Below are 57,671 nucleotides of genomic sequence, written 5' to 3'. Positions count from 1 at the left end.
CCTTCTCGGCCTGCTCATGCGCTTCGACGACCCGGACGAAGGCAGCGTCACTCTGGGTGGAGTTTCATTGCGCGACTTGCCATATGACGACCTGGCTGCACACATCGGCTACGTGCCACAAGATCCACTCGTGTTCTCGGGCACGCTCGGCGAGAACATCGGACTGGGAAGACCGGGCGCTACCGAAACCCAGATCGAGGACGCCGCCAGGCGCGCTGCCCTCGGCGCCGTTCTCGACCGCTCGACGCTCGGCATTCATCAGGACATCGGTCACCAAGGATCCGCTCTCTCCGGTGGCGAACGTCAGCGGGTGGCGATCGCTCGTGCCTTCCTCAAAGACGCTCCCGTCCTGGTGCTCGACGAGGCTACTTCGGCTCTCGACGAGGGCACCGAGCGCCGCATCGCCGGCGCCGTGCGGGAATTGGCGGCTACCGTCTTCGTCGTCACCCACCGCGACCCCGCCATCTGGGAGCCCACCCGCACGATCACGCTCTGACATAGCGTTCCCCACAGCCAGGCCTGCGTCGACGCGGCCTGGCGGATCCAGCGAAAGCCTCTGCCCTGCAAATCGACCGGTCCTTCGAATCAGCTTCCCGTGAGCACCAGCGCGGGGAGCATTGACGAGCCGATGGCGGCCGACCCAATACCTAAGGGGATGAGCGCCGACATCATGTTTCGGTAATCAACGGCTTCGATGGGTGGAAGCCCGGGGATGGGATTGGGAACTGGAGCGTGGCGTTCCCAAGCCCCGCATCGGTCGGAGGTGAAGCTGGTGTCGCCCCACATGATTTCTATCGTTTCTGGTCCACCGCCGAAGTTGTTTTGAATGATGTCTCGGCCGTAGCCCGTCCGTTCCCAGTAGCAGGACCGTCCGCCGGAAGTACTCCACAGGCCGGGCAGCATCTGGCCTTCGCCGCTGCCGACACGGTAGGTGCCATCAGCACCAGCGGGGATATAAGTGCCCGCGTTCGCGACACCGCCACCCACAAAGATCAAACCGGCAGATGCTGTGGCACACAACAGTGACCCGACTAACTTGTTCTTCACTGACTCTCCCAATACTCGCAAACTTGACCAGCGAACCTTAGGCGACCGACCGGTCGGATCGCGCACACCTGCCCGAATTGTGAAGTATTTCACCCCTCAGTGAACGAAGCCCTCGACGATCACGCCCAGCGCCGACCCCGTGTTATCACTGCGACACGAACAACCCGTCGCCACACAATCATGTGGCGACGGGTGGGTGCTTTCCGTTCTCCAGTTGTCCGTCTACAGCTTCGCGCTGATGAGCGGCACGATATGTTCAGCCGCCCACGTCGTTCCGATCGGGCCACCGCTCGTGATTGCCCACAGAACATCCCCGCCGTCGGCGGTGCGAGGAGGCAGGCCAACCCAATGACCGGAGGACACAGCGCCGAGTGCTTGGAAGAGCTTCCCGCCGGTCAGCTTGTCGAAATCCTCTTCGCTGCCGGCGGCACTGCGACCGATCAGCAGGAAATCCGCATCGATGTTCTCGAGAAGTTCCTCTCCGACCGTGCTCTGAGTGACGAACTCCTTCGCACGCGGGTTCTCGGCAAAACCAAGCTCACCCAGGAATGTTGCCGGCGCCGAACCTGGCGCTGAAAGATACTGCAACCCATTGCCCGTGCCGTAGAAGATCGCCCAAGTCGCAGTCAGACCCGCGAGTTGCGGGTTCTCCTCACGCACTTTGGAGAAGTACTGATCATGTTCTGTCACAACCTTTTCAGCCGTATTCGAGAGATCGAGGGTCTCGCCCAGAACACGGATCGACTCCTTCCACGGCACGAGCATCCGCGACTTCGTGTCGGGGCTCGTCACCACCGGTGCGATGGAGGACAAACGCTCGTAGTAATCACCCATGGACAAACCACCCAGGCCGTCAGCCCAGCCGACGGCGACGATGAGGTCCGGTTCGCTCGCGGCGATCGCTTCGACGGGAAGTGTTCCACCCATCGCGAACTCGAAGGTGTCGAGATTCTCTGCGTCGTAAGGCAACAAGTACGACTGGGAAGCCGATTCCTTCACCATCGACGAGGAGAGGACAGGTTTGACGCCGAGCGCGAGGAGCATTTCCGTGTCGACGGCATTGGGCACGATGGCGGCGATCCGCTCCGGTCGCTTCTCGAGAATACTTGTACCGTATGGCGATTCCAGGGTCAGCGGGTAGGTGGTCGTTCCTTCCGCAGCGGGCAGGGCGTTCCCCTCCGAACCGGGAGAGGATGCCGTTTTCGAGTCTTCGGCCGAGGCCGAGCACCCGGCTACGAGGAGCGCTGCGGCGAGCGCGGCCCCGATCAGTCCGGTGATCCGTGATCGTCTGGTGCGCAGGACTGTCATTTCTGCCTTTCGGTGTTATCGAGCACTTTCGGTGTTGCTGAGGTGAAGGGTGTTGGGTGAGCGATGGAGCCAGGTCAGGAATCTGCCCGAACGGCCCCGCCGCGTTTCCAGTAGCCGGTGAAATCGATGTGGGTCTTCGCAATTCCTCGATCACGAATCAAATGACGCCGAAGCGAGCGAACCGTCGCCTGTTCGCCTGCAAGCCAAGCGAATACGCGTCCGTCAGGCCATTCGGCAGCACTGACCGCGTCGAGCAACAAAGTAGTAGCGCCGGGCTCGACCCCCTCGCGCGGCAACCACGTGACACTCACCCCGGACAACTCGCGCACCGATTGGATGTGAGCCGAGTCCGCAATTTCGACGAACACATGCCCCCTGGCATCGGCGGGCAATTCCTCGAGCAGACGTGCGATCGCCGGCAACGCGGTCTCGTCACCGACGGCCAGCAGATACTCGTGATCTTCCGGGAGTCCCTGCGATACAGAGGGGCCCGCGATGTGCATTCGGTCGCCCGGGCTGGCGTCCCGCGCCCAGGTGGTAGCCACTCCGTCGCCGTGAACAACGAAATCGACGTCGAGTTCCCTTGTTTGCGGATCGTAGCGGCGCACGGTGTATGCGCGGGCAAGCGGACGGCGCCCCGCAGCGAAAGTCACACTGCCGTCGACCATTACCGGCAGGACCGGGTCGGATTCGCCGGGGTAGGTGAACAGCAACCGGATGTCGTCGTCGAAGCCCGTACTCGCGAAGGCGGGTTCGGCAATTCCGTCGGCGTTGGTGAAGGTGTCGAGTTGGGCTCCGGTGAGCGTCACTCTCCGCATGCCCGGCGTCACCTCTGTCACCCGATGTACCTCGAGTTCACGCAAGGTAACGGGGTACGCCGTTGTCGGACGGGTGTTTCGGGGCACGGAAAGTCTCCTCGGAAGCGCACAGACGGGGGTCCGGCCCACGTTCGATCACGACGGGAGGGCCAATAAATAAAGCTAGCCTGCCCTAATCAGTTAGGGTTATCCGTGCGTACCGACTTTTTACACTCATCGGTCGGCTGGAAGAGAATGCATCGACGTCGGGAGGGCATCGTGGGACCACGGTTGGTGTTCCCCGCAGGCGAAGTCCCCGAGATCCCCGCTGCTCGGCTCGCCTCGACCGCGAATGAACGCGAGCCACTGCTGTTCTGGGTACATACCGGGCGCGCAGAATTGCAGATCAGCGGCCGTACCCGCAGTGTGACTGCGGGGGCGGCAATCTGGGTACCGGCGGGAATCGCGTACAGCATCCGGGTCGATCCGGGCGCGGTCGCATTTCCCATCCCACTGCCCGCGGCCGACCTGCCGCCCGCGTTGAACCGGGTGATCGACTTCGAGATCCCAGCAGACTGGCAGGACTGGCTCGTCCACCAATTCGCGCACAACTTGGGATTTCTTCGGGGTGAGACGGCAGCGGGAGCCGGACTGATCGAGCTTGTCGCGGGTGTTCACTCCGACGGGGACGACAACTCCCCGTCATACTCGCCACCGCGCTTGCCACGCTCGGCCGAAACCCTCGAGATCGCACGCACGCTGCTGCGGACGCCATCCGACGACACCGAACTTTCCCGGTTCGCCCAGCAACTCAAGATCGGTGTCCGCACCCTGCAGCGCCGATTCACCGAGGAAACGGGATTGTCATTCGTGCGCTGGCGTACTTCGGCCCGGATCGCGGCAGCGACCTCATATCTGGCCGCCGGCCGCGAAATCGGCTGGACGGGTAGCCAGGTCGGATTCGCGACACCCGCGGGCTTCACCCGCGCCTTCCGAGAACACACCGGCATGACACCCACCGACTACGCACGCGCCAACCGGCGCCCGACGCCGCCCCGTGAAGACGAGACCCTGGCACAGGGCGTTGCATTGTTGTCCGAAGAAGGCGCCCGGTCAGGATCGGCACCAGCACCCCCGATGATCCCCGCAAGTGGAACGTGGGCACGGGTCAACGACTTTCACGTCGTTGTCTGGATCTACCGAGGCTCCGCCCGGGTCACTTTCGGCGACCGAACCTGGAATCTGCGACGGGGTGACGCGATGTGGCTTCCCGCTGGAGTGCGCAACAGCGTCGAGATCGCCGAAGCCTCTTTGTTACTTCCCCTCGGATCCCAGCCGGGTGCCTCTCCAGTTACCGCACCGCCCCCACGTGTGCTGCACTTCGCGCGCGAAGCGCAGGCGTATCTGCTGCACACGGTGGTCGCGAATTACACCCACCTGCGCCCCGAGATCCACGACCCCGCCCGGATCGCGAGGCTGATTCGAAGTGCCGCGGCAGCGCCCCTACCCGGCGGCGATCAGGCCGATCCAGTCGAAACGATCCTTGCCGCACTCCGGAAGAACCCCGCCGATTCGCGCACGCTGCCGGATTGGAGCGCTCGGCTCGGCGTCGACGAGGACATGCTCCTCAAAGACTTCGTAGCGGCCACCGGCCAGAGCTTCCCGCGCTGGCGCGGTCAGTTGCGGATGACCCTCGCCCGCGCTTATCTCGAGGAGGGCCTCGCGGCCGGGGAGGCTGCCCGTCGACTCGGCTACGCGCACGCGTCCGGATTCACCAAGGTCTTCATCGCGGCTCACGGCATGTCGCCCCGGGACTACCAGCGCCGCGGGTGGCGGGGCGCTCCCGAAGGACTCATCGACCCGTGAACCTCCGTCGGATTCACATCTACCGCTCGTCGCCGCCCTTGGATTCCGGCGACAGGGCCGGGAACCAGATGTCGGTCAGAACCTCGGCCGCCTGCATCCGAGTCACGTCGATCGTCCCCTGCACGGCCCAGCGTGTGAAGAATCGCTCCAGCTGGCTCACGAGCAATTCGACGCGCAACCTCGCCTCGTCATGCTGTTCCACCGGCCACCGACCCAGATACTTGGGCATGGCATTCGGTAGTTCGGTCATACCGTCTCGCGCTGTCTCGCGGAACTCCGGTTCGAGTGCCACGGCCTCGTCCCACGCCGGCAGCAGGCGCTTGTTCTCGTCGAACCAGTCGAAGGCACGTTCCAGCCATGCGGTGAACTCCACGCGAGAGTTCGTGTCGAGGACCCGATCGAGATCGATGTAGAAAGCGAACGCACTCGCCGCCATCCCGGCCGCGCCGATCGTCTTGAGCATCTCCACCTTGCTGGCGAAATGCACGTAGAACGTGGCTCTACTGCATCCGACGACCGAGGAGATGTCGTCGACCGTGACAGCCGCGTATCCCCGTTCCTCGAACAGAGTGCGTGCGGCGTCCACGAGTTTGGCCCGCGTCGCGCGTTTCTGCTCGTCGCGAAGGGTTCCCCGCCTGTTCTTCGGGCCATCGGTAGTCGTGCTCACGTCGCCCACCTTGCTCGCATTTCGACTTCCTGGCAAATCACCGACTCACCGTCATCAAAAAACATTGCGTCATTCATTGACACATCGTCAGCGAATGGCGCACTATGACTCAAGTCACTTCTCGGGCTTCGATTCTTCTTCGCGCACGCCCGAGACAGAACAGAAAGCGATGGCGAATGAGCCCCTCCCCCTTGCCGAGCGTCTGCATCATCGGCGCCGGGCCTACCGGAATCACGACGGCCAAGCGAATGAAGGAATTCGGAATACCCTTCGACTGCTACGAAGCGTCCGACGAGGTCGGCGGAAACTGGTACTACAAGAACCCCAACGGAATGTCGGCCTGCTACCAGAGCCTGCATATCGACACGTCGAAGTGGCGCTTGGCATTCGAGGACTTCCCGGTCTCTGCCGACCTTCCCGATTTCCCCCACCATTCCGAACTCTTCCAGTACTTCAAGGACTACGTCGAGCATTTCGGCCTGCGTGAGTCGATCATCTTCAACACCAGTGTTGTTGCCGCAGAGCGTGATGCAAACGGACTGTGGACCATCACGCGCTCGGACGGCGAAGTCCGTACCTACGACGTCCTGATGGTCTGCAATGGTCACCACTGGGATCCCAACATCCCGGATTACCCAGGTGAGTTCGACGGCGTCCTCATGCACAGCCACAGCTACAACGACCCGTTCGATCCGATCGACATGCGCGGCAAGAAAGTTGTCGTGGTCGGAATGGGGAACTCAGGCTTGGACATTGCTTCCGAACTGGGGCAGAGATACCTCGCCGACAAGCTCATCGTCTCGGCGCGCCGCGGCGTGTGGGTGTTGCCGAAATACCTGGGCGGCGTGCCGGGAGACAAACTGATCACCCCGCCCTGGATGCCTCGGGGGCTGCGCCTGTTCCTGAGTCGTCGATTCCTCGGCAAGAACCTGGGAACCATGGAGGGCTACGGACTACCCAAGCCAGACCACCGCCCCTTCGAGGCACATCCGTCAGCCAGTGGCGAGTTCTTGGGACGCGCCGGGTCCGGCGACATCACCTTCAAGCCGGCGATCACCAAACTCGACGGAAAGCAGGTTCATTTCGCCGACGGCACCGCGGAGGACGTCGACGTGGTCGTCTGCGCCACCGGCTACAACATCAGCTTCCCCTTCTTCGACGACCCGAACCTGCTGCCGGACAAAGACAACCGTTTCCCACTCTTCAAACGCATGATGAAGCCCGGAATCGACAACCTCTTCTTCATGGGACTGGCTCAGCCCATGCCGACGCTCGTCAACTTCGCCGAGCAGCAGAGCAAGCTCGTTGCCGCCTACCTGACCGGGAAATACCAACTGCCGTCCGCGAACGAGATGCAGGAGATCACCAAGGCCGACGAGGCGTACTTCCTCGCCCCCTATTACAAGTCACCGCGCCACACCATTCAGCTCGAGTTCGACCCGTACGTCCGCAACATGAACAAGGAAATTGCCAAAGGCACCAAGCGTGCCGCGGCCTCGGGGAACAAGCTACCTGTTGCGGCGCGTGCAGCCGCACACGAACTCGAGAAGGCGGATCGCGCATGAGCACGGTGAACGGTCACTGCAACAACGAGTTCGAAGCCGTCCGCACCGCCTTCGAGGCGCAACTCGAATCCGGTGAGGAGTTGGGTGGCTCCATCGCCATCACCGTCGACGGAGAAGCAGTAGTAGACATCTGGGGCGGATACGCCGACGAATCCCGTACCACTCCTTGGGGTCCGGACACCATCGTCAACACCTTCTCCATCACCAAGACCATGACGGCTCTGTGTGCACTCCTGCTGGTCGAACGCGGCCAATTGGACGTGTACCAGAAGGTTGCTCACTACTGGCCCGAATTTGCGGTAAACGGCAAGGAGGACATCGAAGTTCGCCACCTCCTGTCGCATACGTCTGGCGTCTCCGGTTGGGAGCGCCCGATCGAGCTGAAGGACATCTACGACCTCGAGACGTCCACCGCTCGCCTCGCTACCCAGAAGCCTTGGTGGACCCCGGGTACGGCGTCGGGCTATCACGCGATCAACTACGGCCATCTCGTCGGTGAAGTCATTCGTCGCATCGACGGTCGGACCCTCGGCAGGTTCTTTGCCGAAGAGCTAGCCGGTCCACTGGGAGCCGACTTCCACATCGGCACGTCCGCAGAGCATTTCGGTCGAATAGCCACCATGGTTCCGCCGCCCGCGTTGGAGTTCGACCTGTCCACGCTCGACCAGGACAGCATCTTCATCAAGACCCTGACCTGCCCACTGCTCGACTACCCCGAGGTCAACACCGCGCCCTGGCGGGAGGCCGAGATCGGCGCAGTCAACGGCCACGGAAACGCACGTTCTATCGCTCGGATCCAATCCGTGATCTCGAACGGTGGTGTGCTCGACGGCCAGAAGCTGCTCTCGCAGAGCACCATCGACCTGATCTTCGAGATCCAAGCCGACGGTATCGACCTCGGGATCATGACTCCGCTCAAGTTCGGCATCGGATACGGACTGCCGCACCCGGATACCGCACCCCTGGTTCCCGACGGACGCGCCTGCTGGTGGGCCGGTATCGGCGGCTCGATGCTGGTCAACGATCTGGACCGCCGGATGACTTTCGCCTACGTCATGAACAAGATGGCACCCGGTCTGATCGGGTCCGACCGCAGCAACGCCTATCTGAGCGCTGCGTACAACTCCGAGATCAGCGAGGTCAGTTCATGAAGGCAGCTCAGCTCATGGGGCCTGGTCTCCTCGAGATCAACGACGTGCCGATCCCCGAGATCAGTCCATCGGAACTGCTGATTCGGGTGGGCGCAGCGGGAATCTGCCACTCCGATCTGCATCTCCTGCACTTTCCGTACAAGATGCGCGAAGAACCGCTGACCATCGGCCACGAAATTGCCGGAACGATCGAAGCCGTCGGGAGTGGCGTCGACGGCCGTTCCGTCGGAGAGCGTGGCGTCGTCTACCTGTGCTGGTCCTGTGGACAGTGCCGAGAATGCATGAGCGGCAACGAGAACATGTGCCTCGCCGCTGGACGCACCGCGATGCCGCCCTGCCCCGGGCTCGGTCCCGAAGGCGGAATGGCCGAGTACGTCAAGATCCCGGCTCGCTCATTCGTACCCATCGGAGACCTCGACTTCCTGCAGGCTGCACCGCTCGCCGATGCAGCACTGACGAGCTACCACGCCATTCGCGGCGCACGCGAACATCTCCAGCCCGGTGCCACCGCCGTCGTGATCGGCGTCGGCGGACTCGGTCACGTTGCAGTACAGATACTTCGCGCAATCAGTGCCGTGCGCATCATCGCCGTCGATGTCGGACAGGAACAACTCGATCTCGCCAAACGTTGCGGCGCCGACATCACGCTCGATTCGGGACCGGACACCGCGCAGCACATCCTCGACCTCACGTCGGCCAGAGGCGCAGAAGTCATCTTCGACTTCGTCGGTATCGACGCAACTGCACAGATGTCCGTTCAAGCGGTTGCGCCGAATGGCGCGTATCGCATGGTGGGTCTCGGAGGCGGAAACCCGGGAATCACAGCCGAAGCTGCCGGCGGACCGGGCTGGCCGTGGGGCGCATCGATCCGGAAGTCCTATGGCGGCACCAGAAACGACCTCGTCGATTCCATCGCCCTGGCACAGGCCGGTCTGGTAACGGTAGAAGTAGCCCGCTTCGACCTCGCTGATGCCCGCGACGCACTCGACCGTCTCGAACACGGCAAGGTCACCGGACGCGCAGTGCTCGTACCCTAATCTTCGAAAGGCACTTCACGTGACTACTTCCGCTGATACACAAGCATTCATCGCGTCCGTCATGGCTGGGCTGACCGGCCCTGGTGGTCCTTTCGAGATGCAAGTCGAGGATGTACTCGGCAGCTCGATGCCCGTCATGAAGAACCGTGACAAGGCACTCGGCGACGTGCTCGCTGCATCCTTCGATTACGGATCACGCGACTACCTGGTGACCAAGGACCGACGCTACAGCTACCTCGAGCACGGCGAGGCCGTAGCAGCATTGGCCACTGCGCTGCGCGAGCGTTACGGCATTCGCAAGGGCGATCGGGTGGGCATCCTCGCCGCCAATACGCCGGAATGGGTGATGACCTTCTGGGCGGCTCAGTCGCTTGGCGCCATCGCCGTCGGGTTCAACTCGTGGTGGGTGGCCCGTGAAGTGCAATACGGCATCGATCACACCACTCCCACCGTGGTGATCGCCGACGCCAAACGCGCACAAGTTCTTTCCGAAGTGAACACCGATGTTCCCGTGCTCACGATGGAAGAAGATCTACCGGCCTTGATGGAGAAGTATTCGGGTTCGGCACTGCCCCGCACGTCCGTCGACGAGGACGATCCGGCCGTCATTCTTTACACGAGCGGAACCAGCGGCCGCCCCAAGGGAGCTGTTCACACTCATCGAAACGTGTTGGCCGTCATCGACTACCACCGCTACAGCGATCGCCTCGCTGCGGCATTCACCGGCCGACCCAGTGACGGCCGACCCGGTGACTTGCGGTATCTGCTGACCGCGCCGCTGTTTCACATTGCAAGCCTGCATAACCTGGCGATCCCACGACTCGCGACGGGCGGAGCCGTGGTCATCCATCAGGGCGCCTTCGACGTCGACGAAGTCCTTTCCCTTGTCGAACGCGAGAAGGTCACCAACTGGGCGGTGGTCCCCACCATGGCAACCCGTCTCCTCGAACATGGCAGTCTCGAGAAGTACGACCTGACCTCACTGAGCGCCTTTGCACTCGCGTCTGCGCCGTCATCTCCGGCCTTGCAGGACCGCCTGCGCGCACGACTGCCTTTTGCGCAGCACACCTTGGTCGACAGTTACGGGCTCACCGAATCCTCCACCGGCATTTCGGTTGCCACGCCACCAGAACTCGCCGCGTTCCCCGGAACTCTCGGACGGCCCATCATCGGTGTGAGTGTGGAGGTCCGTGATCCATTCGGTGTTGCGGTTCCCGACGGCGAGGAGGGCGAAATCTGCGCTCGCAGTCCGTATGTGATGTCGGGATACTGGAACGACGAGACTGCAACTGCTGCCGCCATCGGTCCCGACCGATGGCTCCGAACCGGCGACTTCGGAGTTCTCGAAGACGGCCGACTCCGCCTGACGGGCCGCCGGTCCGATCTGATCCTGCGCGGCGGCGAGAACGTCTACCCTCTCGAAATCGAGCAGACTATCGACGAGCATCCCGCGGTACTCGAATGCGCTGTGATCGGCATTGATTCGGCAGACCTCGGCCAAGAAGTGGCGGCCGTTGTCGTTCTTCGCAGCGAGGGAGCGGCGACCGAAGAAGAACTACGCGACTATGTCGCCGAACGACTGGCCTACTTCAAGGTGCCGGTGAAGTGGAAACTGAGCACAACTCCTCTGCCTCGCAATGCAACCGGGAAGACGATACGCGCAAAGGTGGCTATCTCATGACCTACGACGCCGTGATCAACAACGGTCTGTGGTTCGACGGCACCGGGGCGAAACCAGCTGTCCGCAATCTGGGTATCAGAGGCGGGCTGGTCACTGCCATCTCCCTCGATCCACTCGACGAAACCGACTGTCCCCGTGTCATCGACGCGCGGCGCAAGTGGGTGATCCCGGGCATCGTGGACATCCACACTCACTACGACGTCGAGATCCTCGAAGGCCCGGCGCTGAGCGAATCTCTCAGACACGGGGTCACGTCGATCTTTGTCGGATCGTGTTCCCTGTCCACCATTCACGCCAGCCCGTCGGACGCCGGCGACCTTTTCGGCCGCGTCGAAGCTATCCCACGCAAGCACGTCGTCGAAGCACTCACGCGGGCCAAGACCTGGAACTCCGCGAGAGAGTATGTTGCTGCACTCGAGGCGCTTCCGCTAGGTCCCAACATTGCAGCCTTCATCGGACACTCCGACATGCGAGCCGCCGAGATGGGACTGGATCGTGCTACCAGGACGGACGTGCATCCCACCGACACCGAACTCGCGTCGATGGAAGCACAGTTGACCGAAGCTCTCGACGCAGGATTCGTCGGGATGTCCAGTCAGCAATTGTTGTTCGACAAACTCGACGGCGAGACCTGCCGCTCACGCACGCTGCCGTCGACGTATGCAACCACGAAAGAACGACGCCGACTCAATGCGATCCTGCGCCGCCGAGGACGGGTATTTCAGGCCGGACCTGACCTCTCCAACCCGATGAGTACCGGAGCTATGGCGTTCTCCAGCGCGGGTATCTGGCGTAAGCGACTCAAGACGAGCATGCTTTCGGCGGCCGACATCAAGTCCAACAAGTTGGCCGTGGTGATCCTCGGCCCACTGGCACACTTGGTCAATCGACTCGGCGGCGACCTGCGCTGGCAGCACCTGCCAGTTCCCTTCGAGGTATATGCCGACGGCATCGACCTGGTTGTCTTCGAGGAGTTCGGATCCGGCGCTGCAGCACTGCATCTGACCGACGAGATGGAACGCAACGTCCTGATGCAGAGTGAGAAGTACCGTCGACAGTTCCGCAAGGACTACGATCAAAAATTCGGCGTCAAAGTCTGGCACCGCGACTTCTTCGACGCCGAAATCGTTTCCTGCCCCGATGAATCCCTTGTCGGCAAGAGCTTCGGGCAGGTCGGCGTCGAACGAGGCGGCCTCCACCCTGTCGATGCATTCCTGGATCTGGTCCTCGAACACGGCACGAAAGTGCGTTGGCGCACAACCATCTCGAACCACCGGCCGGAGATTCTGGACAAGTTCGCCCAGGACAACGGTGTCCAACTCGGGTTCTCCGACGCCGGAGCGCATTTGCGCAACATGGCGTTCTACAACTTCGGCTTACGACTGCTACGACGTGTCTACGATGCCCAAAAGGTCGGCCGTCCCTTCATGACCGTCGAGGCAGCGGTGCATCGCCTCACCGGCGAACTGGCCGAGTGGTACGACGTCGATGCCGGGCACCTTCGATTAGGTGACCGCGCCGACCTGGTTGTGATCGATCCCGCCCATCTCGACGATTCACTCGAGGCGTACGCCGAAAGTCCGGTCGTGGAGTACGACAACCTCTCCCGCATGGTCAATCGCAATGATCAGACCGTCACCGCAGTGTTCGTCGGCGGCGAGTACGTCTTCGGCGACGGAGAAGCAGCACCCGTTCTCGGCAACCGCCGAACCGGAAAGTTCTTGAAAGCAGGTGCCCATTAACACGTCCAGATTTGCCGGCAAAACCGCGGTTGTCACCGGCGCAGCATCAGGTATCGGTGCAGCCATTGCACTACGACTTATCGGCGAAGGCGCACAGGTAGCCGGAATCGACATCGATGCAGAGGGTTTGAAGGAGATAGCCTCCCAGCACGGCGCGTCTTTCCTCGCCGTTCCCGCTGACGTCACCAAGGAATCCGATGTTGCCGAGGCTATTGCCGCTGCGGCTGCGGAATTCGGCGGTATCGATCTGGCTTTCAACGTTGCCGGGGCGTCGAGGGTTGGGCAGATCGTCGACCTCGACGAGGCCGACTGGGACTTCACCATCGACCTGGTGCAGAAGGGCGTCTTCCTCTGCACCAAACATGAAGCGCGGCATATCCGAGAGCACGGTCGCGGTGGTGCGATAGTCAACGTGTCCTCATTGAACGCGCACGTACCGAGCCCCTACGGGAGCGCGTACGCGACAGGCAAAGCCGGGGTCGAGATGTTCAGCAAGAATGCCGCGATCGAACTCGCTGCGTCGGGGATCCGGGTCAATGCCGTTCTACCCGGCCTGGTCGACACGCCACTGGTCGCGCCGGTCATGAACTACGAACCCGCCCGCGACATGTTTCTCAGCCGAATCCCCATGTCCCGAGCGGCAACTCCCGACGAGATCGCGGGCCCCTGCCTCTATCTCGCCAGCGACGACGCCTCGTACATCACCGGAACCAGTCTGGTCGTCGACGGCGGCTGGGAGGTCTCGAACTACCCGGATCTGACGACGCTGGGCAACTAGGTTCAGTTGCCGGGCAACACACATTGAGTGTCGAGGCCGAGGACGTGGTTGAGCCGGCCGAAGGCCAACCACGATCCGAGGCACATGCTCAACTCGACGATTTCTCGCTGGGAGTAGTGAGCTGTCATGCGTTCCCAGAACTCGTCGTCGAGCCCGTGGTGGTCGAGGGCGTATCTCTCGGCGTATTCGGCAGCGAGGCGCGTCCTGTCGTCGAAGGCATCTGTGGTGCGCCAGTCGGTGACAGCCTGATCGAACGTCGACTCCACAGTCTCGCCGTCACGCTCGGTGCGCCAGTCCTGACAGAAGATGCACCCGTTGATCTGAGCGATCCGAAGCCTGGCCGCCTCGAACTCGCGGAGTCCGAGAGTGCCGTCCGTGTAAACTTTTTGGGAGAACCCGGCGGCCGCGGGCCCGATGCCGGGGACCATCTCTCCCCACACGTAGCCGATCGGGTTCTTACCTTCGGGTATGTCGATATTCATGTGAGTACCTCCGAGTTTCGGGCACCGAGCTTGCCGACGCCGGGTGTGAGCGGAACGTCCAGCGCGTCGTAGAGGCCGGGTTCAGCCTTACGTAGCCACGGAATTGCGTTGACGAGACGTCCTACGGCCGTGGCATTTCCACCGGCCGCGCGGTTTCCACCTTCATCGGTGGCTTCGACGTTGATCTCGATTCGTGGTCGCCCTTCGACGATCACCTTGTGCGCGCCGTCGCCTCCGTCGGGCGGGAGCGGCCAGTCGCGGGCACAGGACGGATGAATACGCGTGACGTGTTCGATCACGATCAGGGGTTCCCCGCCGACGATTCCCTGAACCTCGAATCGCAGTGCGCCTTGGGTGCCGGCCGCGAACTCCCCCATATGTTCGGTCGACACGGTTTCCTCGAGCGGGCGGCGCAGCAAGGTCTCGCGGATCTCGTCGAGTTCCACCCCGAGCGCTCGGGCGATGAGCCGAATCTGCCCGCCCCAGACCATGGTGGGAACACTGGGCGCGACCATCGGAGGTTCGTAGTCCATCGGCTGACCCATCCCGATCAGGTAGCGGACAGAATCCGGCTGTTCGTAGGTCGTGTAGTCGAAGATTTCCTGACACCGGATCTGGTCGATTGTCCCCGCGAGCCCGCTGACGAGAATCGGCAGGATGTCGTTGCCCCAGCCTGGGTCGATACCGGAGACGAACAGAGCGCCGCCGCCCGCCTTGGCTGCAGCTTCAACGGGATCACGAAGTTCGGGAGGCGCAGATTTCGGGTCGTACAGCGCATATACCGACGGCGTGACCACTACAGCTCCAGCGGCCAGCGCCCGCGTGATGTCGGCAACAGCGTCATCGGGCCGAATGTCGCCGGACGCCGCGTAGACCACCGCGCCGGGGGACGCTGCGAGCACGGCATCGGCGTCGTCGGTAGCCGCGACGCCCAGGTGCACTCCCAGATCCGCGAGGTCACCGGCGTCTCGCCCGACCTTTGCAGGGTTGGCAACGATGACGCCGACAAGTTCGAGGGCAGGATTGGCTGTCACAGCGCGAATCGATGCACGCCCGACGTTGCCGGTACCCCACACGACAGTCGGAATCTTGGACTCGGCTTCATTCGAAACTGCACCCATCAATCGGACATTACCCAGCTCAGCGCGTCAGGTCAGCAGAACTGCAAGAATTCGTTTCACTTCATCCGGTCAAAAATGCCATTGCCTGCGCAGTCAGTGCACCGTCACCCCGCCTCCGGTACGTCTCGGCGGGTCGGCCGTTACCTGGCCTGCTCATCTCGCCGGTACTTTCGAGCGCGTCGAACACCTGCCGGCGGAAGCTGTCCTTCTGGAACGGACGATCGAAGATCACCTCGTACAGTCCCCGAAGTTCGGCGACGGTGAACGTCCCGCCCGACAATCCGTCCGGATCCACGTACGACGCATACCTCGTGCGTAGGTCCGTGACCGCGAGTCGCACCATGTCGGCGTGATCGAATGCGAGTCCGCTCACTGCCTCGTCGTCGTACACATCGACGAGAAGCGCCGAATCGGGCAGTGCCGATTCCGGTAGGCAAGCCGTGTGTGCGACCGACAAAACCCATCCACGGTCGTCGCGGTCCGGTCGGTCGAAGATCGCCAACTGGTGAAAGCTCGTCTGGGCCAACTCTGCCTTGACCGACAGGGCACGATCGGCTGCGGCCGTGAGCAATTCGCGTTCGTGCAGAAATGTTCCCGGTAGCGCCAGCGCACCGAGACGGTGCCGAACCACCAGAACTTTCACAGATCCACCGCTGTACGTCAGCACCGCGACGTCCACTGCCACGGACGGACGCGGATAGTCCGTCAATCCCTTGCCACTCGTGTCTGTCCATTTATTCACCCTTGCATGTTATCTCAAACATGATCTATGGTTAGCGCAAAGTTGATCAAACGATCGTCGCGAACCGAAGAGGTGGCTATGAAACTCACCGCACAGCAGTCCGATCGAGCGGCCGGCGTTCTGCTCGGCACCGCAGCAGGAGACGCACTCGGCGCCGGCTACGAATTCACCTACCCGAAGGCCGAGGTCACGATCGACATGATCGGTGGCGGCCCGTTCGACTGGGCGCCGGGAGAATGGACCGACGACACCTCGATGGCAGTTGCGATCGCCGAGGTGGCCGCCACCGGAATCGACATCGGAAGCTCTGACGGTCTCGATGCCATTGCAGCACAGTTCATCCGGTGGTACGACTCGAAGCCCGCGGACATCGGCAACCAGACGCGAGCAGTGTTGTCCGTCCGCTCCGAAAGCGCAGCGGCGATGGCGGATCGTGCGCGGGCGATCAGCGGCCGCAAGGCCGGCAACGGCTCGCTCATGCGCACCGCTCCCGTCGCCCTCTCCTACTTGGACGATGCAGAAGGTGCCATGGCGGCCGCGCACCGGATCAGTTCACTCACGCACGACGACCCGCGTGCCGGACAGGCGTGCGAGTTGTGGACCCATGCCATCCGCCATGCCGTTGTCGCCGGCAACTTCGACGGCGTTCGAGGCTTCCTCTCCGTTGCCGATCAGGAGGTAGCCGAATACTGGGGCCCGCTGCTCGATCAGGCCGAAACCGGGAACCCGCAGGACTTCTCCAAGAACGGTTGGGTGGTGCATGCACTTCAGACTGCTTGGTGGGCCATCACTTCCACGGACAATGCCGATGCTCGCCACCTCCAGTACGCATTGGAAGCAGCCGTACGAGCCGGCGGGGACACCGACACGACTGCGGCTATCGCGGGTGGCCTTCTCGGCGCCCGTTGGGGAGCGTCGGCTGTTCCCGCCCGCTGGCGCCGAATCATGCACGGCTGGCCGGGATACCGTTCCTCCGATCTGGTTCGCCTGTCGATCAAGACTGCTCGCGGCGGTACCGACGACAAGAACGGATGGCCGTCGACCGCAGAACTCGATTACTCGAAATTCCGCGGAACCCACCACCTGACCACACATCCGCATGACGACGGCGTCACGCTCGGCGGCGTCGATGCGGTGTCCACTGCGGACTACGACGCCGTGGTCAGCCTGTGTCGCATGGGAACACGGCAGGTCAGCTCCGATCACGTCGAGTTCTGGTTGGTCGATGACGGTCACGATTCCAACGCCAACCTCGAGTTCGTTCTCGACGACGCAGCGCGCACCGTCCAGGCGTTGCGGGCCGAGGGAAAGCGCGTACTCCTTCATTGCGTTCAGGCGCACAGTCGCACACCGTCGGTTGCGGCGCGATACTCGATGTTGATCGGACGTGACCCCTACGACGTACGCTCGGCTATGCCGTGGGCTCGCCCGAAGCGTGAACTCTGGAACACGGCAGTCGGAAACACGGCCGTCGGAAACACAGCCGTCGGGTACCCAGGAGGATCCATGCCCGCTATTACCGTCGTCGAAGGTGACATCACGACGCTGACCGTCGACGCCATCGTCAACGCGGCCAACTCCAGGCTCCTCGGCGGTGGCGGTGTCGACGGCGCGATCCACCGAGCCGGAGGACCGGAGATCCTGAAGGCCTGCGAGGTATTGCGCAACACCAGCCTTCCCGACGGCCTCCCGGTGGGTGCGGCCGTGGCCACCACCGCGGGAAAGCTCCACGCCAAGGCCGTGATTCACACCGTCGGCCCGAGGTATTCGCGCTCCGAGGACCGATCCGGATTGCTTCGGTCGGCGTACACCCGCAGTCTCGCCGTTGCCGACTCGATCGGCGCACGAACCGTCGCCTTTCCGTTGATCTCGGCAGGGGTCTACGGCTGGCCGAAGGAAGATGCGGTCCGACAGGCCGTTTCAGCGATTCGCGCGGCGAAGACCGAGGTCGAGACGGTCACACTGGTCGCATTCAACAAGGAGACGGCAGAACTGATGCGCCGCGCGATCGCCTGACCGTTTACCGGGCCCACTTCACGCCACGTTAAAGCAGTGCAGAGCGGTCAGAGAAGTGGAGAAATTTCGCCGGTTGGACGTTTGTCCAACAATTTGTCCGAATCGCATATTTCGCGGCTCGCTCTGTGTTCTACTCCTCTCCAGGGTTTGAGCTGGTGGTGAGCAAACGACGAAGACGTATTCGCTTCTCTGTCAGCTCGAGGCCGGTTCCCGGACCCGGCTTCAAGCCGAGAGCTCGATCTTTTCGAGCGCTACTCAAGGAGAATGTGAATGGTGTCGACGTTGATGCGCCGAGGAGTAGGGGTGGCCGCATCCTTGACCGGATGCGTTGCCCTGGTCGTCGGCGGAGCGGGAGTTTCATCCGCCGCTGATGTGAACCTTCCGTTCACGGCATCGTGTCACGGGTGGCAGTTCCCCGGTCCGATCACACACAACGAGACGCGTGATTCCGGCGTCACGATCAGTGCCCCGACCGTGGTTCCGCCGAACTCGACCTTCACCTACCGACTCGCCCCCAAGCCGATGACGGTCCCCAATGACGGCTACGACCTCAGGTCCGTCGTGAACTGGACGCGTCTCAAGTTCGATTTCGACATCCCTGCAGGCACCTCCTACGTGGGGGCGCAGATCGTGGCCGGCACCAGCTCGAATCTGGGTGGGGTCGCCCCGACGATCACGCGGGTGAACGATGCCGGTTCACCCGATCCGAATGGGACGCATCTTCGTATCTCCGGCAACAACATCACGGCGGGCAACGGACCCAACACCGACGACAACGGCGGCGGCGGAATCGAGGTCGGTGGAGGAAAGACGTTCCAGCTCCCGGCAGTCGACGTCACCGTCACGTCAGGGGCTGTGGGAACCCAGATCAAGCCCATGCTCCGCGTTTCCGACACCAACTCCGGTTCCTACGACAGTGCCGCCAACTACCTGACCTTCCTGCAACAGGAGACACTGCTCGGCGGCGTCAAATACTGGCTGACCACCAATTGCTCACCACGCGACAATCGTTCGGCCGGATTGAACGCAGGCGGCCAGCCGCTCGCCGTGATCAATGTCGACTCCAGCCTCGCTCAGACACAGACGCGAATCGACGCACCCGGTAAAGCTGTCGTCGGTGACTCCGTGGAGCTGACGGCAACGGTCACTCCTTGGCCGTCGGGAGGAACAGTGCAGTTCCGTGACGGAGGGGTCGACCTCGGCGCTCCGGTGGCCGTCGTCAACGGCGTCGCGAAGGCCAACCGCACGATGACAACAGCGGGCGACCACAACATCACGGCGTACTACACGGGATCTGCCGGTTTCATGGAATCGATGTCGGGCGCCGTGACGATCAACGTGGTCGAACCGTCCGAGCCCGAGCCTGGCACCGGTAGCCTCGGCAGCCTTGGTACCCCCGGATTCGGGTCGTGAAAACTGTGAACAGAAACCAGGATTCGTCGATGAACTCGAGACTGTTACGCGGCTCTGCGATTGCAACCGTCTCGGTACTGGCCGGCGGGTTGTTCTCCATCGTCGGCGGCGGGACCGCCTCTGCTGCCCCCGAGACCAAGAGCGTGGCCTTCACAACTGCATGCCATGTGCGCGAGATGGACGGTGCGGCAAGTCCGATCACATTCAACGAGACGCTCGGCTCGGGGGTCACCATCACCGCACCGACCACCGCGGCACCAGGTGAGACCGTCACCTACCGCGTGCAGCCGAACGAGATGAAGGCAAACAGCGGCGGCCACGCCAGCCGTGGAGTCGTGCATTGGGCCCGGATCAAGTACGACTTCGACATCCCGTCGGGCGTCGAATTCGTGAGTTCCCAGCTTGTGGCGGACAGTGCGTACGGCCTCGGATCCGACAGTGCCACTCCAACAGTCACACAGATCGACGACGGCGGTAATCCATCGGCATCCGGTACGCACCTGCGTATCTCCGGATCGAATCGGACCATCGGAAACGGTCCGTCCTCCGCGGTTCGATCGAGTGACGGCATCATCGTCGGTGCCAACACCAAGTTCCGACTCCCCGCAGTCGACGTCACAGTCCAAGCCGGTGCGGCTGGTAGCGAGATCAAGCCTTCGCTGCGAGTTTCCGATCCCGGCTCCGCCAACTACGACGACGACCGAAATGCGCTCACATTCGTCCAGCGCGAGAAGGATGTCTTCACAGTCAACTACTGGGAGCGCTACAACTGCTCCCCGCGGGACAACAGGAACTCCGGCCTCAACGCCGGTGGGCAGGCCCTGACCACCATCTACGTCAGCCAACCGACAACCACCACAATCCAGATGCCCGACTCGATCCAAGCCAGCACACCGACAGAGCTTGTCGCAAAGGTGGATCCGGCTCCGGTCAACGGAAACGTGCAGTTCAGGGTGGACGGCGCTGACGTCGGTACACCTGTCACGCCCGGTGCCGACGGCACTGCCCGGCTACCGCATACCTTCTTCACCGCCGGAACCGCGCGGGTCTCCGCAACGTTCCAGGGAGTCAACGGATTCCAGAGTTCCAACTCGACAGAGACGATGGTCACGGTGACTGCCGCACCTGTCGTCAAACAAACCGACACTGCCGTGAACGTTCCTACCGATGCAAAGACGGGCGTATCGGTGTCGCTGAGGGCGCAGGTCACGCCGACCCCCACTGGTGGCACTCTCCAGTTCAAGGATGGCGCTGCAAATATCGGTGCCCCGATCCCGGTGGGCGCTGACGGAAAAGCCACTCTGGAACACGCATTCACCTCGGCCGGATCTCATGCAGTCTCGGCCTACTACTCCGGCGCAACAGGATTCATGCCGTCGATGGCATCAGCCCAAACGGTCACCGTGTCTGATCCCGCGCCGTCCGATGTCACCACCTCGACCTCACTGGCAGCTCCTACGACGGCCAAGCAGAATGTCGCGGCAGAACTTTCCGCAACGGTCAGTCCTAATCCGGGCGGGGGTTCGGTTCAGTTCTTCGACGGTGACCAACCCATCGGACAACCCGTTGTCGTCGGAGTCGATGGTGTGGCGCGACTGACGCACACTTTCGCATCGACGGGCGATCATCCGATCAAGGCGGCATACGCCGGGCGAAGCGGATTCACGCAGTCTGCGTCGGACGAATCCGTCGTAAAGGTTTCTGCTGCGCCTGATGATGGCGGAAACGGCGGCTCGGGCAGCCTCGGTTCGCTGGGCGGTCTCTTCGGTTCCTGATCGCATTTCTCTCGACACTGTTGCCGCTGCACCGATTCGGAGCAGCGGCAACAGCATGTCGCGGCCGTAGTCATAGCACTGATTGATTGATCGATGGAGCACAAGTGTCCAGGAATTCCTTTTCTCGACGGTCGTTTCTCGCCGCCGGGGTCGGCGCGACTGCAGTCGCCGCCGCTTCCCTTCTGCCGCCGTCGCTTCAACGTGCACTGGCGACACCCGCAAACTCCGGCGGGCTCGATTCGATCGAGCATGTAGTCCTCGTCATGCAGGAGAACAGATCTTTCGACCACTACTACGGCGCTCTGAGGGGTGTTCGCGGCTTCGGGGATCCGAATGCGTTGCGTCTACGCAGCGGCCAAAGCGTCTTCGAACAACCCGGACCTACCGGTCCTGTGCTCCCCTTCCCCATCCGCGATTCCGCTGCAGCACAACGCATGGACACCCAGAACGTCACCGGGCTGGATCACAGCTGGGCGGGCGGACATGCCGCACTCGCCGACGGCTGGCACGACGGTTGGATTGCGGCAAAAACCGGTACGACGATGGCGTACTACGACCGGCAAGACATTCCCTTTCATTACGAACTGGCGGACTCGTTCACAATCTGCGACGCCTACCACTGCTCCGTTCCGACGTCGACGAGCCCCAACCGGAACTATTGGGTCTCTGGATACACCGGATACGAGCCACTTTCGCCTAATCCGACCGAGTCGGTCCTGCCTTCGGATCCGCCCGGCCCCGAGGGAAGAGCTGTAACCAATGCGGCCTACAACCCCTGGCACGCCGGCTACGGATGGACGACGGTTCCCGAGCGGTTGCAGTCCGCCGGCATTTCCTGGAAGACCTACCAAGAGTGGGACAACTTCGGAGACAACAACCTCGAATACTTCACTGCCTTCAAGAAAGTGGCGGCAGGGCTGCTTGGTCGGCCAAGCCTGCTCCCCTACGAACTGCAGACCTTGGCCGGGTTCTATCTCGCCCTGCCGTCGATGCCGGCGCCGGTCCAGGACGCAGCGGTACTGGCCCTCGAGAATGCTGCAGACCAACTGTCGCCTGCTGATCGCCAACTCTACGATCGCGCACTGTACCGATCCCGGCCCGGCACACTGGCCGCCGAGTTCAGGAAGGACGTCGAGTCGGGCCGACTGCCGCAAGTCAGTTATCTCGTTCCGTCCGAAGTGGATTCGGAGCACCCATCGGGATCGTCACCTGCGGCGAGCGCAACACTGCTCTATCAAGTGCTCGACGCCGTCGCCTCCGATCCCGATCTGTGGGCGAAGACGGCCGTGATCGTCAACTTCGACGAGAACGACGGGTACTTCGACCATGTACCGCCACCTCGACCACCGCGCTCGGTCGAAACCGAATGGGTCGGCAATCAGCCGCTCGGCCTCGGCCCGAGGGTGCCGATGACGATCATCTCGCCGTGGACTGTTGGCGGTTTCGTTTGTTCACAAGTGTTCGACCACACGTCCGTCACGCAATTCCTGGAGAAGCGGTTCGGAATCACGCAGCCGGAAATCGACCCGTGGCGACGCACGGTGAGTGGCGACCTGACGTCGGCGTTCGACTTCGCCAACCCGCGTAGCCGACCGACTTTGGCGCGCCCGCAGCCCACTCCGCCTCTGGAACCGCGGTGGACACCGACCCCACCCACCGAACAGAGAATGCCCCTGCAGGAAAGCGGCACTCGACCAGCACGGGCCCTTCCCTATCAGCCCGACGCCTACACGACGGTGAACCCGGAAACCGGCTCGTTGACGGTCCATCTGGTCAATGCCGGTGCCGCATCAACTCACCTGGCCTTGTACCCGTACGCAGGTGAGTTCGACGAGCCACGGCATTACGACCTCCTGGGCGAGGTCGATGACACCGTTGCGCTCAGTGATCGCGTCTACAGCCTGACCCTGTTGGGTCCCAATGGTTTCAGGCGCGAGTTCAGTGGAGCTACAGACAGTGCGGCAGCCTCGCTCGACGTCTCGACAACCATCGACGCAGGGTCGCGCGCGCTTGTACTGACCGCGAACAATTCCGGAAGTCGTGCACTCTCCGTCGACGTCGACGGAGACCGACGGAAGCTCGCTGCCGGCGCACGCGGCCGGTGGGCGGTGGCGTCGGTGGACGGCTGGTATCAGGCCACCGTGACGGTCGACGAAGATCTTGAATTCAAGCGCGTGCTCGTCGGACACATCGAAAACGGGCGTACCAGCGTAAGCCAACCGACGTGAATCGACACCGAGTGATCAAGACCAGATCTGAATCCTCAGTCGGACAAGTCAATCCATCCACACATCCAGGAGGAGTTTCCGTGCGCCGTATCCCACTCTCAGCATTGATAGTCGCGGGCTCACTGATACTGGGCGGCGGAATCGCCGCTGCCGAAGGTAGCCTGCCCACGTCGGGGAGCGCCGGTGGCACTTCGATGTCGCCGTCGTACCTGACCGACGACGCCGGCCGCTCCTTGATCCTGCGAGGGTTCAACACGGCGTCGAGCGCAAAAAGCGCACCCGACGGCATGCCGAAGTTCACCGAAGCCGACCTCGAACGCGAACATGCAGACATGGGAACAAATTTCGTGCGGTTCCTGATCTCCTGGCGTTCGGTCGAACCGGAACCAGGACAGTACGACCAGGAGTATCTCGACCGCGTCGAGGACCGGGTCAGCTGGTACGCCGAGCGCGGCTACAAGGTCATGCTCGACATGCATCAAGACGTCTACTCCGGCGCGATCACACCAGAGGGCAACAGCGGCAACGGCGCAGGCAACATCGGCAACGGCGCACCGGCCTGGGCGACATACATGGACGGCCTTCCGGTCAGCCCTCAAGACCGCTGGGAGCTGTACTACATCCAACCCGGCGTGATGCGCGCATTCGACAACTTCTGGAACACCACCGGCCAACACCCCGAACTGGTCGAGCACTACGCGAACGCATGGCAGGCGGTGGCCGAACGTTTTGCAGGCAATGACACCGTCGTGGCATACGACCTGATGAACGAGCCGTGGGGCGGTTCCCTCCAAGGCCCCGCGTTCGAAGGTGGGCCCCTCGCTGCCCTGTATCAGCGAACCACCAACGCCATCAGGGAAGTTGATCAGGACAGCTGGGTGTGTGTGGCCCCGCAGGCCGTCGGTGTCAACCAAGGTGTCCCCAGCGGACTCACGAAGATCAACGACCCGCGAGCCGGCGAACAGCGAATCGCCTACTGCCCACACCTGTACCCACTGCCCCTCGACCTCGGTGACGGATACTCCGGCCTCTCACGCACACTCACCGACGCGACCATCGACACCTGGCGCGACAGCGTCGAACACATCGCCGGAAACGTACTCGGCGGCGTCCCGGTCATTCTCGGCGAATTCGGGCTCGACACAACACTGCCCGGCGCAACCGACTACATCGACCGCGTCTACGCGACCGCCCGAGAACTCGGCGCGGGCGTCTCGTACTGGTCCAGTGATCCGGGGCCTTGGGGCCCGTACCTGCCGGACGGAACACAGACACTCCTCGTCGACACCCTGAACAGGCCGTATCCGCGTGCCGTCGCTGGCACACCCACCGAATGGTCCTCGAGCGTTGACCGCCTTCAGTTGACGTTCACCCCGAACCCCGCGGTGACGGCACCGACCGAGATCTACCTACCCGAGAGCGGCTTTCCCGGCGGCGTCGACGTCGCAGGCGCCGACATCGTGAACTGGAACCCCCAAAGCCGGCTTCTCACAGTGGAAACCGCGGACGACGCGGGCCCCGTCACAGTCACGGTGACGCCGGCAAGCTGATCGCGAGCGTCGAAGTTCCTGGATATTTGTCCAGTTCTTTCGTAACGTACAAGCGACGGGTGATCAGCCGACGGAAGGCGAGTATGTCCACGGAGAAGATGTCTGTCCAAGATCGTGTTGCGCGGGTGGTGCTCGATGTCGTTGGCGCCTTACCGACCGGCGCGCAGCGCATTCTCGGTGGCAAGCCGAAGGAGATCGACGGACAGACTCTGCACCCCGAGATCCAGCTTGCACTGCGATTGCTCTCGGCAGTGGAAGGTACGAGCTTCGAGCATCTTCCGGTCGAAGAGGGACGAGCTCAGATCGACGCCGAATCGCGACTGTTCGGCGGTACGCCCATCGACATCGAAACGGTTCGCGACCTCGAGATCCCGGCCGGAGACCACGCGATTTCCGCTCGGCTGTATCGCCCGGCCGGGGTCTACACGCCCGCTCCACTTTTGGTGTACTTCCACGGCGGCGGGTTCGTCCTCGGCAGCCTCGAGAGCGGCGACAGTGTGTGCCGCTTCCTGGCCCGCCACGGCGAAGTCAGTGTGCTGTCGGTGGACTACCGGCTGGCACCGGAGTTCCCCTTTCCCGCCGGGATCGACGACGCCGTCGCCGCATTCCGGTACTGCGTCGAACATGCCGCGGAACTGGGCGCCGATCCGAAATCCATTGCAGTGGGCGGAGACAGCGCCGGCGGGAACCTGGCTGCCGTCGTCGCGCAGTCCACGACCGAAGACGACGTCAAACCCGCATTCCAACTGCTCTTCTTTCCCTGGGTGGACCTTTCGTCGAAGCGCCCGTCGCACAAGATGTTCGGCACCGACTTCTTTCTCACCGACGCCCAACTCGACTGGTATGCAGCCCATTACCTGTCGGGCGGCACTTCGGCTCTCGACCCGCGAGTCTCACCGCTGCTCACTCCGGACCTGGCCGGCCTACCGCCCGCGTACGTTGCGATCGCCGGTTTCGACCCACTACGCGACGAGGGCGAAGCGTATGCGAACCGGCTGCGAGAGGCCGGAGTCCCGGTCGCACTGAGGCGTCACAGCGGTTTGATCCATGCCTTCGTCAACACCACCGGCGTCGGCCACACCGGACAAGACGCGATGTTCGAGGCCTGTGGCGCTCTGCGAGTTGGACTTTCGGGCCCGCGCTGAGGGCACGTCAGGAAACGGGGAGTGCCAGATCCGCCCACTCGACCATCGCTTCGAGCACGGAGCGCAGTTCCATCCCCGTCGCGGTGAGTTCGTACTCCACTCGCGGCGGCACCTCGGCGTAAGCAGTCCGGGTCACCAGGTCGAACTCCTCGAAACGTTTGAGCCTGGCCGACAGTGTCCTTGGACTGATGCCGGGCAAAGCGCGTCGTAGTTCCGTGAAGCGCATGGGGCCGTGCGTGAGCTCACGAACGATCAGCGTTGCCCACGGTCCGTCCAGGACCAGCAGGAAGCGCGCGACGCCGCACTCCGGAAGAACGTGACCTGATTCACTCATCGAGTCTCCATTAGTTCACTTGAAGTAACTGGTTCCCGATGTGAACTATAGGCGTCATGACTTACACAGTGCATGGCGCCACCGGCGCACAGGGTTCTCCCGTTCTCGCAGGATTGGTCGCGGCTCTCGCCGGATCGGCAGGGGCCGAAGTCCGAGCAATCACGCGTAACCCTGACCAGACGTTCGAGGGTGCGAACACCGTCGTCGCGGACAATGCGTCAGTCGACTCTCTCGCCGACGCTTATCGCGGGGCGGACGGGGTGTTCTTTCACCTGCCACTCGCCGGAGACACCGAGACGCTAGCTGGTTATGCCCACAATGTTCTGGCTGCAGCGAGAGCGGCGCGCCCTTCGCGGTTCGTGATCTCTACCAGCGGCACGGTGATCGGCGACGCTACTTCGCCGCTTGCCGGTCCCAACACACCCGTTCTCTCCGAGCTCGTCGACGGACTTCGCGCCGAAGGCATCGCGGTGACCGTTCTGACCCCACGTTTGTTCCTCGAGAATCTTCTTCTGCCCACTGTGCTGTCGGGAGTGAAAGACGAAGGCGTCCTGCGTTACCCACTGCGTGCCGATCTCGCGGTCGCATGGAGTTCACATCTCGACGTCGCTGATGCAGCCGTCGCGGCCCTGACTCTCGACGTAGCACCGGACGCGGTCGACATCGGACAGATTCCGGCGATCACCGGTATCGAATTGGCCGAGGCATTCGCCGAACACTTCTCGCGCGCGGTAACTTTCGAAGCCGTAACACCCGATGCCTTCGGTGCATCGATTGCGCCGATCATCGGAGCGGGTGCAGCAGCCGGGGTTTCCCAGCTCTACACGGGACTCGAATCTGCCGACAGCGTCGCGTTCGACTCCGCGACGGGTTCTACTGCTGCCTTGGGTATCACTGCCCGCAGCACGCGGGCCTGGCTGGCAGATCTCGGGGTGAACTGACCGGACAACGCAAAAGGCCGGCTCCGCGAAGTATCGCGTGGAGCCGGCCGATTTCCGGGGTTACCGGTGCGTGCGGGTCTTCAACTGGCGGTTCAGCTGCCGACTCCCGAAGTCCAGACCGGCACCGTCACTGGTGGCCAGCACGGTGAGTCCAGCGGCGACCAGCAACGAAATAAGCACAACGCTCATGGTGAGTCACCTTTCTTCCTGTCGTGAAACGGTTTTGCGCCTCCGGGAAATGCCGACATATCCGGCACCCCACTTCAGCTGACCTCAAAGTATCTGTAACTATGGGTTACGCGCAATGTGTGGTCCCTCACCTGAAAGCGCAGGGTGATGCGCAGATCACGCTGCATTCGATGGCGGACTTACCCGGCCAGAACCATGCTCACGAATTCGTCGGCGAGCGCGTGAGCGTCCGCACCGCTGCCAGGAACCACATCTGGCGCACTGTGCACCAATTGCATCTGCCCCAGGTACATCGAATAGGCAAGTACGCCACGATGTTCCGCTTTCTGCCTGTCCATCCCCAGATCGACCAACAACGTCACGATGTAGGCGACTCGACGCTCGGTGACACGTCGAACCGCCGCCGAAACCACAGGATGGTCGATCCCGGCAAGCAGTTCCAACTCCGCACGGCGACCGGCCAGTCCGGTTGTGACCGCGTCGACCAGGCGACGCAACCTCACCTCTGCCGGTTCGCCGGAGGCCTCGACGGAAGAGATCAGTCGCTCGGTTGCCAGAACTTCCCATCGATCGAGCGCAGCCTGCAGCAATTCGTCACGGTTCGCAAAATGCCAATAGAAGGAACCCTTGGTCGATCCCAGCGTGCGTGCCACCTTCTCCACAGCGACGGCACCTGGCCCGTGGCTGTTCAGAGCCTCGAAAGCAGCATCGATCCACTGATCGCGGGAGAGTCGGGCGCGGGCATTCGTCACCTCCGTACGGTACCGTATGGGTAAGTTCCATACGGTACCGTACGGAGGATGAAATGACACTCGCATTCAAGGCAATGCCTGCACCGGACTGGGCTGAAGCCACCACGATCACCATCCCGTCTGTTCCGACCCATACATCCGAGGAGTGGGCGCAGGCAGTCTTCGACGTCAGGAATGTCCCCGCACCAGTCCTCGCGATGTTCTGGCTCAGGGAGCGGGTAGTCGGACTGCTCGGCGTCGCCAAGGGACGCCCGGACACCTTTGCCGTCGACAAGATCGCCGACGGCGAGGCCCTCATCGAAGCGGACGAGAAACACCTACGATTCGTCGCCTCGGTTCAGGCCGACAACGACGCCGGTCTCCTGCACGTCGTCACTGCCGTGGAGCTGAAGAACCGCGCGGGCCGAATCTACTTCGCACCAGTTCAGGTACTACACGGCGTGATCACGCGGGCGATGATGACGTCTGCTCGAAAGAGACTGTGCACGTGATCAACCGTCCGGACCGCCCTTGAGTTCGAGGCTGATCTGATCGGCATCCAGCGCGGCCAGTGCCGATCCGAGCATCCGTGCGTCGAACAGGCCGTCGTCCCGCGCGTCGAGTAGCGCTTGGCGCTGCGCGTCGATCACGTCGAGCCGGGTCTTCTTCTTCGACTGCCCCTCGGGTGGAACGAAACTCGCAGAAGCATCCTCGAGGAGAGCGAGCAAACGTCGATGTTCGTCGAGTTCGGAATCGGTGAGGTCCTGCGCTGCCGGACCGACCGCCACTACGACGCGCTTCAACGTCCCACCCTGAAGGATCAACGAGCCGGCTGCGACCAGGAACGCCACCAAGATCAGAAGCGATCGACTCGGAGTGTCTTCCGGAAGAGTCTGCGCGGCAGCCAGAGTGACCGCTCCGCGCATACCGGCCCAGATGACGATCGCCCCTTCACGCCATCCCAACGGCGCGGCAAGGTAGTAATCGATATCGGCAACCGTCCGCCGCACCCGAATCTTGAACCGTTCCATCTGATTCGCCGAAGGCGCCCGGCGCCTGCTACGCCGCCCTTCGTCCGGTGGGTAATCCTCTGGATTGTCGAGACGATTCGCGATGTCGGAGAGTCTGGGTTTCATGCGTTCGCGAAAGTTTGCCCGCGCTTGGAGTGCTCGCAGTAGCGGCGCGACGTACAGAGCCCGAACCAAGATCGTGAGGAACAGTGCACCCGCAGCGACGAAGAATGCGGTGGGTATTCCCTCGTGGTCGACCCGGACATCGTCGACTATCGACGAGAGTTCGAGGCCCATCACCAGGAAGATCGCACCTTCGAGGACCAGTTCGACTGTGCGCCAGTTCTGGGAGTCCGACAACCGATGACGCGGCGAGAGCTTCCGAGGAGCGTCGTAGCCGGTGACGAGCCCGGCCACGACGGCAGCAACCAACCCCGATGCACCCAACTCTTCGGCGGGGATCGCGGCCAGAAACGGCACCGTGAACGAGATGACCGTGTTGACCGTCGAGTCGGTGACACGGGCACGAACCATCAGGTTGACCTTGCCGACGACAACACCGATGACCGCGGCCACGACGACGGCAAAAGCGAACTTGCCCAACACACTCCACAGCGATACCGACGCGGCCGCTCCGGCGATGGCAGTACGCAACAGGACCAGAGCGGTGGCGTCGTTGAGCAGGCTTTCGCCTTCGAGGATCGACACCACCCGCGGCGAGACCGGGAGTTTCTTGACGATGGACGTCGCGACGGCATCCGTCGGGCTCACGATCGCGCCGAGTGCAATGCCCCACCAGATGCCGAGTCCTGGTATCACCCACGAGAAGAACACACCGAGAACAAGCGCACTCACCACGACGAGGAGAACTGAGAGCCCACCGATAGCACCGAATTCACGCCGAAACTCCATCGACGGCATCGAGACCGAAGCTGAGTACAGCAGCGGCGGAAGCACACCCGCGAGAATCCATTCCGGATCGATGTCCACCGCTGGGACAAAGGGGAGGAGGCTGACAACGATCCCGGCCATCACCAGAATCAGCGGCGCCGCGACTCCGATCCGCGCCCCCAGCGTCGAGGCGGCGACGATTCCGAGTAGTCCCAGCACAACGATGATCAGAGCATCCACAGTTCCCCCGCACTCCGGCTTGTGTACCCCGCTCTTTTTACACCTGTGCCGGCGCCGGGGGCGAGACCCGCCACGCGACGGCGATCAGAAGAACCGTGAATGCCGAAGCAGGCCACAGAGCGTGAAGGCCGATCCACCGATGAACGAGCGCACCGACTACCGCGCCCGCGATCAACCCCGCGCACATCCCGAAGTGCTGCAGCCACGCCCACTTCGGGCCGCCCAGAAAGGCTCCGGTGAGACGCTGGCCCATCTTGACCAGCGCACCGGTCATGTATGTGACACCGATCGTCACCTCACCGTCGCGTTGGAACACCGAGTTGACGGCTCCCATCGCCAGGGCCATCGCCGAAATCGCGCCTGGGGTGACGTCGAGGCTGCTCATCACCGAACCGATGGCCAGCAGTCCAGCCACAACCGCAAGAACTGTGACCTTGCGGGTCCGGACGGAGTACCGCTCCGTGAAGTGGGTGACGACGGTTCCCAGCGCGATTCCCAGGAGGAAGAGCACGATGATGCCGCCTGCCACCCGCGCGGTCGACCACACCCCGTCGGCAAATGCGACGCTCGCCTGCGTCATGTTGCCGCTCATGAACGAAACGAAAGGCCCACCGAGCGTGATGAATCCGAGCGCGTCGACGTAACCGGCCAACCCGGCGAGCGCTGTCGCCAGGCCGATCAGCGACCTGCTGTATCCCGTCACCCGACGAGCTCGGTTCAGCTCAGCTTGCTGGTGCGCAGCTCGTGGCCCTTGGACGTCTTGCAGCGGCCGGTCTCGAGATCCCACTGCCAGCCGTGCAGATCGCAGGTGAGGTTGGTGCCGTCGACGACACCGAACTTCGACAGGTCAGCCTTGAGGTGGGGGCAACGACGCTGAATCTCGTAGCCACCCAACTCGATAGACGCGCTGTCGTCGTGCGCCTCGGCGAACCAGCCGTCGGCGTATGCGATGCGCTCGTCGGTGAGGCACTTGAAGAACGTGTAGAGGAACTCGTTGTACCCACCGATGCGCCACGCCGTGAAGCGTGTCGACAGGAAAATGGTGTTGACCCAGTCTGGCTCGTCGTCACGCAGAACGGTGCGAACCAGTTCGGGAGCAATGCGGAAGCCGTAGCGGTACTTACCTTCTCCGTCGATGGGCTCGCGAACGATCCGCTTCGGGAAGTCGAGGACGACAGTCTCCTCTCCCATCACGAGTCCGACGGGGTAGCCGATTCCGTCGCAGATCAGATCGGACTGCGCCATGATCGGCTCGAACTTGGCCTTCAGACCGTCGAGCAGCGGCTCGCCTTCGGCCGGAGCCCACGTAGCCTTCTGCGCGGCGATGACCGGTGCCATCTTCTGCGCCATCTTCTCGATGTACTCGGCCTTGTTCGAGAAGATCTTGTCGACGTCCGCGTCCGGGATGGGATGCGTCAGGGCAACCTTCTCGCTTCCCCGAAGTTCGACGGTCGAGCCGGGGATCATCAGCAGACCACGATCGTTGCCGTTGATGCGCATCTGCTCGAGGAACGTGATCTGGTCGGGGAAGATGTTTCCCTCGTCGCCGTGATCGTCGTTGAGGTAACGCAGGTCGTCGTCGAGGAAGACCGGCGGGCCGGCCGACGGGACAACCCAGGCAGCGTCGACCTGGGAGATGTAGTTGCGGCAGCGGTCCATGCCGCGCTGACGCTTCTGCTTGCCGAAGTTGCGCTTGGTGCCCTTCGGGATGTCGTAGACCATCGGGTACCAAATCGCGCCCGAGTACTGCAGCAGATGGATGTCGACCTTCCCGAAGGCGTCGGTCAGCGGGTCGAGGTCGACGGGCCTGGCGTCGTTCATGTTGAAACAGGTGGTCTCCCCGTCCGAGACGACCAGGCCTGAGTCACCGATCGGACCGTCCGCGGGAGCGCGCAAAGCGATGATCATGATGTCGAGATCGCCCTTGGGACCGCTGACGGTGTGCTTGACGGAGTCTTCCGTCTCGAAGAACTTGTGGAAGCCGAGCTTCTCGAGCTCACGCTTGAGGTCCGGCACCGGGTAATCGGGGAGCAGGACGGTGGCGTCCTTGTTGACGTGCGCGATCAGGTTCTTCGGATCGAAGTGGTCCTTGTGCAGGTGCGAGACGTAGAGGTAGTCGCAATTGCCCAGCGCGTCCCAGTCCAGCTCGGTGTTGTCGGGGAACGGCACCCAGGACGCGAAATACGTCGGGGTCACCCATGGATCACACAGGATGGATCCGGCCTCGGTCTGGATGTGAAATCCTGCGTGGCCGACGCTGGTGATCTGCATTGCAACCTCCGAAATCGTACTGCTGGTGCACCCAGCATAGTCGGCGCCATCAGGGCCAAATCGCGATCGAGGAGGCGGCGGGTTGTGACGTCATGCACGTCAAAGGTCGAAAGTGGGTTGTGATTCAGGCGGGCCGGTGACGCCGACAACACTCGGCGCGCTGGCGTGTTCGCCGTATTTCTTGGCGCTCGTGGGAGCTGTTTCGCCATTCCCGAAGGCAGCCCCTAAGGCTAACCTAACAACATGACTCGACTTCTTTCTCCCTCCACGACCGATCGCGACTACTGGGCGATCGTGGACAACCTGACGCGGCGCGGTTTCTTCGGCGTCGGCGCGGGCGTCGCTGCGGCCGCGTTTCTCACCGCCTGCGGCAGCACGGAAAGTTCAACGCCCGATAACGCGGAGACCTTCGAGTTCACACGCGGCGACGAGAAGCTGACCATTCCGACGGACCCCCAGAACGTCGTTGCCCTCGATCCACGCGACGGCCTCGAATTGTCGATCCTCGCCGGATACCCGGTGACCGCCTACCCGACCGGCGCCGCCGAACACCTACGCCGCGAGGTCCCGGATGCCACCGGTGTCGAGATCTTCGCCGAAGGTGCTTCGGATCCCAACTTCGAATACATCTCGACCCTCGGCGCGGACCTTCTCGTCCTCAGCGCCGGCTGGTGGGACACCGGGTCATACGGCAACGACCGGATGCAGCAGATTGCACCGGTCCTGCCCGTCGGCAAGGACTTCACCCCGGAGTGGCGCAAAGTCATGTCGGACTTCCTCACCGGCATCGGGCGCAGCGATCGCGCCGAAGAAGTACTCGCCGAGTACGACGCCCATGTAGCTCAGGTCCGCCCGACCGTCGAACCGCTGATGGCCGGCAAGAAGGTTGCCTTCGTCGCCGCCGCAGAGGATCAGATCGCGTGGTTCCAGAACGATTTCCGCACCGCCGTCGCCGAGGACCTCGGGTTCGAGGTGCTCCGTGAAGGCCCCGACCTTCGCGTGATGCTCGGGTCGGAGCAGTTCAACCGTCTCGAAGAAGCCGACGTCATCTTCGCCTTGGATCGCAGCGCCTCCGGCAGCGTGTACACCTCGCCGACGTGGCAGCGCCTGCCCGCCGCACAGGCCGGTCGCGTGATTCCGTTCGACTACTACAAGGCCGCGGGATACGCCTTGACCGCCAAGGTCCTGGTCGACGACTTGGCGGCCGGGGTCAAGCGCTAGAACTACCTTTTCAGCAGAGTGCGGATCGCCTCGACCACTTCGTCAGGCGCCTCTTCCGCCATGAAGTGACCTGCGGACAGCGTGCGGTGCTCGAGATCGGGCGCCCACGCTTTCCACAGGGCCTCGGCGTCGTAGCCGAGCATCGAACCCCAGTCCTGCTGAATGACCGTGACCGGCATGTGCAGTTGGTTGCCAGCATCGCGATCGGCCTGATCGTGTTCGACGTCGATGCCTGCCGACGCCCGGTAATCGGCAACGATCGACGGCACCGCCTCCCGTGAGGCGCGCAGGTATTCCGCCCGCACGTCTACCGGAATCGCTTCGCGGTTCTGCGTCCACACGTCGAGAAAGTGCTCGAAGAACACGTCGGCGCTGGCGCTGATCATCTGCTCGGGGAGACCGGGTGGCTGAGCCATGAGATAGAGATGGAACGCCACAGCAGCATTCGATCCGTGCAGGATGTCCCACATATCCAAGGTCGGGAGCACGTCCAGCGAACCTAGCTGTGTGATCACATCCGGGTGGTCCAGCCCAGCTCTGACGGCAACCAGCGCACCACGATCGTGGCCGACGAGGGCGAACTTCTCGTGTCCCAGCTTCTTCGCCACCTCGACAATGTCGGCAGCCATTGTTCTTTTGGAGTAGGTGTCCGGGTTTTCCTCGACCGGTTTGTCGCTGGCTCCATATCCGCGGAGATCTGGGCAGATGACGGTGTGATCCGACGCCAGCGCAGTGGCGACGTGACGCCACATGAGGTGCGTCTGGGGGAAACCGTGAAGAAGGACGAGTGGTGTCCCGTTTCCGCCGACCGCGACGTTGAGCCGCACCCCGTCTGTTGTGGAAATCTGCTGATAGTCGAAGCCTGGAATGGTGATCGTCATCGGTCGCTCTCGTTTGTCGGGGTGATGGCAATAGTTGGGGTGATGGCAATAGTTCGGGTGATGGCAATCAGCCTCGCCGTAGTCGATGAGCATTCGATGAGCGCGATAACGTGGGGAAATGCGAGACCACACATTTTTCGGAGTTCTCGGACCCGTGGTCGCGTGGAACGATTCGTCAGGGTTGATCGATCTGAAAGGTCCACGACACCGAGCGGTCCTCGCTCGTCTGATCATTGCCCGAGGACGTGTTGTTCCGGTGGACGTGATTGTCGACGACTTCTGGGTCGATCCTCCGGCCGGGGCTACCAGTGCAATACGTACGTTCGTTTCCGCACTGAGGCGCGCGCTCGAACCGGATCGTGCCCCGCGAACGAAGCCGAAAGTCATTGTCACCGAAGGCCCTGGCTACGCCTTTCGTGCTGCACCCGACGCGGTCGACGCTTGGGAATTCGAAAGACTGGTACGTGAAGCCGCCGATTCGACGCCGGCGCAATCACTCGAACTGCTCCGAACCGCGCTCCAACTGTGGAGAGGGCCGGCCTACGCGGAGTTCGCCGAAGAACCGTGGGCTCGATCTGAGCGGTCACGCCTCGAGGAACTGCGTCTGACTGCCGTCGAACGCTTCGCATCCGCGCAACTCGATCTCGGGCGAACTGCCGAAGCGATTCCCGATCTGGACGCCCACGTCACGGAACACCCTTGGCGCGAGGACGGTTGGCGACTACTCGCTCTCGCGCTGTACCGGTCCAACCGTCAAGGCGATGCTCTGGCAGTCCTACGTCGCGCACGCGAGCTACTCGCCGAAGAGTTGGGCATCGACCCCGGGCCACGACTGACCGACCTCGAGTCCGACATTCTCCGCCGCGAAAACCACCTGGATCCTGTAGCGGCAGAACAGATCTTCACTCAGGTTTCGGCAGCGTACGACCGGACCGTAGCGGCAGGATCGAAATCGAGATTGGAGTCAACCGTCGGTCTCCTCCGAAGTTTGGCAGTTACGGGCGGAAGCGGACTCGAGACTGCCCGAAACCAACGACTGACAATCATCGGTGCCGCTGAACAATTGGACGATGTCGAACTCACCGCACGGATCATCGGCAACTACGACGTGCCCGGAATCTGGACACGATCCGACGATCCTCGGCAGGCTGCGCAGATCGTCGCGGCCGCTCAGCGCACCCTCGATCGACTTCCGGTCGGCAACGAACCCGCTCGGGCCAGACTGTTGGCGACAATTGCACTCGAATCGCGCGGACTGTCCGGTCATCGTGGGCTCGAATGTGCCCGCGCTGCAGTGCAGATCAGTCGTTCTCTCGACGATCCAGGTCTCCTGGCTTTCGCTCTGAACGGATTGTTCATGCAGACGTTCTGGACTACCGGTCTGGCCTCCGAGCGCGACGGCATCGGCCGTGAACTGGTCGACCTCTCCGCTCGACACGGACTGTCCACCTTCGAGATTCTCGGACATCTCATCCGTATGCAAGCCCTCAGCGCACTGGGGCAATTCGACGCAGCCGAGCTACACGCCGAGACAGTTGATCGATTGGCCGGACGTCACGAACGGCCGTTGGCAGCGGTGTTCACCACCTGGTTTCGCGCTATGCGAACGGCCACTACCGGCGCAGAAGCGGCGCACTGCGAGAAGCTGTACGAAGCTGCGGCGGTGAACCTTTCCGGTTCCGGCATGCCGGGTCTCGAGGACGGCATACTCCCTCTCGCAATTCTCGCCCTCCGTGTGTGGCGGGGACTGCCGGCAATTTTCGACCCGGCTACGCAGTGGGGCCCGTACGAACCCTGGGCCCGGCCACACCTGCTCATCGCACAGGGGCAGGCGAACGAAGCTGCGAAGGCCGTCGAGGCATTGCCGGACCCGCCCAAAGACCTACTCTCCGAGGCACTGTGGTGCTTGACTGCCGCGGCGGCCACTGCAGTCGGCGACAGTCGAGTCAAGGAGCGTGCTCGAGCGGCGCTCTTACCTGCCGCCGCCGAAATTGCCGGCGCCGGAAGCGGAATGCTCACAGCGGGACCCGTCTCGCACTATCTCGCCACACTGCAGTAGACCGGAACCATCAGGTGAATGCAATCACCGTGTCGCCCCACGCCTCCCGGATTTCGCAATCCAGATCAGCGACGACGGCATCGTGCTTGTCGATCAACAGTGTCGAGCGTGTGTCGGTGTCGTAAGTTGGCCATCCCGGGTCCGCACCCAGTTCACGATCGGCCCCGGTGCCGTAATCACCTGCAGCTCTGGCGAAATCCAGCCACCTCGCCTGCATGCGCTCTGACACGTGACGCGCCGCGCTCAGCCCACCCAATTTGTAGGTGATGTCCCGCGCTCCGTGATTGATGTTGCCGAAGACGTAGGCAAGTTCGGTCCCGTGGGTCGCACCAATTTTCAGCGCCTTGAGCATCGGCGGCGCGTAGTCGAATCGGTACAACCAGGTCGGTGCAATCTTGCTGTGCGCCTCGGCAATCCACAGCGTGGGCAAACGAAATCCGAAGTCACGGGTCAGCCCGAGACCAGCGCCCAGCTTGGACAGCCCCGAATACGCGCCTTCGATCTGCGAATGATCGGGTAGCTCGAGCCCAGGGTGCTCGTCGGCGATCTCCGCGAACATCGACGTGATCACGACGGGATCGATCGGCATCAACGGCGATTTCATCATCCGGAAGAGCGAAGATTCGTCTTTGTTGGTTCCGATGATCAGCGGAATCGGGTGTGCACTGCCGTGACGGAACGCGCGCACCGGGTAATCAGGGAGCAGATCACCGTCGACGATCGGCGCGAACGCCAAAGTGCCGGGCGTCTCCTGAGGGACGCGAGCAAACAGTTCGTCTGACGGCCCGATCATGTCTTCGGCAGACGTGGACCGCAATAGACCCAGATCGCCACCGCCGCTGAAGATCTCCAGAAACAGCTTCGCGACGATCTCGCCACGTTCACTCCCGTACACCGAAGTGGCGGGGGAACTCTCGGCGATAGCGCGATGAAACAGGCCACGGGCGGACGGCACGGTCATCAGCGTCGTCACAGCGCCGCCACCTGCCGACTCGCCGAACAACGTCACCCGATTCGGATCACCACCGAAGGCCGCGATGTTGCCTTGAACCCATTGCAGCGCTGCAATCATGTCGCGGAGAGCGACATTGGGTTCGAAGGTGTGTTCTTCCGAGTTGAAGGACGAGAAATCGACGAAGCCGAACACACCGATGCGGTAGTTGATCGAGACGACGACAACGTCACCGTTCTCAGCCAATGTGGTTGCGTCGAAAAGTGGTTGGCTGGATGCTCCGCGAAAGTACGCACCGCCGTGAATCCAGACCATGACCGGTTTACCCGGCGCATCAGAGCCGACGGGGCCCGGCGCCCATACGTTGAGAAACAGGCAGTCTTCATCCATCGGAACGTTCTCACCGAGCGGGATCATCGCAAGTCGACTTTGCGGTTCACACGGACCGAATTCTGTTGCGTCTTGAATCTCGGTCCACGGCTGTGGCGGAACGGGTGCGCGGAAACGCAACGACCCGACCGGAGGTGCCGCGTAGCGGATCCCCTTCCAACTCGATACCGCACCTTCCGTGGATCCACGAACCGGCCCGTACGTTGTCTCGACTACCGGCGCTTCGCTGGGTGTGATCGTCATTCGATTGCTCCTCGAGGATCCGTACCGGCCCTCAATGCTGCCAGCATCCGGTGCAAATCGGACATGTTTGCCGGATTCACTCTGCTGGCAGTCATGCAAGGCTATCGCCAGGTCATGCGCCGGATTTCGTGAACTTAGCCAACTCTCGCAATCGGACCAGATCCCAGGCATGCCTGGGCCTACGGACGCCCGGACGGTCTCGGGGGACTCTGACTCTCAGTGCCTGCGGGCTGACCGTGCACCTGACGGGAGTCGGCATCACCAGAGCCTCACCGTCGACGCCGACCGGAATCTCGTCGGTGTCGGCGTCGATGATCACCTCGAATCCGGTGCCCTGAGCCAGGCCTCGTTGATGCGCCCGATGGAGTAACCCGACCGCCTGACGGGCGCTGCCGACGGAGATCGCCACGATCCCGAGAGTGCCCCGGTCCAATCGCGGGCGATGACCGAGCCCCGCCAGGTCGTTCATCTCGTACGGTCCGTTGCTGACCAGAACCGCCTGTGGACCCACCGCGGACACGCTCGGGGAGCGCGCGGTCAGCACCGCTCCGGCGCGTCCGGCGAGCAGATCCGGGAGTTTCTGCAGGAAGGTGCTGGTCTTGGCGTCGCGGTACTCCGGACTCTGGACAACTTCGGCGTATGCCCCGAACGATGCGTTGTTGACGAAAGTTCGACCGCCGACATTTCCCAGATCCACCGTGACCTCGACGCCGTCGACGAGCGCGTCGAGGCACCGAGATGGATCCTCGAGATCGAGCCCCAGATCCGCGGCGAAGTGGTTGCGCGTTCCCGCGCTGACGACGAGGAAGGGCAGGTCGTGTTCGGCCGCGACAGCAGCAACCAGTGCCTGTGTTCCGTCGCCACCGGCCACACCGAGTAGGTCGGCGCCGTCCGCGACCGCCTGCCTGGCCAAGGCCGTCACGTCGATCTTCTCGGGCCCCTCGAGCAGTGCGACCGTGGCCCCCCGTTCCTCGGCCTTGCGTTTCAAGTCGAACTTCTCGACCTTGCCACCACCGGAGTTCGGGTTCATCACGAAGAACGGCTTGACGGGCGGCGGTGCCGGTCGCTCGACAACCGGCAATTCCTTCTCCTCCCCCGCCAAGGCGGTGCGAGCGCAGATACCGGCTACGACGAACAACCCGATCGCGAGCAGCACCACCCACAGGAGTCGTTCTCGGACCAGGAAGGTGAGCACCACGATCGGGGTCAGTACCACCACCGCCAACGAGATCCAGCGGAGGAATCCGCGGGTGGTCAGAAACCAGTACACGGCTACGACGCACACGACCACCCCACCGATCCCCAGGATCAGCATGGTCAAGGCTTTCAGTCCGGCGAAGATCAGGAGCACCGCGACTGCAAGAACCAGGGCCGCGAAGGCTGCGCGCGCCAACCAACTCTGTTTCGACGAGGGCCGATCCGTGTGGGCAGAGGTCGTCATCGAGCCACCTCCCCGCGATTGTCATTTCGGCCGGTACTTCGACGCTATCCCTTCGAAGCAGGCCAGTCACCTACCGGCAAGAATCTCGCGATCGCGCACTGCTACTTTATGACGACACCTCGTCATAAAAAGGAGTAACCGTGACAACACCGACGTCCGAAGCGTGGGAATCCGCCGAAGGAACCCTGACCGGCATTCGGAAAGCCGGACTCCACGGACTGCGTTGGACGGCCTGGTTGGCCGGCGCGACAGGTCTCGCACAGTTGGTGTCGATCGGGCTGAACTTCACCGACACTGTCAGCGGAATCGTTCCGGCCACGTACCCGCCTGTAGATGTGGCATGCAGCGTCGTCGCGCTCGTTCTTCTGGTCAGCCTGCTTGTCGGCCGACCCAACGGCCCCGCGATGTTGTCGGGTCTCGCCCTCCTCATGGCCATGCTGATGGCGCCGACCCTCCACAAACATGCACCCGAGTCGCTCTGGCTGGCGGCTGCACACGCCGTTTCGGTCGTCGCCGTCATCATGCTGTCCGTGATGACTTCGAGGTTCTCCAGTGCCGAGTTGGATCGGCCGTGACACCGGATTCACCTCTCTCACTTGCAGCCGAAGAATGGATCACCGATCTGACTGCCGCGGAGATGGAGCGATTGCGCAAACGCACGACGCTCACCGCCGCCGAGGCGCAGGAAGTCTGCCGATCCGTACGCTCGATCGCGCAGCAGATGATGCTTGTACCCGTCTCGATGTGGCAGGGTGATCCACGCCTTGTTGCGGATCTGTTCGACCTCCCCGTGACCATGAATCAGACACAGGAGGATCGACCATGCCGAAGCTGACCGGTGGCGCAACAACCGCAGAACACAAGATCGCGACCCGAGAAGCCATGTTGGACGCGTTCATTCGCGAACTTCACGAGCAGGGCTGGCAAAACGTGAAGCTGCAGACTGTGGCCCAGGCAGCCGGTGTCTCACGGACAGCGGTGTACAACTACTTCCCCGACAAATCTGCGTTACTGCTTGCCTGGTCCACCCGCGAGATGGACAGATTCCTGCTCCTGGCCGAGCGTGAACTCGCGGATCGCGAGAATCCTGTCGACCGAATCGAAATCCTCGTCAAACTGACGCTCGTCGAGTTCTCACTGCAGCGATTCACGGGAATCGCGTTGGTCGAATTGCTGTCCGCGCAGGATCGCGAAAGCTTCCTCGAACATATTGTCCCGCTGTCGGTTCTGGTAGAACAGCTCGTCCAGGAAGGTGTCGACGCCGGCGTCTTTGTCGATTCCGATGCTGCCGCGTCCGCGCAACTCATCCTCGCCTGCGTGGAAAGCCGACGCCCGATGCTCATGGCCGGCGACCGAGTGGACACCGTCGTGGCGACCACCGTCCCGTTCATCATGCGCGCGTTGGGCGTCTCGTGGCCGACTTCCCCCACCGCCGATCCCACCGATCGGCCTGCTCACGATCGGTAGGATCGCAGGTATGCACTTCGACCTCCCGCCCATCGATCAGCAGGCCGAGCGATTGATCGAACTCGGGGTACACGAGATGGCCGGGCTTTCTGCCGGCGACGTCAGGGCAGCCGCCGCAGCCGGAAAAGGTGAGGCTGGACTGCTTACCGTGCACGAAAAACTCGCTCCAGCTTCCATTTTGACTCCCCTGCTCGAGCACAAGAACAAGCGGGGCTTCATTGTCGTCGACATGGCCGACGTCGATCTGTTCGCTCCTACCGAGCCGGCCGCGTTGCCTGATACCGCGATGTATCTGCTCGGCGAAGTCGACCGCGGGGATCACCTGGCCAATTGGAGCCCGGACGAAGCGCTTCCCGCGATCGTCGATGCCGACCGTACGCCGCTGACCCTCACCGAAGGCATTCACTGGCTGTTGCAGCGCCCCGACGTCCTCGAACGCGGAAAGTGCTTCATGACCATCGGCTCCCGATTGCGTAAGCCTGACGGAACTTTCGACACCAGAACCCCGGCTGTGTGGATCAGCAACGGAACCGGCCGGGACGGCAAAGACAACCGCAACGCCCCGAAAGTCGGGTGGTGTTGGTGGGGTAACCGCCACACGTGGTTGGGGTTTGCATCGTCCGGCGGGCGGACGTCGCTCCCGGGTTAGAGCACGGTTGCGCGGTCGAATCGGTATCGATCCTTCCACGGCATCGCGTTCTCCAGCGTTGCAGCGGCAGAGAGCAATTCTGCGTCGCAACCCCATTTCGCCGAGATCATCACGCCGAGTGGAACACCGTCTTCCGTCCACCCGAGTGGCAAGCTGATCGACGGGAATCCAGTTGCGTTGGCGACGATGGTGTTTCCCGTGAAAGCGACCATGTCGATCAGTTCGGTCGCGGGGTCTTCGTCATTACGTAGCTCACCGACTGCCAACGGCGGTGTTGTCACCGTCGGGGTGACAACAAGATCGGCGTCGGCGTAATCCAGGCTCCACCGCCGCGCCCATGCCTGAACAACTCCGATTGCCGCGGCCAGATCGCCCGACGGCACTTCGTTCGCTCGAACACGTAAGTGCTGCACTATCGGACGGAGAAGGTGTTCGTACTCTTCTGGAATGGGCTTGGTGCCGGCCAAGGACGAGAACATCGTGGTGAAGGCATCGACGAAGGCGTCGTCTCGGACCTGAGGACGTTCGAACACGTTGTGTCCCAGGCTCTCGAGAACGACGCCCACCCTCGATACCGCCTCGGAGACTCGTGGGTCCACCGTGCCGCCGGATACCGAGCCATGAGCGAGGGCGACGGTCAGGGGGCGAGAGTGCGATCCTTCTGCCTGGACGACAAACTCTTCGAACGACTTCGGCCGGGGCGGGTGAATCGTCCCGGCGCCAGGTCGCGTCGCCAGAACATCCAGCAGTGCAGCGGTATCGCGAACCGTTCGGGCGATCGGCCCCTTGCTCGCAAAACCGAAGTTGTCGTGACCTGCCACCCCCATCGTGATCAGACCGCGACTCGGCTTGAGGCCCACGACTCCGCACGTACTTGCCGGTGAACGCAACGACCCTGCGGTGTCACTTCCCTGAGCAAACGGCACCAGACCAGCGCCGACGGCGGCCGCGGCGCCACCACTGCTACCGGCAGCACTGCGTGTGCGATCGAACGGACTGCGCGCGGGCGGAGCAACTTCCGGCTCGGTGTAACACGCTGCCCCGAACTCGGGCACCGTCGTCTTGCCGATGTCGATCAGACCACCTTCTCGGATCGCCTCGACGATCTCGTCATCGGCGTCCGGCACGAAGTCCCGAAAGAGCGCCGATCCGAAGGTCGTGCGGATGCCGCGAGTCGCGTCGAGGTCCTTGATAGCCGTCGGGACGCCGAACAGGCGCGGAAGCGGTCCGGCGTCCCGCGCGTCCAACCTGCGCTGGGCCTGCTCGGCGAGTTCGATCGCATGTTCCCCGGCGATCGTCGTGAATGCACCCACGTCATCGGAAGTGGTCGCACGATCGACGAAGTACCGTGCCACCTCGGGGATCGAGACCTGCTTCGCGGCGATCACTGCGGCGAGTTCGACAGCGGACAATTGATGGAGATCAGTCATGGGGCAGCACTCCTTGTAGGTCAATCGGCACTTGTAATTTCGATACGCGTATCGCTATTGTTGTCAGCATGGTATCCGAATCCGCCGGCTCTGCAAGGGCCGGTCGACCAAAAGCATTGAGTCACAGACAGATACTCGATGCTGCGGCCGAGATCGCCGATACGGACGGCCTGGACGCGGTCTCATTTCGAGTGCTCGCCGAGCGACTGGGCATATCGCCGATGTCCGTCCACCGCACTACCGGCGGCATCGACGCGTTGAGGCGAGACCTGATTTCCACCCTCGTGGGAGAAGCCGTCTCGTCGATCGACTGGCCGACCGACTGGCGCGGGGTTGCCCGCACGTTCGCCTACGGTCTACATGACCTTCTGATGAGGCATCCTCTCGTTCTGGAAGCCCATCGGCAGGCATCACTGGAAGCACCCGGCGCCGACGATACCGCCCACCGAGTCGTGCGAGCGCTTTCGCAGGCCGGCCTCGATGACGAACAGGCCACTTACGCGTACGGCGCCGTGCATGATTTCGTGACCGGACACGTCGCAATTCAATTGGGACGCGGAGCTTTCGACAGTGCACCCGCCGATCGACGCGAGGCATCGGTGTTCGCGCTTCATCACGATCCCGCCCGAAGGTTCGAATTCGGAGTCACCCTCGTCCTGGACGGCGTGGCGTCGATCGCGCAGCGAGGAAGCACAAAATGACAAGTAGCGTGGCGACAACCGAAATTCGTGGCACCTCGGGGCGCCGTATCGCGTTCTGCGAGTACGGCGATCCGACTGGCCGGCCGGTAGTCGTGGTTCATGGATCACCTGGCAGCCGATACGAGGGGCTCTCACTCGACAACGCGGCTGCGACGGCGGGTCTACGGCTGATCGTCCCCGATCGTCCCGGTTTCGGGCGCACAGACCCACACACGGACAAGGGATTTCATTCCTGGGACGACGACTACGTCACTCTGATCGATCATCTCGAGTTGGACTCGGCCACACTGATGGGTTTCTCCGGAGGCGGCGGTTACGCGCTCGCAGTCGCTGCGGCCGTACCCGAACGAGTCTCGAAATTGGTGCTGGCGTGCGCCATGATTCCCGGAGCACCACGAGATACTTTGCGGCGCAGGATAAAACTGGTATCCGCGCTGTACTTTACCGCCAACTGGGCTCCCCGCATGGCTGGCGCAATGCTTGCGGGAACCGGAGTGTTCTCCAAGCTGCGCAGCGACTCCGTCTCGATCTGGCCGGCCGCCGATCAGGCCGTCATGACCGACGAGTCGCATCGCCCTACTCTCCAATTGGATTCATCCGAAGGGATCGCACAGGGCGGATCCGCAGGGGTTGTCGACTTGGCGAGGTATCGCCACGAGATGCCAGGGTTGCTTCAATCCATCTCGGTACCAACGGTTTTCCTGCACGGAACCGATGACAGGAACGTACCCATCGAAGTTGCCCGCTGGGCCCACTCGATGATCCCCCACTCTCGCTTCGAAGAGGTCAGCGGGGGCGGTCATTTGTTCGTAGTCGCAGACCCCACTCCACTCATTCGCGCCCTCACATAACCTCTTGACTCGAACGGGTGTTCGAGTATGATGTGGGGAGGGGATCGGGGGATTCAATGAGTGTCTATCTGTCGGACGTGGTGTCTGGTTCTGCGGTGGCGTTGCGTGGACGCCTGTGGCAGTTGTCTGCTTCTGAGTTGCGTACCGCTGCTATCGAGGCGAGTGCGGAGATTCTTCGTCTCGAGGCTGTGCGAGTGGCGGTGGTGGACGAGTTGTCGTTGCGGCCGGATGATCAGGTGATTGCGAGCCGCGGGGTGGGTTGCTGGTTGGCGGCAAACACGATGCTGCAAATCCGGGACGGGAAGAAGATCGCCGCCCTCGGTGCAGCGCTACGACCGTTTCCCGCGGTGGCTGCTCGGTTCGATGGCGGGGACTGCTCCTTCGAGCACGCGGTGTTGATCGTGGCGTTCTGCGAGTCACCACCGAAGGGGATGCCGGAGGAGGCGTTGCCTCGCTGTGTCGATTTGTTGCTGGCTGCCGCGTCGGGCGTGGAGTCGACGACCACGAAGGTGCGGAACGTCATCGCGACGTTAGAGCGAGTGTTCGAATCCGATGAAATTCCACCCGCCGAAGACATCGACCGCAACGAGCTCCGGATCGCGTCGACATTGAACGGTCGGGTGGTGGTGCGCGGCGAGTTCGATGCCCTCACCGGGGAAATGTTGTTGTCGGCGTTGTCGAATCTGACGATGCCCACCCCAGCACCCGATGGAACCCCGGATTCTCGGTCTGCGGCGAAGCGGACCGCGGACGGGTTCACGGAACTGATCCGCCGGTATTTGGATTGCGCGAAGACCGGTACGGATGGTGGTCAGCGGCCGCACGTGAACGTGCACATCAATGCCCGTGATCTCGCGGAGCACCGGGACTGCGCCGCCGCGCCCGCTGCTTCTGGTGGTGGAGTGTCTGTATCGGATCTCGATGTCGGGCACATGCCCTGGCTCGGACCACTGTCCGTCTCGCAGACCAGACTCCTCGGGTGCGACTGCTTCCTGTCCACCGTACTGCTCGACGATCACGGCGCACCGCTCGATGCGAAACCCGGAAAGAGGTTGGTCACCGCCGAACAGCGAGTGGCGTTGATCGCCCGCGACAAAGGCTGCGCCTTCCCGGGCTGCACATGTGTGCCCGCCTGGACCGATGCGCACCATATCCGGCACTGGGCCAACGGCGGCCCGACCGTGATGAACAACCTTGTCCTGCTGTGCCGTTCACATCACCGGCTGATGCACCGAAAATACGGGTTCGTCGGAAAATGGGTGATCCGCATCGGCGTCGACAACAAACCGTGGTTCATCCCACCACCCTCGATCGACCCGCAGCAGCACCCGCGACCGGCGAACACCACCTTCAAAACCTGAGAAGAACCTCGGGCACAACAGAACACGGCCCAGCACCGCATCGAAGGAGTCCTCGATGCGGTGCCGAAAGCCGTGCTCAGGCCTAGCCGGTGATCGTTCAGCCCAAGTCGGCGACGATCCGCTCGGCGAGCGGCTTCGACGAAGCCGGATTCTGGCCGGTGTATAGCTTCCGGTCCACCACGACATAAGGCGACCAGGCGTCAGCCTTCGAGAATTTGCCGCCCAACTCGCGTAGCCGAGTTTCGAGCAGCCACGGAGCCTTGTCCGCCAGACCAGCCTGCGTCTCCTCTTCGTTGGTGAACGCCGTCAGCTGATAGCCGTCGAACAGCCAGCTTCCATCGGATCTCTGGGCGGGCAGAAGTGCCGCCGGTGCGTGACAGACCGCCGAAACCACCTTGTCGGCGTCCAAGAACTTCACCAGAAGCTCGCCGAAGGATGCCGACACCGCAAGATCTTCCATCGGTCCATGTCCACCTGGCACAAAGACCACGTCGTAGTCGGCAGCATCGGCGTTCTCCAGAATCTCCGGCGAATCGAGTACCGGCTGCAGATCGGCGATGTACTTGCGCATACGATCAGCGCCTTCTTGCCCGCCGTTGACCTCGGGCGCCAGGCTTCCCTCATCCACAACGGGGGCTTTACCGCCAGGCGTCGCGATCACGATGTCGTAGCCGGCCTCGACGAAAACGCGATGCGCCTCGACCAGTTCTTCCGCCCAGTATCCGGTTGGGTGGGCTGTCCCGTCGTTCAGCGTCCAGTGATCTGCAGAAGTGACTGCAAACAACAGCTTTGTCATCGCGCAACCTTTCGTCGTAGCCAGGAACCGTCGTAGTTCAGGAACCGTCGTAGCCAGGAACCCCGAGACACGGAACCCCGGCGAACGCTCCCTTGGATGAAACGCACTCAACCGGAGGGAATTCCGCATCGGCCGTTCCAGTGCGACTTCTCACCAACGGGGCATGCAACCCGTCATACCCACATTCCAGCTCGGATATTGGGTCGAACAGTGCGATCAGGTCAGTACGAAGGCCACGGCAAAAAGTGTCCAGGCGGCAGCAAGAACCGTCGACGCCGCAGTAACTGCCCCGGTCACGGCAGGTCGAGTACTGCAGTTGCGCGCCGCGATGATCCCGACCGTCATCAAGGTCAGCGCCATCAGGAATGACAGAACCACGATCTTCACCAGCAACCCCTTCGACGTCGGCCAACAGAACCGAAGGCCATTTAGATAGTACACAAATAGATCGTGCATTAATTAAATGGAAACAGTCAGGAAATTCTTGACAACATTCAATTGAAACTGTCAGGCTAGACCTGACGAATGGAGAACTTCTCATGCAAGATCTGATCGAGACCGCCCTGACCGCAAAGATCGAGACCGCCGCAACTTCGACGGCTAACGTCGCAATCGCCGAGGCCGGCGCGCAGGCGGACAAGATCGTCGGAACGGATCCATTACCTGGCAGCCCCGAATGGGAGGCAGAACAGGACACCGACATCCCGGCGCAGCGTCAGATGGCTTGGCAGTTGGCAAGTTTCCGGATCCAGCTCGCCGCAGGCATCGATTCGACGGCAAGCGTCATGAGCCTGCGAAGATTCGGCGCAACATGGGCAACCATCGGCCGCGCAGCCGGGATGACCCGTCAGTCCGCGCATGAACGGTGGGGTCGACGTGTATCGGACATGCTCGATCCTTACGGAGTCGGAATGCCGCCCATGGTGCCGAACGATGATCCGACTCAGCCCTGACATATCGTGTGACTACTGATCCGACAGCAGCGCATCTGCTTTCGCGACCAATACTGCACGCTCACGCTCATTTCCGGCCAGCCTCGCTGCTTCGAGGAGTTCGGTTCTAGCCTCCTCGGATCGGCCGAGCTGACTGAGCAACTCCCCCCGAACACTGGGAAGCAGGTGGTAGCCGGTCAATTCACCTGAAGCGACAAGCTTGTCGACGAATTCGAGCGCAGGGCCAGGACCGTATGCCATGGATACCGCCGCCGCATGATTGAGGTCGACCACGGGCGATGGGGCCAGTTGCGCCAACGCCTCGTAGAGGATGACTATCGTCTTCCAATCGGTGTCATCGAAAGTTGCTGCTCGCGCATGACATTCGGCTATCGCTGCCTGCAAACCGTACGGGCCACGTCCACGCCCGACGGCGTCAGCTCGTTCCAGCGCCGCAAGCCCACGCGAGATCTGTAGGCGGTCCCACCTAGTCCGGTCCTGGTCCGCCAGCAGGATGGGCTCACCTGTCGAGGTTGTCCGAGCGCCGAATCTCGAGGCTGTCAGCTCCATCAACGCGACAAGGCCGTGTACCTCGGATTCCCCGGGGACCAATTCGGCGAGTATTCGCGCGAGCCGCAGAGCTTCAGCACTGAGGTCCGCCCGCATCCACTCGTCCCCCGAGCTGGCTGCATAACCTTCGTTGAACACCAGGTACAGGACTCCGAGGACGGCGCTCAACCTGCTCGAAAACTCTTCTCGTCCTGGAACTTCGAAAACCGCTTTCGAAGCGGTCAACGCCTTCTTCGCACGGACTATCCGCTGCTGAACTGTCGCGGTCGGCGTCAGGAACGCCTTCGCAATTTCTTCGGTGGTCAACCCGCCCACAACCCGAAGAGTCAAGGCCACCTGCGCTTTTCGATTCAACACCGGGTGACAGGCGATGAACATCAGCCGGAGGACGTCGTCGTCGATCCGATCCGGATCCCAGCTGACGTCGTCGAAATGCGAAGCGTCGTTCTCGAGTTCACGCGCAAAGTGGGCGTAGCGCTCGTCCAGCCTCTCACGTCGTCGCCACCCGTCGATTGCTCGACGCGTCGCAACGGAAGTCAGCCAGGCAGCGGGATTTCGGGGAACTCCGGTGGCAGGCCACTGCTCGACAGCTTCGAGCAGAGCCTGCGCTGCCAGGTCTTCGGCGAGATCAAGATCTCCGACGGTGCGAGTCAACGTGGCGACGATCTTCGCGGATTCGATTCGCCAGACCGCGTCGACAGCCTTTCTCGTTTCTTCTCGCACCGCCTCGTCGGTCATGGTTCAGCCTGCGACCGGACGATCGGTACCGAGCTCTTCGCGCCAGCCGGCTTCCTTCTGGATGTATTCGTTGTCCTGATCGAAGTCCGACATCTCGCTCACGCGGCGCACCTCGAGCTTGCTTCCCGGCCCGAGCGGGCAGCGCTTCGCCCATTCCAAGGCTTCGTCTTTGGTCGACGTCTGAATGATCCAGAATCCCGAGAACAACTCCTTCGTCTCGCCGTACGGGCCGTCAGAAACCAGCGGCGGATCGGACTCGAAATCGACGATGAATCCCTCCTCCATCGCCAATCCCTCACCCGCCAGCAGCACACCGGCCTTGATCAAGGATTCGTTGTATTGCCCCATCGCGGCGATGATCTCGTCGAAGTCCATGTCCTTGGATGCTTCGATGGCTTCGTCGGTGGAACGCATGATCAGCATGTACTTCATGAGAATCTCCTTCGTTTGTGGACCGCTCATTCGGTCCCTCTGCCTACACGTCGAACGGCAAAGACGCCGATCGACAAACTTCCGAAACTAATTTTCGAAGGACAAATCCGCCGGTCGAATACGTTGCCCACGGTATCGGCAGAAGGGTCGTCTGGCAGCTCAGAAATCGAGAAATCTCGGCACGACTTCATCGGCGAGCCCGGCCGCGTCAGCGCTCCCGTAGAAATACACCGAGCCGTAGCCAAACAGGTATTCCTCGACGAACTCGGGTTGCGACTCGGCAACCACCGGCCATCCCTCTTCATTGATCTGGAACAGGAAGCGATGCCCGTCCGCCTCGACGGCATCGGCGTAGGACGGTTCATTTTGTATGAGTACCGGTTGCGGCGCGATCAACACCAACGGCATCACTTCGTCGTCTGCGGGAAGATTGATCAACGCCGCGCTCCCCAGGCCCTCGTGAGTGCCGGCCGATTCCGCACTTCGTGATGACGGCGGGTGCAGGACTGCCCTAACCCCGATGTCCGGGTATTCGAGGTCGTCGTCGCCGATGGAGAATCCCCGACGGATGAAGACGGAAAGCTCTCGCGCACCGAGCCACGGAGCCGTGTGCGCCCCGAGCGTCAAGAGATACTCATGCGTCTGCAAAATCGGCTGACCAGCAAAAACCTGCGGCGGGCGTCCACCAATCCTGGACCCAACTTCCGAATCGCTCGAACCCACCCCGAGATGTACTCTGTCCACCGGCGTCATCCTAGGGAGATCCGACGGGCGTCGGAGGAAGGCTCTCCGATTTCCTACAAACCACTGGTGACGTAGGCCACATTCAGGCTCGATGATGAGTGCATGACAACATTCCCCACTCTCGACCCCGAACTCGCCGCAGCGCTCACCATGCTCCCGAAGGTGGACTTCGCTGACCTCCCCAACGCGCGGGCCACCTACGACGCTCTGATCGGCGCCATGTTGGCCGACCTGTCATTCGACGGAGTCTCGCTTCGTGAACTGTCCGCTCCTGGCCTGAACGGCGATCCGGAGGTCAAGATTCGTTTCATCACCCCGGACAACACCGCCGGCCCTGTCCCCGTTCTGCTCTGGATCCACGGCGGCGGATTCGCAATCGGCACCGCAGAGTCCAGCGATCCATTTTGTGTCGAGGTAGCACGCGAACTCGGATTCGCCGTTGCAAACGTGGAGTACCGCCTCGCCCCCGAAACTTCCTTTCCCGGCCCCGTCAACGACTGCTACGCCGCACTCCTCTACATCCACGCCCATGCCGAGGAACTGGGGGTCGATCCCAGCCGCATCGCAGTGGGCGGGCAGAGCGCAGGCGGCGGATTGGCCGCAGGCACTGTCCTCAAAGCCCGCGACGAGGGCGTTGTGCCCGTGGCATTCCAATTCCTCGAAATTCCTGAACTCGACGACCGTCTGGCGACGGTCTCGATGACGAACTTCGTCGACACACCGTTGTGGCACCGCCCCAACGCCATCCTGTCGTGGAAGTACTACCTCGGCGAGTCGTATTCAGGTCCCGAAGATCCTGACGTCTCCATTTACGCTGCGCCGTCCCGGGCGACCGACCTCACCGGTCTGCCGCCGACCTACCTGTCCACCATGGAACTCGACCCGCTCCGCGACGAAGGAATCGAATACGCCCTTCGGCTGCTGCAAGCGGGAGTCAGCGTCGAATTGCACTCCTTCCCCGGAACCTTTCACGGGTCGGCGCTAGTCGCGACCGCAGCGGTCAGCGAAAGAGGTGCCGCCGAAGCCCTCACTGCGCTCCGGAGAGGGTTGCGTTCGCTGTCGCCTGTCTCGTAGCGTTGCGAGATGCAAGGACTGATGTACCGGCTTGCCGAGCTCGATGCAGACTCGGCAGGCCTGGTACGTGTCATCGATTACTTCGACACGCTCGTGCGGCACGGCTCCGACACTGCATCTCTGCTTCGCGCGAGCGCGCAGTTGGCGGACTGCGTTGTAGGTATCGAGATCGTGGAACACGGTAGAAGCAAGAAGAATTTGCGCCGATGTGACCCACGCGGCCGATGGTCACCCGAACCCCAGTTCCCTCCGAGCATGGCCAGGGACATCGCTGTAGACGACGAGGTTCTCGGGAAGGTATGGATCGAGCGTCCTGGTGCGCACTTGCCGCTCGACGAAATGCTCGTCGACCGAATGGCCCTGACCGCAGCGATAATCCTGCAACCCCGACGCTTGCCTACCGAAGCCGAGCACACTCGAAATCTGTTGTTCCCGATGGATGAACTCGCGGTGCTCACCTCCTGCGCCGGTCTCGGTATCGAACCCCAAACCCCAGTCCGTGTCATGGCAACCAAGGCAGTCTCAGACACGGCCGACGGCACTGCACACCTTGTTATTTCACAAGATTGCACACCTGGCAAAGCTGTTGGGATAGAAGCTGATGGCGAGTATCTGAATCTCGTGGCGGGTTCGTTTGCACCGACACCCGAACTGTCCGAGTCAGCACTGTCGTCATCCATTCGCGCCGGAATATCTTTGGCTGCTTCCGCTTCCGAAGTGAATACAATACTCAGCACTGCACGATTCGCTCGTGCACAGGCGTCAGCAACAACACCGATCGTGAACGCCGACGATCTCGGCGCCCTCAACCTCCTGGCACCGGGATCACACATCGATCACTCGCGAATACCGGATCTGGTTCTTGCCGAAGAGATCGGCGATACCAAACAGGGATTAGAACTACTCGAAACCTTGAGGGCATACCTGCAATCCGGAACATTGAGGGCCGCAGCCGATTCCATGCATCTTCATCACAGCAGCGTCGCGCACCGATTGGCGAAGCTGTCCCAGCACGTCGGATTCCACGTCGACACCATCGAGAACCGGGCACGCGCAACGGCCATGATGCTGGTCCTCGATGGCGGATAGGGCCACCGCGCATCACTTGTGCTACACAGTGGTTGACGATCTTTCGCGTTCGGCGAGCGCAACGAAGGGTGCAAGCGCGGGATTCGGGTTGTCCGGACGGTAGGTCACGGCAACTTCGAGAGTCGGCTGCACACCGGCGATCTCACACAGATGAATACCCGGAATTCGGAGCATCCGGGCCCGCCCCTGCGGGATCGGCGCAATTCCCACCCCGTCCGAGACGGCGTGCAAAACCTGCTCGTCGTCAGCCTCGAATCGAACGATATTCGGAGTGCTGTCGGGCCAAAGTTGTTCGAGCGTACGCGAATACATCCCGGGTGCATTCGCCTCGGGCCAGAATACGACGGGGATGTCCGCCAAATCTCCGAGTTCGAGTGTCGTTCGATCCCCGAACGGATGATCCACGGGAACGGCGACCAGGATAGGTTCGGTGTCGAGGACGATCAGGGGAAGTTCACGATCGTCGTCATCGAGCGGCGGTCGCACAACCGCGATGTCGACGGCTCCGGTTCGGACGAGGTCGACAGTCTGCGCCGAAGTGCCCCGGTGCACGACAACTTCGACGCCTGGATAGAGCTTGCGATAAGTGCTGACCAGATCTCCGACGGCGCCACCCGCCCACGAACGGGTGTACGCGATGCGCAGTTCCCCGTCCACACCGCGAGCAGCCAATCGAATTCGTTCGACCGCCCGGTCTGCGCACCCGAGCAAGAAGCGTGCCTCTCGTACCGCTACCCGCCCCGCGTCGGTGAAAGTGAACTGCGGACCTCGGCGATCCACCAGAGGAACGCCGAGTTCGCGCTCGAGAACCTTGATCTGCTGACTGAGTGCAGATTGCGCCACGTGGACGTTCGCGGCGGCGCGAGTGAAGCTGCCGTGATCCGACAGAGCAATCAGATAGCGGGCGCGCTGCAGGTTCATACGGCGATTATAAGAAGAACAGATGGTGGTGTCACTACTTGGTCTTGGACAGCGCATCACCTGAGGTCGGAGGATCGAGTGCAGATTGCTCCACCGCTCGTCTCTCGAAAAACTGTCCCCCGAACGATCACAAGGTTGAACATGAGCCCCCGAACACTCGTCGAAGCACGCGAACCTGCAACGGACGCGAGGTTCCTCGGCGCCCTCGCAGAGATCGTCGGCGAAGCGCATGTTCTCACCGATCCAGAGCTGATCGAGGGTTACACACGCGACTGGACGGGACGTTGGATCGGTGACGCAATAGCTGTGGTCCGTCCGGCCGACACCGCCGAAGTGTCCGCCGTCGTCACGACCTGCTTCGAGGCCGGGATTCCCATCACCCCGCAAGGTGGAAATACCGGACTTGTCGGTGGCGGAATACCATCGGCTGGATCAGTGGTGCTGAGCACCAGGCGTTTGGATTCGATCGAGACCGTCGACCCCATCGGCCGGACAATCGCGGCCGGTGCGGGAGTGACCGTCGCTCGCGCCGACCTGGCGGCCTCCGCACATGGCCTCCGATTCGGAATCGATTTGGCATCAAAGGAATCCGCGACTCTCGGCGGCATCGTCGCAACCAACGCCGGCGGTACCCGCATGGTCCGATACGGAAATACACGGGCACAGATACTCGGGATCGAGGCAGTACTTGCCGATGGTTCCGTACTGAGTAGATGGACTCCACTCGTCAAAGACAATGTCGGATACGACATCCCAGGGCTTCTTGCGGGCAGTGAGGGAACGCTCGCGATTGTCACCAAGGTCCTGATGAAGTTGGTCACCCCGGCGACCGACACCCAAGTTGTACTCGCGGGTGTGCGCGACGTCGACCAAGCGCTGCAGTTGTGCAACCGCGTGCGCCAGAGCGGGTTGACCGTCGAAGCCGCCGAAATCATGACCGACGACGGCATCTCCCTCGTCTGCGCACACACCGATGCCCGTCGCCCGTTCGGAACACCGTCACCGATGTACACCCTGATCGAGGTGTCATCGCCGCGCGAGACGGAAGAGTCACTCCTGGAAGTTCTCTCTGCCTCTGCCGATCTCATCGAGGACGCGACAGTTGAGCCTGGCCCCGCTCGAAAACTGTGGACTCTGCGAGAAAGCCATACCGAAAGCATCAGCGCTTCATCGACGACTCCGGTGGTCAAACTCGACATCTCCGTCCCCTTGTCCGTGATGGGCATGTTCATCGAGAGCCTCCGCGAAGTACTCACCGAACGATTCGTCCATGTGCGTCCAATGCTGTTCGGACACTTCGCCGACGGGAATATCCATGTGAATCTTCTTGACGCCGAACCGAGCATCGCCCACGAACTGACCGATACGGTCTTCGAACTCGTCTCCGCCCATCACGGAAGTATCAGCGCCGAGCACGGGATCGGTCGCGCGAAGTCACCGTGGATAGCGCTGGGGCGCACGGAAACCGACATCGCCGCCATGAAGCTGATCAAATCGTCCTGGGATCCGCGTGGAATCCTCAATCCTGGAATACTGTTGCCCGAAACGGTCGGGTAACAGAAGGGGTCTCGTGCAGGATCTTTACGTCGTCACTCATCCTCATGCCGAACACACAGCACAGGATATCGTCGGAGGTTGGCACAATTCCGTTCTCACGCCCGCCGGCAGGCGCGATGCAGAGTTGATCGCCGAAGAGTTGAAACGTCGACGCACAGGAACCTCGCGCCCGATCCGCATCACCTCTTCCGACCTCGAACGGTGCGCCGAGACATCCGCGATCATCGCCCGGACGCTCGATGTTCCGGCGACAACAGACTCTCGATTGCGCGAAATCAGCTTCGGAGAAGCCGAAGGGCGCCCGAACTCGTGGCTGACCCAGCGGCAGGTTCCGGCTCCTGACAACAACCGCCTCGATCACCGTGGCCCCGTTGCCGGTGCCGAAACCCGCCGCGACATCGCATCAAGGGTCGGCGAGTGCGTGCGCGAACTGATGACCGAACTCGATCACGATCACATCGTCGTAACACACGGATTTGCACACACATTCGTCGTCTCCGCCTGGCTGCAGATCCCCGTCGAAGCCACCGGGTTTGCGAACTTCGCGACCACGCCCGGGGCCATCACACATCTCCAACACGACGACTACTGGCGCAATCGAACTCTCGCGCAACTAGCCGATACGACGCACTTGGCCTGTGGCACGATGGCCTGATGCGCCATGTTTCCGACGACGAACGCCGTGCACGCATAGGAGTACGTCATGCGCTGGCGCCTTCGTTCCGCGTCGATTCTCCGGAAGCTGCAACGCGGGCGATGACGGTACTGCACGCCACCGAATCAGCGACTGTCTATCTGTCTTGCTGGGCGAGGGTTCGGTCATTGGACGCCACTGACGTCGACAACGCCTTGTACGACCAACGCAGTCTCGTGAAGCAATTGGCTATGCGCCGCACGCTCTTCACCTTTCCCCGAGACTTGCTGCCGGCCGCGTGGTCGAGTGCGTCCGCCCGCGTCGCGAACACCGAGCGCGCACGAATGGCCAAGGATGTCGTCAAGGCCGGAATCGCCGTCGACGGCAACGACTGGCTCGATCGCGCGCGGGCGGAGGTTCTGACACTGCTCACCGATGCCCCTGAAGGCCTTTCCGCACTCGAGGTCCGTCAGGCAGTACCGATGATCGACGTCAAGGTCGAGGGTTCGGCAGGCGAAATCTGGTCGGCACCCAGGGTTCTCACGCACCTCGGGGCGACCGCAGACATCATGCGCGGCGCCAACACCGCCCGATTCCCCGTCTCACGCCCACTGTGGACTCTCACTCGACACTGGCTCGACGACGCCCCCACCGATCTCGAATCTGCGGACGGATACCGAGAAATGGTCCGACGCTGGCTCCACTCCTTCGGACCGGGGACGGAAGACGACATCGTCTGGTGGCTGGGCTCGACCAAGACGGTCGTCCGGGCAGCCCTCGCCGAACTCGAAGCCGTTGCAGTCTCACTCGACGGTGGCGACACCGGCTGGTTACTACCGGATGACGTCGCCACGGTGTGTGATCCAGGTCCTTGGGCGGCACTCCTACCGGTGCTCGACCCGACGATCATGGGGTGGAAGAACCGTGACTTCTATCTCGGCCCGCACCGCAACCAACTCTTCGACACCCGAGGTAATGCCGGCACCACAGCTTGGGTCGACGGTCGTGTCGTGGGCTGCTGGATCCAAGACGCCGCCGGAGTGGTCCACGTTCGAGTACTCGAATCCGTGTCCGCGGATGCGCAACGGGCGCTCGACGCCGAGGCAGTTCGTCTGACCGAGTGGCTGGGTGGCGTCAAGATCGGCACCGGTTATGTCTCACAGGCCATGAAAAATCTGCCGGTCGTCTAGGAAATCGGCTGAGCGACAACCACTATCGCTCAGCCGCTCCCATCGTTATCACTGCGGAATGGGTGCATCTTCCGGAGGCAGCAAGTGAGTGCATGTCTGCGCACCGGCCGCACGCGCTGCTCGCTCCGCCGGATAGCCACCCGCGAGTTCCTCACGGGGAGTGCTGTCGAGCGCGAGCAGGGTGTCACCCATGACCAGCGTCTGCTGATGCATACGTTCGAAGTCGATCGCGTCGGCGCCGAACGACGGAGCCCACAGCGACCAGGGACCGGAGATTCCTCCGATGGTCGGAATCAGGCGATTATGGAAGCTCGTGCCGAGGCCTCCGAAGCTGCAGAACACGGGAACTCGGGCAGGCTGCGGCCGGTCGAAGCCCCGCAGAACTGCCGTCCGGTCGAGCGGATGAGACTTGACCGCTGCCACCAATGCGGCGACCAGTGCCGGACTTTCACTTCCGGCGAACCACGAGTACGGCTCACCGACCCCGGTGAATTCAAGCCTCTGGCCGGGTCCATCTGTGCGATCGACAGGCAGAATCTCCCGCGTACCCATGTGCTCGACAGAGAAGTCGAAGGCGACGGATCCGCTGTCGTATTCCTTGTCCAGCTCCGTCGCGTACCGATCTGTTCC

At 62.4% G+C, this 57,671-nt stretch carries 55 protein-coding genes (2 of these 55 cut by a window edge); 31 read left to right on the top strand and 24 right to left on the bottom strand.

What is annotated here, in order from left to right:
- Positions 1–496 carry the 3' end of an ABC transporter ATP-binding protein gene (locus QM596_RS01365; RefSeq protein WP_283307885.1) on the top strand. It extends 1,052 nt beyond the left edge of the window, so the window shows 496 of its 1,548 coding nt (coding positions 1,053–1,548); its start codon lies off the left edge, out of view; its stop codon occupies positions 494–496.
- 89 nt (positions 497–585) lie between these two features.
- On the opposite strand, the gene QM596_RS01360 is transcribed toward QM596_RS01365, so the two are convergent.
- The 3 genes from QM596_RS01360 to QM596_RS01350 form a co-directional block, all read right to left on the bottom strand.
- Positions 586–1,047 carry an Rv1352/Rv1906c domain-containing protein gene (locus QM596_RS01360; RefSeq protein ID WP_020971217.1) on the bottom strand — a complete coding sequence of 154 codons (462 nt, stop codon included), beginning with the start codon at positions 1,045–1,047 and terminating at the stop codon, positions 586–588.
- Between the two features lie 222 nt (positions 1,048–1,269).
- Positions 1,270–2,355, bottom strand: coding sequence for an ABC transporter substrate-binding protein (locus QM596_RS01355; protein ID WP_283307884.1), 1,086 nt, complete (start codon positions 2,353–2,355; stop codon positions 1,270–1,272).
- 74 nt (positions 2,356–2,429) lie between these two features.
- On the bottom strand, positions 2,430–3,260 hold the full coding sequence (locus QM596_RS01350; protein WP_283307883.1) for a siderophore-interacting protein: 831 nt from the start codon (positions 3,258–3,260) through the stop codon (positions 2,430–2,432).
- 171 nt (positions 3,261–3,431) lie between these two features.
- Between QM596_RS01350 and QM596_RS01345 the strand changes: the two genes are divergently transcribed.
- Positions 3,432–5,018, top strand: a complete 1,587-nt coding sequence (locus QM596_RS01345) for a helix-turn-helix domain-containing protein (protein WP_283307882.1) — start codon at positions 3,432–3,434, stop codon at positions 5,016–5,018.
- Positions 5,019–5,037: 19 nt separating this feature from the next.
- Here the strand turns inward: QM596_RS01345 and QM596_RS01340 are convergent, their stop codons facing one another.
- Positions 5,038–5,694, bottom strand: a complete 657-nt coding sequence (locus QM596_RS01340) for a TetR/AcrR family transcriptional regulator (protein ID WP_021333340.1) — start codon at positions 5,692–5,694, stop codon at positions 5,038–5,040.
- Between the two features lie 167 nt (positions 5,695–5,861).
- Between QM596_RS01340 and QM596_RS01335 the strand changes: the two genes are divergently transcribed.
- From QM596_RS01335 to QM596_RS01310, 6 genes are read left to right on the top strand one after another with little or no spacing between them, the layout of a single operon-like run.
- Entirely contained in the window at positions 5,862–7,250 is a 1,389-nt protein-coding gene (locus QM596_RS01335) for a flavin-containing monooxygenase (protein ID WP_175470368.1), read from the top strand.
- The gene (locus tag QM596_RS01330) at positions 7,247–8,401 is read left to right on the top strand and encodes an EstA family serine hydrolase (protein WP_042953259.1); all 1,155 of its coding nucleotides are present in this window, start codon (positions 7,247–7,249) and stop codon (positions 8,399–8,401) included. The genes QM596_RS01335 and QM596_RS01330 overlap by 4 nt, the downstream gene beginning before the upstream one ends.
- A complete protein-coding gene (locus QM596_RS01325) occupies positions 8,398–9,438 on the top strand; it encodes an NAD(P)-dependent alcohol dehydrogenase (protein ID WP_283307880.1) in 1,041 nt (346 codons plus the stop codon). The genes QM596_RS01330 and QM596_RS01325 overlap by 4 nt, the downstream gene beginning before the upstream one ends.
- Before the next feature lie 19 nt (positions 9,439–9,457).
- Complete coding sequence (gene casG / locus QM596_RS01320; RefSeq protein WP_283307878.1) at positions 9,458–11,119, top strand: steroid-24-oyl-CoA synthetase; 1,662 nt, start codon at positions 9,458–9,460, stop codon at positions 11,117–11,119.
- Entirely contained in the window at positions 11,116–12,861 is a 1,746-nt protein-coding gene (locus QM596_RS01315; protein ID WP_195790938.1) for an N-acyl-D-amino-acid deacylase family protein, read from the top strand. Before casG ends, QM596_RS01315 begins: the two co-directional genes overlap by 4 nt.
- Positions 12,851–13,639, top strand: a complete 789-nt coding sequence (locus QM596_RS01310) for an SDR family NAD(P)-dependent oxidoreductase (protein ID WP_029256589.1) — start codon at positions 12,851–12,853, stop codon at positions 13,637–13,639. Before QM596_RS01315 ends, QM596_RS01310 begins: the two co-directional genes overlap by 11 nt.
- 2 nt (positions 13,640–13,641) lie before the next feature.
- Here the strand turns inward: QM596_RS01310 and QM596_RS01305 are convergent, their stop codons facing one another.
- From QM596_RS01305 to QM596_RS01295, 3 genes are all read right to left on the bottom strand, one after another.
- Positions 13,642–14,121, bottom strand: coding sequence for a carboxymuconolactone decarboxylase family protein (locus QM596_RS01305; RefSeq protein ID WP_019745891.1), 480 nt, complete (start codon positions 14,119–14,121; stop codon positions 13,642–13,644).
- On the bottom strand, positions 14,118–15,242 hold the full coding sequence (locus QM596_RS01300) for an NAD(P)H-dependent amine dehydrogenase family protein (protein WP_019745892.1): 1,125 nt from the start codon (positions 15,240–15,242) through the stop codon (positions 14,118–14,120). Before QM596_RS01300 ends, QM596_RS01305 begins: the two co-directional genes overlap by 4 nt.
- A gap of 61 nt (positions 15,243–15,303) precedes the next feature.
- On the bottom strand, positions 15,304–15,984 hold the full coding sequence (locus QM596_RS01295) for an NUDIX hydrolase (protein ID WP_283307877.1): 681 nt from the start codon (positions 15,982–15,984) through the stop codon (positions 15,304–15,306).
- Positions 15,985–16,062: 78 nt separating this feature from the next.
- On the opposite strand from QM596_RS01295, the gene QM596_RS01290 reads away from it, so the two are divergent.
- The 6 genes from QM596_RS01290 to QM596_RS01265 all read left to right on the top strand — a co-directional run bounded on the left by QM596_RS01290 (position 16,063) and on the right by QM596_RS01265 (position 26,111).
- Positions 16,063–18,000, top strand: a complete 1,938-nt coding sequence (locus tag QM596_RS01290) for an O-acetyl-ADP-ribose deacetylase (protein WP_113682768.1) — start codon at positions 16,063–16,065, stop codon at positions 17,998–18,000.
- Between the two features lie 270 nt (positions 18,001–18,270).
- On the top strand, positions 18,271–19,413 hold the full coding sequence (locus tag QM596_RS01285) for an Ig-like domain-containing protein (protein ID WP_020909591.1): 1,143 nt from the start codon (positions 18,271–18,273) through the stop codon (positions 19,411–19,413).
- 29 nt (positions 19,414–19,442) lie between these two features.
- Positions 19,443–21,188, top strand: coding sequence for an Ig-like domain-containing protein (locus QM596_RS01280; RefSeq protein WP_283307876.1), 1,746 nt, complete (start codon positions 19,443–19,445; stop codon positions 21,186–21,188).
- Positions 21,189–21,292: 104 nt separating this feature from the next.
- Complete coding sequence (locus tag QM596_RS01275) at positions 21,293–23,416, top strand: phosphocholine-specific phospholipase C (RefSeq protein WP_021345970.1); 2,124 nt, start codon at positions 21,293–21,295, stop codon at positions 23,414–23,416.
- 80 nt (positions 23,417–23,496) lie between these two features.
- Positions 23,497–24,966: a cellulase family glycosylhydrolase gene (locus QM596_RS01270; protein ID WP_283307875.1), complete on the top strand. Its 1,470-nt coding sequence runs from the start codon at positions 23,497–23,499 to the stop codon at positions 24,964–24,966.
- Between the two features lie 98 nt (positions 24,967–25,064).
- Positions 25,065–26,111 (top strand): alpha/beta hydrolase, encoded by a 1,047-nt coding sequence (locus QM596_RS01265; protein WP_502943361.1) that lies wholly within the window; start codon positions 25,065–25,067, stop codon positions 26,109–26,111.
- Positions 26,112–26,118: 7 nt separating this feature from the next.
- Here QM596_RS01265 and QM596_RS01260 read toward each other — a convergent pair whose 3' ends face one another.
- Positions 26,119–26,445 carry a winged helix-turn-helix transcriptional regulator gene (locus QM596_RS01260; protein ID WP_019745900.1) on the bottom strand — a complete coding sequence of 109 codons (327 nt, stop codon included), beginning with the start codon at positions 26,443–26,445 and terminating at the stop codon, positions 26,119–26,121.
- A gap of 56 nt (positions 26,446–26,501) precedes the next feature.
- Between QM596_RS01260 and QM596_RS01255 the strand changes: the two genes are divergently transcribed.
- Positions 26,502–27,386, top strand: a complete 885-nt coding sequence (locus QM596_RS01255) for an SDR family oxidoreductase (RefSeq protein ID WP_046379550.1) — start codon at positions 26,502–26,504, stop codon at positions 27,384–27,386.
- 60 nt (positions 27,387–27,446) lie between these two features.
- Here the strand turns inward: QM596_RS01255 and QM596_RS01250 are convergent, their stop codons facing one another.
- Together QM596_RS01250 and QM596_RS01245 are read right to left on the bottom strand one after the other, a co-directional pair.
- Positions 27,447–27,575 (bottom strand): hypothetical protein, encoded by a 129-nt coding sequence (locus tag QM596_RS01250; RefSeq protein WP_003943237.1) that lies wholly within the window; start codon positions 27,573–27,575, stop codon positions 27,447–27,449.
- 179 nt (positions 27,576–27,754) lie between these two features.
- Positions 27,755–28,327, bottom strand: coding sequence for a TetR/AcrR family transcriptional regulator (locus tag QM596_RS01245; RefSeq protein WP_283307873.1), 573 nt, complete (start codon positions 28,325–28,327; stop codon positions 27,755–27,757).
- Positions 28,328–28,380: 53 nt separating this feature from the next.
- On the opposite strand from QM596_RS01245, the gene QM596_RS01240 reads away from it, so the two are divergent.
- Positions 28,381–28,818, top strand: a complete 438-nt coding sequence (locus QM596_RS01240; RefSeq protein WP_283307872.1) for a DUF2867 domain-containing protein — start codon at positions 28,381–28,383, stop codon at positions 28,816–28,818.
- Here the strand turns inward: QM596_RS01240 and QM596_RS01235 are convergent, their stop codons facing one another.
- Genes QM596_RS01235 through QM596_RS01225 form a run of 3 tightly spaced genes read right to left on the bottom strand, consistent with a single transcriptional unit; the run spans position 28,819 to position 32,718 of the window.
- On the bottom strand, positions 28,819–30,447 hold the full coding sequence (locus tag QM596_RS01235; protein WP_264613535.1) for a cation:proton antiporter: 1,629 nt from the start codon (positions 30,445–30,447) through the stop codon (positions 28,819–28,821).
- A 37-nt stretch (positions 30,448–30,484) separates the two neighbouring features.
- Positions 30,485–31,150 carry a YoaK family protein gene (locus tag QM596_RS01230; RefSeq protein ID WP_019745905.1) on the bottom strand — a complete coding sequence of 222 codons (666 nt, stop codon included), beginning with the start codon at positions 31,148–31,150 and terminating at the stop codon, positions 30,485–30,487.
- Positions 31,151–31,164: 14 nt separating this feature from the next.
- Positions 31,165–32,718 (bottom strand): MBL fold metallo-hydrolase, encoded by a 1,554-nt coding sequence (locus QM596_RS01225; RefSeq protein ID WP_021345977.1) that lies wholly within the window; start codon positions 32,716–32,718, stop codon positions 31,165–31,167.
- Between the two features lie 243 nt (positions 32,719–32,961).
- On the opposite strand from QM596_RS01225, the gene QM596_RS01220 reads away from it, so the two are divergent.
- On the top strand, positions 32,962–33,939 hold the full coding sequence (locus QM596_RS01220; RefSeq protein WP_283307871.1) for an ABC transporter substrate-binding protein: 978 nt from the start codon (positions 32,962–32,964) through the stop codon (positions 33,937–33,939).
- Positions 33,940–33,941: 2 nt separating this feature from the next.
- On the opposite strand, the gene QM596_RS01215 is transcribed toward QM596_RS01220, so the two are convergent.
- Positions 33,942–34,820 carry an alpha/beta fold hydrolase gene (locus QM596_RS01215; protein ID WP_283307870.1) on the bottom strand — a complete coding sequence of 293 codons (879 nt, stop codon included), beginning with the start codon at positions 34,818–34,820 and terminating at the stop codon, positions 33,942–33,944.
- Positions 34,821–34,938: 118 nt separating this feature from the next.
- On the opposite strand from QM596_RS01215, the gene QM596_RS01210 reads away from it, so the two are divergent.
- On the top strand, positions 34,939–36,879 hold the full coding sequence (locus tag QM596_RS01210) for an AfsR/SARP family transcriptional regulator (protein WP_047889443.1): 1,941 nt from the start codon (positions 34,939–34,941) through the stop codon (positions 36,877–36,879).
- Positions 36,880–36,889: 10 nt separating this feature from the next.
- On the opposite strand, the gene QM596_RS01205 is transcribed toward QM596_RS01210, so the two are convergent.
- Together QM596_RS01205 and QM596_RS01200 are read right to left on the bottom strand one after the other, a co-directional pair.
- A complete protein-coding gene (locus QM596_RS01205; protein ID WP_020909603.1) occupies positions 36,890–38,464 on the bottom strand; it encodes a carboxylesterase/lipase family protein in 1,575 nt (524 codons plus the stop codon).
- Between the two features lie 112 nt (positions 38,465–38,576).
- Positions 38,577–39,905 carry a diacylglycerol/lipid kinase family protein gene (locus QM596_RS01200; RefSeq protein ID WP_283307868.1) on the bottom strand — a complete coding sequence of 443 codons (1,329 nt, stop codon included), beginning with the start codon at positions 39,903–39,905 and terminating at the stop codon, positions 38,577–38,579.
- 140 nt (positions 39,906–40,045) lie between these two features.
- On the opposite strand from QM596_RS01200, the gene QM596_RS01195 reads away from it, so the two are divergent.
- From QM596_RS01195 to QM596_RS01180, 4 genes are read left to right on the top strand one after another with little or no spacing between them, the layout of a single operon-like run.
- Complete coding sequence (locus QM596_RS01195) at positions 40,046–40,480, top strand: hypothetical protein (protein ID WP_283307867.1); 435 nt, start codon at positions 40,046–40,048, stop codon at positions 40,478–40,480.
- Positions 40,477–40,740 (top strand): hypothetical protein, encoded by a 264-nt coding sequence (locus tag QM596_RS01190; RefSeq protein ID WP_019745914.1) that lies wholly within the window; start codon positions 40,477–40,479, stop codon positions 40,738–40,740. Before QM596_RS01195 ends, QM596_RS01190 begins: the two co-directional genes overlap by 4 nt.
- The gene (locus QM596_RS01185) at positions 40,728–41,372 is read left to right on the top strand and encodes a TetR/AcrR family transcriptional regulator (protein WP_092765478.1); all 645 of its coding nucleotides are present in this window, start codon (positions 40,728–40,730) and stop codon (positions 41,370–41,372) included. Before QM596_RS01190 ends, QM596_RS01185 begins: the two co-directional genes overlap by 13 nt.
- Positions 41,373–41,382: 10 nt before the next feature.
- Positions 41,383–42,021 (top strand): DUF5701 family protein, encoded by a 639-nt coding sequence (locus tag QM596_RS01180; RefSeq protein WP_283307865.1) that lies wholly within the window; start codon positions 41,383–41,385, stop codon positions 42,019–42,021.
- Here QM596_RS01180 and QM596_RS01175 read toward each other — a convergent pair.
- Positions 42,018–43,451: an amidase gene (locus QM596_RS01175; protein ID WP_080910268.1), complete on the bottom strand. Its 1,434-nt coding sequence runs from the start codon at positions 43,449–43,451 to the stop codon at positions 42,018–42,020. The genes QM596_RS01180 and QM596_RS01175 overlap by 4 nt on opposite strands.
- Positions 43,452–43,519: 68 nt before the next feature.
- Here QM596_RS01175 and QM596_RS01170 point away from each other — a divergent pair, with 68 nt between their 5' ends.
- From QM596_RS01170 to QM596_RS01160, 3 genes are read left to right on the top strand one after another with little or no spacing between them, the layout of a single operon-like run.
- The gene (locus QM596_RS01170; RefSeq protein WP_283307864.1) at positions 43,520–44,152 is read left to right on the top strand and encodes a TetR/AcrR family transcriptional regulator; all 633 of its coding nucleotides are present in this window, start codon (positions 43,520–43,522) and stop codon (positions 44,150–44,152) included.
- Positions 44,149–45,003: an alpha/beta fold hydrolase gene (locus QM596_RS01165; RefSeq protein ID WP_283307863.1), complete on the top strand. Its 855-nt coding sequence runs from the start codon at positions 44,149–44,151 to the stop codon at positions 45,001–45,003. Before QM596_RS01170 ends, QM596_RS01165 begins: the two co-directional genes overlap by 4 nt.
- A 56-nt stretch (positions 45,004–45,059) precedes the next feature.
- Entirely contained in the window at positions 45,060–46,364 is a 1,305-nt protein-coding gene (locus QM596_RS01160; protein WP_283307861.1) for an HNH endonuclease signature motif containing protein, read from the top strand.
- Between the two features lie 97 nt (positions 46,365–46,461).
- On the opposite strand, the gene QM596_RS01155 is transcribed toward QM596_RS01160, so the two are convergent.
- Together QM596_RS01155 and QM596_RS01150 are read right to left on the bottom strand one after the other, a co-directional pair.
- Positions 46,462–47,160 carry a type 1 glutamine amidotransferase domain-containing protein gene (locus tag QM596_RS01155; RefSeq protein WP_021345989.1) on the bottom strand — a complete coding sequence of 233 codons (699 nt, stop codon included), beginning with the start codon at positions 47,158–47,160 and terminating at the stop codon, positions 46,462–46,464.
- 216 nt (positions 47,161–47,376) lie between these two features.
- Positions 47,377–47,547 carry a hypothetical protein gene (locus QM596_RS01150; RefSeq protein ID WP_021333309.1) on the bottom strand — a complete coding sequence of 57 codons (171 nt, stop codon included), beginning with the start codon at positions 47,545–47,547 and terminating at the stop codon, positions 47,377–47,379.
- Positions 47,548–47,699: 152 nt separating this feature from the next.
- Between QM596_RS01150 and QM596_RS01145 the strand changes: the two genes are divergently transcribed.
- Entirely contained in the window at positions 47,700–48,113 is a 414-nt protein-coding gene (locus QM596_RS01145; RefSeq protein WP_020971251.1) for a hypothetical protein, read from the top strand.
- Positions 48,114–48,125: 12 nt separating this feature from the next.
- Here QM596_RS01145 and QM596_RS01140 read toward each other — a convergent pair whose 3' ends face one another.
- From QM596_RS01140 to QM596_RS01130, 3 genes are all read right to left on the bottom strand, one after another.
- Positions 48,126–49,400, bottom strand: a complete 1,275-nt coding sequence (locus QM596_RS01140; protein WP_283307858.1) for an RNA polymerase sigma factor — start codon at positions 49,398–49,400, stop codon at positions 48,126–48,128.
- A 3-nt stretch (positions 49,401–49,403) separates the two neighbouring features.
- A complete protein-coding gene (locus QM596_RS01135) occupies positions 49,404–49,832 on the bottom strand; it encodes a YciI family protein (RefSeq protein ID WP_007735729.1) in 429 nt (142 codons plus the stop codon).
- Positions 49,833–49,991: 159 nt separating this feature from the next.
- The gene (locus QM596_RS01130; RefSeq protein WP_283307857.1) at positions 49,992–50,585 is read right to left on the bottom strand and encodes a hypothetical protein; all 594 of its coding nucleotides are present in this window, start codon (positions 50,583–50,585) and stop codon (positions 49,992–49,994) included.
- Positions 50,586–50,678: 93 nt separating this feature from the next.
- On the opposite strand from QM596_RS01130, the gene QM596_RS01125 reads away from it, so the two are divergent.
- Both QM596_RS01125 and QM596_RS01120 read left to right on the top strand, forming a co-directional pair.
- Positions 50,679–51,650, top strand: a complete 972-nt coding sequence (locus QM596_RS01125; RefSeq protein WP_283307856.1) for an alpha/beta hydrolase — start codon at positions 50,679–50,681, stop codon at positions 51,648–51,650.
- 9 nt (positions 51,651–51,659) lie between these two features.
- On the top strand, positions 51,660–52,739 hold the full coding sequence (locus QM596_RS01120; protein WP_283307855.1) for a helix-turn-helix domain-containing protein: 1,080 nt from the start codon (positions 51,660–51,662) through the stop codon (positions 52,737–52,739).
- A 21-nt stretch (positions 52,740–52,760) separates the two neighbouring features.
- Here the strand turns inward: QM596_RS01120 and QM596_RS01115 are convergent, their stop codons facing one another.
- Positions 52,761–53,660, bottom strand: coding sequence for a LysR family transcriptional regulator (locus tag QM596_RS01115; RefSeq protein ID WP_283307854.1), 900 nt, complete (start codon positions 53,658–53,660; stop codon positions 52,761–52,763).
- 141 nt (positions 53,661–53,801) lie between these two features.
- On the opposite strand from QM596_RS01115, the gene QM596_RS01110 reads away from it, so the two are divergent.
- The 3 genes from QM596_RS01110 to QM596_RS01100 are packed head-to-tail and all read left to right on the top strand — an operon-like array spanning position 53,802 to position 57,041.
- Positions 53,802–55,217: an FAD-binding oxidoreductase gene (locus QM596_RS01110; RefSeq protein ID WP_283307852.1), complete on the top strand. Its 1,416-nt coding sequence runs from the start codon at positions 53,802–53,804 to the stop codon at positions 55,215–55,217.
- A gap of 13 nt (positions 55,218–55,230) precedes the next feature.
- On the top strand, positions 55,231–55,872 hold the full coding sequence (locus tag QM596_RS01105; RefSeq protein WP_021333302.1) for a histidine phosphatase family protein: 642 nt from the start codon (positions 55,231–55,233) through the stop codon (positions 55,870–55,872).
- Positions 55,872–57,041 carry a winged helix DNA-binding domain-containing protein gene (locus QM596_RS01100; RefSeq protein WP_283307850.1) on the top strand — a complete coding sequence of 390 codons (1,170 nt, stop codon included), beginning with the start codon at positions 55,872–55,874 and terminating at the stop codon, positions 57,039–57,041. Before QM596_RS01105 ends, QM596_RS01100 begins: the two co-directional genes overlap by 1 nt.
- A gap of 48 nt (positions 57,042–57,089) precedes the next feature.
- On the opposite strand, the gene QM596_RS01095 is transcribed toward QM596_RS01100, so the two are convergent.
- A protein-coding gene (locus QM596_RS01095; RefSeq protein ID WP_283307849.1) for a zinc-binding metallopeptidase family protein crosses the window boundary here: on the bottom strand, positions 57,090–57,671 show its 3' portion. Its footprint extends 1,101 nt past the window's final position; 582 of the gene's 1,683 nt are visible here — the last part of the coding sequence; the start codon falls outside the window, past its right edge; it ends in the stop codon at positions 57,090–57,092.

It is taken from the genome of Rhodococcus sp. IEGM 1406 (assembly GCF_030056745.1).
Classification (GTDB): Bacteria; Actinomycetota; Actinomycetes; order Mycobacteriales; family Mycobacteriaceae; genus Rhodococcus_F; species Rhodococcus_F erythropolis.
Note: the sequence above shows the minus strand (reverse complement) of the source record. Positions and strands in the feature narration are given on the sequence as shown.

Bases quoted from the DNA above. Each gene is read 5' to 3' on its own strand.
- QM596_RS01120 (WP_283307855.1), top strand. From the start codon at position 51,660: ATGCAAGGACTGATGTACCGGCTTGCCGAGCTCGATGCAGACTCGGCA.
- QM596_RS01240 (WP_283307872.1), top strand. From the start codon at position 28,381: ATGACACTCGCATTCAAGGCAATGCCTGCACCGGACTGGGCTGAAGCC.
- QM596_RS01210 (WP_047889443.1), top strand. From the start codon at position 34,939: ATGCGAGACCACACATTTTTCGGAGTTCTCGGACCCGTGGTCGCGTGG.
- QM596_RS01140 (WP_283307858.1), bottom strand. From the start codon at position 49,400: ATGACCGACGAGGCGGTGCGAGAAGAAACGAGAAAGGCTGTCGACGCG.
- QM596_RS01290 (WP_113682768.1), top strand. From the start codon at position 16,063: ATGAAACTCACCGCACAGCAGTCCGATCGAGCGGCCGGCGTTCTGCTC.
- QM596_RS01200 (WP_283307868.1), bottom strand. From the start codon at position 39,905: ATGACGACCTCTGCCCACACGGATCGGCCCTCGTCGAAACAGAGTTGG.
- QM596_RS01135 (WP_007735729.1), bottom strand. From the start codon at position 49,832: ATGAAGTACATGCTGATCATGCGTTCCACCGACGAAGCCATCGAAGCA.
- QM596_RS01225 (WP_021345977.1), bottom strand. From the start codon at position 32,718: ATGCAGATCACCAGCGTCGGCCACGCAGGATTTCACATCCAGACCGAG.
- QM596_RS01215 (WP_283307870.1), bottom strand. From the start codon at position 34,820: ATGACGATCACCATTCCAGGCTTCGACTATCAGCAGATTTCCACAACA.
- QM596_RS01305 (WP_019745891.1), bottom strand. From the start codon at position 14,121: ATGAATATCGACATACCCGAAGGTAAGAACCCGATCGGCTACGTGTGG.
- QM596_RS01315 (WP_195790938.1), top strand. From the start codon at position 11,116: ATGACCTACGACGCCGTGATCAACAACGGTCTGTGGTTCGACGGCACC.
- QM596_RS01130 (WP_283307857.1), bottom strand. From the start codon at position 50,585: ATGACGCCGGTGGACAGAGTACATCTCGGGGTGGGTTCGAGCGATTCG.
- QM596_RS01115 (WP_283307854.1), bottom strand. From the start codon at position 53,660: ATGAACCTGCAGCGCGCCCGCTATCTGATTGCTCTGTCGGATCACGGC.
- QM596_RS01250 (WP_003943237.1), bottom strand. From the start codon at position 27,575: ATGAGCGTTGTGCTTATTTCGTTGCTGGTCGCCGCTGGACTCACCGTG.
- QM596_RS01300 (WP_019745892.1), bottom strand. From the start codon at position 15,242: ATGGGTGCAGTTTCGAATGAAGCCGAGTCCAAGATTCCGACTGTCGTG.
- QM596_RS01355 (WP_283307884.1), bottom strand. From the start codon at position 2,355: ATGACAGTCCTGCGCACCAGACGATCACGGATCACCGGACTGATCGGG.
- QM596_RS01145 (WP_020971251.1), top strand. From the start codon at position 47,700: ATGCAAGATCTGATCGAGACCGCCCTGACCGCAAAGATCGAGACCGCC.
- QM596_RS01280 (WP_283307876.1), top strand. From the start codon at position 19,443: ATGAACTCGAGACTGTTACGCGGCTCTGCGATTGCAACCGTCTCGGTA.
- QM596_RS01160 (WP_283307861.1), top strand. From the start codon at position 45,060: ATGAGTGTCTATCTGTCGGACGTGGTGTCTGGTTCTGCGGTGGCGTTG.
- QM596_RS01260 (WP_019745900.1), bottom strand. From the start codon at position 26,445: ATGAGTGAATCAGGTCACGTTCTTCCGGAGTGCGGCGTCGCGCGCTTC.
- QM596_RS01285 (WP_020909591.1), top strand. From the start codon at position 18,271: ATGGTGTCGACGTTGATGCGCCGAGGAGTAGGGGTGGCCGCATCCTTG.
- QM596_RS01255 (WP_046379550.1), top strand. From the start codon at position 26,502: ATGACTTACACAGTGCATGGCGCCACCGGCGCACAGGGTTCTCCCGTT.
- QM596_RS01100 (WP_283307850.1), top strand. From the start codon at position 55,872: ATGCGCCATGTTTCCGACGACGAACGCCGTGCACGCATAGGAGTACGT.
- QM596_RS01330 (WP_042953259.1), top strand. From the start codon at position 7,247: ATGAGCACGGTGAACGGTCACTGCAACAACGAGTTCGAAGCCGTCCGC.
- QM596_RS01265 (WP_502943361.1), top strand. From the start codon at position 25,065: ATGTCTGTCCAAGATCGTGTTGCGCGGGTGGTGCTCGATGTCGTTGGC.
- QM596_RS01110 (WP_283307852.1), top strand. From the start codon at position 53,802: ATGAGCCCCCGAACACTCGTCGAAGCACGCGAACCTGCAACGGACGCG.
- QM596_RS01220 (WP_283307871.1), top strand. From the start codon at position 32,962: ATGACTCGACTTCTTTCTCCCTCCACGACCGATCGCGACTACTGGGCG.
- QM596_RS01185 (WP_092765478.1), top strand. From the start codon at position 40,728: ATGCCGAAGCTGACCGGTGGCGCAACAACCGCAGAACACAAGATCGCG.
- QM596_RS01180 (WP_283307865.1), top strand. From the start codon at position 41,383: ATGCACTTCGACCTCCCGCCCATCGATCAGCAGGCCGAGCGATTGATC.
- QM596_RS01125 (WP_283307856.1), top strand. From the start codon at position 50,679: ATGACAACATTCCCCACTCTCGACCCCGAACTCGCCGCAGCGCTCACC.
- QM596_RS01155 (WP_021345989.1), bottom strand. From the start codon at position 47,160: ATGACAAAGCTGTTGTTTGCAGTCACTTCTGCAGATCACTGGACGCTG.
- QM596_RS01205 (WP_020909603.1), bottom strand. From the start codon at position 38,464: ATGACGATCACACCCAGCGAAGCGCCGGTAGTCGAGACAACGTACGGG.
- QM596_RS01335 (WP_175470368.1), top strand. From the start codon at position 5,862: ATGAGCCCCTCCCCCTTGCCGAGCGTCTGCATCATCGGCGCCGGGCCT.
- QM596_RS01325 (WP_283307880.1), top strand. From the start codon at position 8,398: ATGAAGGCAGCTCAGCTCATGGGGCCTGGTCTCCTCGAGATCAACGAC.
- QM596_RS01175 (WP_080910268.1), bottom strand. From the start codon at position 43,451: ATGACTGATCTCCATCAATTGTCCGCTGTCGAACTCGCCGCAGTGATC.
- QM596_RS01170 (WP_283307864.1), top strand. From the start codon at position 43,520: ATGGTATCCGAATCCGCCGGCTCTGCAAGGGCCGGTCGACCAAAAGCA.
- QM596_RS01165 (WP_283307863.1), top strand. From the start codon at position 44,149: ATGACAAGTAGCGTGGCGACAACCGAAATTCGTGGCACCTCGGGGCGC.